56 protein-coding genes (1 of these 56 only partly in view) are annotated in these 56,766 nt (G+C 55.7%); 29 read left to right on the top strand and 27 right to left on the bottom strand.

Annotated features, from left to right (window positions below):
* Positions 1-1,792, bottom strand: the 5' portion of a protein-coding gene (locus tag BV390_RS20765; protein ID WP_085397299.1) for a sigma-54-dependent Fis family transcriptional regulator. Its footprint begins 5 nt before the window's first position; only the first 1,792 of its 1,797 coding nucleotides appear in the window; the start codon lies at positions 1,790-1,792; its stop codon lies off the left edge, out of view.
* A gap of 250 nt (positions 1,793-2,042) precedes the next feature.
* Between BV390_RS20765 and exaC the strand changes: the two genes are divergently transcribed.
* From exaC to BV390_RS20735, 5 genes are all read left to right on the top strand, one after another.
* Positions 2,043-3,563, top strand: a complete 1,521-nt coding sequence (exaC, locus tag BV390_RS20760; RefSeq protein ID WP_032691040.1) for an acetaldehyde dehydrogenase ExaC — start codon at positions 2,043-2,045, stop codon at positions 3,561-3,563.
* Between the two features lie 754 nt (positions 3,564-4,317).
* Positions 4,318-4,914, top strand: a complete 597-nt coding sequence (locus BV390_RS20750) for a fimbrial protein (protein WP_032691042.1) — start codon at positions 4,318-4,320, stop codon at positions 4,912-4,914.
* Between the two features lie 89 nt (positions 4,915-5,003).
* The gene (locus BV390_RS20745) at positions 5,004-5,669 is read left to right on the top strand and encodes a fimbrial biogenesis chaperone (RefSeq protein ID WP_032691043.1); all 666 of its coding nucleotides are present in this window, start codon (positions 5,004-5,006) and stop codon (positions 5,667-5,669) included.
* A 77-nt stretch (positions 5,670-5,746) separates the two neighbouring features.
* Positions 5,747-8,242, top strand: coding sequence for a fimbria/pilus outer membrane usher protein (locus tag BV390_RS20740; RefSeq protein ID WP_046853555.1), 2,496 nt, complete (start codon positions 5,747-5,749; stop codon positions 8,240-8,242).
* Between the two features lie 17 nt (positions 8,243-8,259).
* Positions 8,260-9,366 carry a fimbrial protein gene (locus BV390_RS20735; protein ID WP_032691045.1) on the top strand — a complete coding sequence of 369 codons (1,107 nt, stop codon included), beginning with the start codon at positions 8,260-8,262 and terminating at the stop codon, positions 9,364-9,366.
* A 6-nt stretch (positions 9,367-9,372) separates the two neighbouring features.
* Here the strand turns inward: BV390_RS20735 and BV390_RS20730 are convergent, their stop codons facing one another.
* Genes BV390_RS20730 through BV390_RS20700 form a run of 7 tightly spaced genes read right to left on the bottom strand, consistent with a single transcriptional unit; the run spans position 9,373 to position 16,320 of the window.
* Positions 9,373-10,323: an ABC transporter ATP-binding protein gene (locus tag BV390_RS20730; protein WP_032691046.1), complete on the bottom strand. Its 951-nt coding sequence runs from the start codon at positions 10,321-10,323 to the stop codon at positions 9,373-9,375.
* Positions 10,316-11,302 carry an ABC transporter ATP-binding protein gene (locus BV390_RS20725; protein ID WP_032691047.1) on the bottom strand — a complete coding sequence of 329 codons (987 nt, stop codon included), beginning with the start codon at positions 11,300-11,302 and terminating at the stop codon, positions 10,316-10,318. Before BV390_RS20725 ends, BV390_RS20730 begins: the two co-directional genes overlap by 8 nt.
* Entirely contained in the window at positions 11,299-12,195 is an 897-nt protein-coding gene (gene ddpC, locus BV390_RS20720; RefSeq protein WP_032698976.1) for a D,D-dipeptide ABC transporter permease, read from the bottom strand. Before ddpC ends, BV390_RS20725 begins: the two co-directional genes overlap by 4 nt.
* A complete protein-coding gene (locus BV390_RS20715) occupies positions 12,196-13,215 on the bottom strand; it encodes an ABC transporter permease (protein WP_032691048.1) in 1,020 nt (339 codons plus the stop codon).
* A 54-nt stretch (positions 13,216-13,269) separates the two neighbouring features.
* Positions 13,270-14,826 carry an ABC transporter substrate-binding protein gene (locus tag BV390_RS20710; protein WP_369804333.1) on the bottom strand — a complete coding sequence of 519 codons (1,557 nt, stop codon included), beginning with the start codon at positions 14,824-14,826 and terminating at the stop codon, positions 13,270-13,272.
* Between the two features lie 2 nt (positions 14,827-14,828).
* Positions 14,829-15,413: a D-alanyl-D-alanine dipeptidase gene (gene ddpX, locus BV390_RS20705; RefSeq protein ID WP_032696802.1), complete on the bottom strand. Its 585-nt coding sequence runs from the start codon at positions 15,411-15,413 to the stop codon at positions 14,829-14,831.
* 37 nt (positions 15,414-15,450) lie between these two features.
* The gene (locus BV390_RS20700) at positions 15,451-16,320 is read right to left on the bottom strand and encodes a MurR/RpiR family transcriptional regulator (protein ID WP_004866702.1); all 870 of its coding nucleotides are present in this window, start codon (positions 16,318-16,320) and stop codon (positions 15,451-15,453) included.
* 316 nt (positions 16,321-16,636) lie between these two features.
* Between BV390_RS20700 and BV390_RS20695 the strand changes: the two genes are divergently transcribed.
* Positions 16,637-17,398 carry a transporter substrate-binding domain-containing protein gene (locus BV390_RS20695; protein WP_032691050.1) on the top strand — a complete coding sequence of 254 codons (762 nt, stop codon included), beginning with the start codon at positions 16,637-16,639 and terminating at the stop codon, positions 17,396-17,398.
* Between the two features lie 76 nt (positions 17,399-17,474).
* Here BV390_RS20695 and BV390_RS20690 read toward each other — a convergent pair whose 3' ends face one another.
* From BV390_RS20690 to BV390_RS20675, 4 genes are read right to left on the bottom strand one after another with little or no spacing between them, the layout of a single operon-like run.
* The gene (locus BV390_RS20690) at positions 17,475-19,067 is read right to left on the bottom strand and encodes a cyclic peptide export ABC transporter (RefSeq protein ID WP_032696803.1); all 1,593 of its coding nucleotides are present in this window, start codon (positions 19,065-19,067) and stop codon (positions 17,475-17,477) included.
* Between the two features lie 33 nt (positions 19,068-19,100).
* Entirely contained in the window at positions 19,101-21,083 is a 1,983-nt protein-coding gene (gene fhuB / locus BV390_RS20685; protein WP_032691052.1) for a Fe(3+)-hydroxamate ABC transporter permease FhuB, read from the bottom strand.
* The gene (locus BV390_RS20680; protein ID WP_032696805.1) at positions 21,076-21,933 is read right to left on the bottom strand and encodes an iron-siderophore ABC transporter substrate-binding protein; all 858 of its coding nucleotides are present in this window, start codon (positions 21,931-21,933) and stop codon (positions 21,076-21,078) included. Before BV390_RS20680 ends, fhuB begins: the two co-directional genes overlap by 8 nt.
* 2 nt (positions 21,934-21,935) lie before the next feature.
* Positions 21,936-24,035, bottom strand: coding sequence for a TonB-dependent siderophore receptor (locus BV390_RS20675; RefSeq protein WP_223849355.1), 2,100 nt, complete (start codon positions 24,033-24,035; stop codon positions 21,936-21,938).
* Between the two features lie 214 nt (positions 24,036-24,249).
* Between BV390_RS20675 and BV390_RS20670 the strand changes: the two genes are divergently transcribed.
* Entirely contained in the window at positions 24,250-25,002 is a 753-nt protein-coding gene (locus tag BV390_RS20670; RefSeq protein ID WP_085397295.1) for an AraC family transcriptional regulator, read from the top strand.
* A 27-nt stretch (positions 25,003-25,029) separates the two neighbouring features.
* On the opposite strand, the gene BV390_RS20665 is transcribed toward BV390_RS20670, so the two are convergent.
* Entirely contained in the window at positions 25,030-25,932 is a 903-nt protein-coding gene (locus tag BV390_RS20665) for a LysR family transcriptional regulator (protein ID WP_032691055.1), read from the bottom strand.
* 135 nt (positions 25,933-26,067) lie between these two features.
* On the opposite strand from BV390_RS20665, the gene speB (BV390_RS20660) reads away from it, so the two are divergent.
* The 6 genes from speB (BV390_RS20660) to BV390_RS20635 all read left to right on the top strand — a co-directional run bounded on the left by speB (BV390_RS20660) (position 26,068) and on the right by BV390_RS20635 (position 30,573).
* A complete protein-coding gene (gene speB, locus BV390_RS20660; RefSeq protein ID WP_032696808.1) occupies positions 26,068-27,039 on the top strand; it encodes an agmatinase in 972 nt (323 codons plus the stop codon).
* Positions 27,040-27,052: 13 nt separating this feature from the next.
* Positions 27,053-27,871 (top strand): ABC transporter substrate-binding protein, encoded by an 819-nt coding sequence (locus BV390_RS20655; protein ID WP_032691057.1) that lies wholly within the window; start codon positions 27,053-27,055, stop codon positions 27,869-27,871.
* Positions 27,872-28,094: 223 nt separating this feature from the next.
* Positions 28,095-28,376, top strand: coding sequence for a PTS sugar transporter subunit IIB (locus BV390_RS20650; protein WP_032696809.1), 282 nt, complete (start codon positions 28,095-28,097; stop codon positions 28,374-28,376).
* Positions 28,377-28,379: 3 nt separating this feature from the next.
* The gene (locus tag BV390_RS20645) at positions 28,380-29,744 is read left to right on the top strand and encodes a PTS galactitol transporter subunit IIC (RefSeq protein ID WP_032691058.1); all 1,365 of its coding nucleotides are present in this window, start codon (positions 28,380-28,382) and stop codon (positions 29,742-29,744) included.
* Entirely contained in the window at positions 29,741-30,196 is a 456-nt protein-coding gene (locus tag BV390_RS20640) for a PTS sugar transporter subunit IIA (RefSeq protein ID WP_046853542.1), read from the top strand. Before BV390_RS20645 ends, BV390_RS20640 begins: the two co-directional genes overlap by 4 nt.
* 50 nt (positions 30,197-30,246) lie before the next feature.
* A complete protein-coding gene (locus BV390_RS20635) occupies positions 30,247-30,573 on the top strand; it encodes a MerR family transcriptional regulator (RefSeq protein WP_032691060.1) in 327 nt (108 codons plus the stop codon).
* A gap of 22 nt (positions 30,574-30,595) precedes the next feature.
* Here the strand turns inward: BV390_RS20635 and BV390_RS20630 are convergent, their stop codons facing one another.
* The 8 genes from BV390_RS20630 to speB (BV390_RS20595) form a co-directional block, all read right to left on the bottom strand.
* Positions 30,596-31,390 (bottom strand): SDR family NAD(P)-dependent oxidoreductase, encoded by a 795-nt coding sequence (locus BV390_RS20630; RefSeq protein WP_032691061.1) that lies wholly within the window; start codon positions 31,388-31,390, stop codon positions 30,596-30,598.
* A gap of 85 nt (positions 31,391-31,475) precedes the next feature.
* Positions 31,476-32,408: a 2-hydroxyacid dehydrogenase gene (locus BV390_RS20625; protein ID WP_032696812.1), complete on the bottom strand. Its 933-nt coding sequence runs from the start codon at positions 32,406-32,408 to the stop codon at positions 31,476-31,478.
* Positions 32,409-32,413: 5 nt separating this feature from the next.
* The gene (locus BV390_RS20620) at positions 32,414-33,142 is read right to left on the bottom strand and encodes a class II aldolase/adducin family protein (RefSeq protein ID WP_032691063.1); all 729 of its coding nucleotides are present in this window, start codon (positions 33,140-33,142) and stop codon (positions 32,414-32,416) included.
* A complete protein-coding gene (locus BV390_RS20615) occupies positions 33,143-34,663 on the bottom strand; it encodes an amino acid ABC transporter permease/ATP-binding protein (RefSeq protein WP_032691064.1) in 1,521 nt (506 codons plus the stop codon). It lies immediately after the preceding gene.
* 33 nt (positions 34,664-34,696) lie between these two features.
* Complete coding sequence (locus BV390_RS20610) at positions 34,697-35,500, bottom strand: ABC transporter substrate-binding protein (RefSeq protein ID WP_032696814.1); 804 nt, start codon at positions 35,498-35,500, stop codon at positions 34,697-34,699.
* A gap of 9 nt (positions 35,501-35,509) precedes the next feature.
* Positions 35,510-36,586 (bottom strand): isopenicillin N synthase family dioxygenase, encoded by a 1,077-nt coding sequence (locus tag BV390_RS20605; protein ID WP_015585910.1) that lies wholly within the window; start codon positions 36,584-36,586, stop codon positions 35,510-35,512.
* Positions 36,586-37,446, bottom strand: a complete 861-nt coding sequence (locus BV390_RS20600) for a sugar phosphate isomerase/epimerase family protein (protein WP_032691066.1) — start codon at positions 37,444-37,446, stop codon at positions 36,586-36,588. The genes BV390_RS20605 and BV390_RS20600 overlap by 1 nt, the downstream gene beginning before the upstream one ends.
* A 12-nt stretch (positions 37,447-37,458) precedes the next feature.
* Complete coding sequence (gene speB, locus BV390_RS20595; RefSeq protein WP_032696815.1) at positions 37,459-38,409, bottom strand: agmatinase; 951 nt, start codon at positions 38,407-38,409, stop codon at positions 37,459-37,461.
* Positions 38,410-38,521: 112 nt separating this feature from the next.
* Between speB (BV390_RS20595) and BV390_RS20590 the strand changes: the two genes are divergently transcribed.
* From BV390_RS20590 to BV390_RS20580, 3 genes are all read left to right on the top strand, one after another.
* The gene (locus BV390_RS20590; RefSeq protein ID WP_032691068.1) at positions 38,522-39,433 is read left to right on the top strand and encodes a LysR family transcriptional regulator; all 912 of its coding nucleotides are present in this window, start codon (positions 38,522-38,524) and stop codon (positions 39,431-39,433) included.
* A 131-nt stretch (positions 39,434-39,564) separates the two neighbouring features.
* Entirely contained in the window at positions 39,565-39,912 is a 348-nt protein-coding gene (locus BV390_RS20585; RefSeq protein ID WP_032698991.1) for a DUF6404 family protein, read from the top strand.
* Positions 39,913-40,097: 185 nt separating this feature from the next.
* A complete protein-coding gene (locus BV390_RS20580; protein WP_032686421.1) occupies positions 40,098-40,574 on the top strand; it encodes an RrF2 family transcriptional regulator in 477 nt (158 codons plus the stop codon).
* A gap of 248 nt (positions 40,575-40,822) precedes the next feature.
* Here BV390_RS20580 and oqxB read toward each other — a convergent pair whose 3' ends face one another.
* Together oqxB and BV390_RS20570 are read right to left on the bottom strand one after the other, a co-directional pair.
* Positions 40,823-43,975, bottom strand: coding sequence for a multidrug efflux RND transporter permease subunit OqxB (oqxB, locus tag BV390_RS20575; protein ID WP_032686422.1), 3,153 nt, complete (start codon positions 43,973-43,975; stop codon positions 40,823-40,825).
* A gap of 23 nt (positions 43,976-43,998) precedes the next feature.
* The gene (locus BV390_RS20570; RefSeq protein ID WP_032686423.1) at positions 43,999-45,174 is read right to left on the bottom strand and encodes an efflux RND transporter periplasmic adaptor subunit; all 1,176 of its coding nucleotides are present in this window, start codon (positions 45,172-45,174) and stop codon (positions 43,999-44,001) included.
* Positions 45,175-45,507: 333 nt separating this feature from the next.
* Here BV390_RS20570 and BV390_RS20565 point away from each other — a divergent pair, with 333 nt between their 5' ends.
* Positions 45,508-45,861: a helix-turn-helix domain-containing protein gene (locus BV390_RS20565; protein ID WP_032686424.1), complete on the top strand. Its 354-nt coding sequence runs from the start codon at positions 45,508-45,510 to the stop codon at positions 45,859-45,861.
* A 380-nt stretch (positions 45,862-46,241) separates the two neighbouring features.
* Here the strand turns inward: BV390_RS20565 and BV390_RS20560 are convergent, their stop codons facing one another.
* Genes BV390_RS20560 through BV390_RS20545 form a run of 4 tightly spaced genes read right to left on the bottom strand, consistent with a single transcriptional unit; the run spans position 46,242 to position 49,860 of the window.
* A complete protein-coding gene (locus tag BV390_RS20560; protein ID WP_085397294.1) occupies positions 46,242-46,967 on the bottom strand; it encodes a hypothetical protein in 726 nt (241 codons plus the stop codon).
* 31 nt (positions 46,968-46,998) lie between these two features.
* Positions 46,999-48,192: a hypothetical protein gene (locus BV390_RS20555; RefSeq protein WP_085397293.1), complete on the bottom strand. Its 1,194-nt coding sequence runs from the start codon at positions 48,190-48,192 to the stop codon at positions 46,999-47,001.
* 4 nt (positions 48,193-48,196) lie between these two features.
* The gene (locus BV390_RS20550) at positions 48,197-49,225 is read right to left on the bottom strand and encodes a site-specific integrase (RefSeq protein ID WP_085397292.1); all 1,029 of its coding nucleotides are present in this window, start codon (positions 49,223-49,225) and stop codon (positions 48,197-48,199) included.
* 2 nt (positions 49,226-49,227) lie between these two features.
* Positions 49,228-49,860: a phage repressor protein CI gene (locus tag BV390_RS20545; protein WP_085397291.1), complete on the bottom strand. Its 633-nt coding sequence runs from the start codon at positions 49,858-49,860 to the stop codon at positions 49,228-49,230.
* A gap of 118 nt (positions 49,861-49,978) precedes the next feature.
* On the opposite strand from BV390_RS20545, the gene BV390_RS20540 reads away from it, so the two are divergent.
* The 12 genes from BV390_RS20540 to BV390_RS20490 all read left to right on the top strand — a co-directional run bounded on the left by BV390_RS20540 (position 49,979) and on the right by BV390_RS20490 (position 56,551).
* Positions 49,979-50,221, top strand: a complete 243-nt coding sequence (locus tag BV390_RS20540; protein ID WP_000102106.1) for a Rha family transcriptional regulator — start codon at positions 49,979-49,981, stop codon at positions 50,219-50,221.
* A 32-nt stretch (positions 50,222-50,253) separates the two neighbouring features.
* Complete coding sequence (locus BV390_RS20535) at positions 50,254-50,763, top strand: phage regulatory CII family protein (protein WP_085397290.1); 510 nt, start codon at positions 50,254-50,256, stop codon at positions 50,761-50,763.
* A gap of 7 nt (positions 50,764-50,770) precedes the next feature.
* Entirely contained in the window at positions 50,771-50,971 is a 201-nt protein-coding gene (locus tag BV390_RS20530; protein ID WP_085397289.1) for a phage filamentation protein Fil family protein, read from the top strand.
* Positions 50,935-51,276 carry a DUF5347 domain-containing protein gene (locus BV390_RS20525; RefSeq protein WP_085397288.1) on the top strand — a complete coding sequence of 114 codons (342 nt, stop codon included), beginning with the start codon at positions 50,935-50,937 and terminating at the stop codon, positions 51,274-51,276. Before BV390_RS20530 ends, BV390_RS20525 begins: the two co-directional genes overlap by 37 nt.
* A 69-nt stretch (positions 51,277-51,345) precedes the next feature.
* Positions 51,346-51,780 carry a tellurite resistance TerB family protein gene (locus tag BV390_RS20520; RefSeq protein WP_085397287.1) on the top strand — a complete coding sequence of 145 codons (435 nt, stop codon included), beginning with the start codon at positions 51,346-51,348 and terminating at the stop codon, positions 51,778-51,780.
* Positions 51,777-51,929 carry a DUF3927 family protein gene (locus BV390_RS30795; protein ID WP_139156003.1) on the top strand — a complete coding sequence of 51 codons (153 nt, stop codon included), beginning with the start codon at positions 51,777-51,779 and terminating at the stop codon, positions 51,927-51,929. Before BV390_RS20520 ends, BV390_RS30795 begins: the two co-directional genes overlap by 4 nt.
* A gap of 101 nt (positions 51,930-52,030) precedes the next feature.
* The gene (locus BV390_RS20515; protein WP_085397286.1) at positions 52,031-52,264 is read left to right on the top strand and encodes a DUF2732 family protein; all 234 of its coding nucleotides are present in this window, start codon (positions 52,031-52,033) and stop codon (positions 52,262-52,264) included.
* Positions 52,264-52,491 carry a TraR/DksA family transcriptional regulator gene (locus tag BV390_RS20510; RefSeq protein WP_085397285.1) on the top strand — a complete coding sequence of 76 codons (228 nt, stop codon included), beginning with the start codon at positions 52,264-52,266 and terminating at the stop codon, positions 52,489-52,491. The genes BV390_RS20515 and BV390_RS20510 overlap by 1 nt, the downstream gene beginning before the upstream one ends.
* Positions 52,488-53,015: a hypothetical protein gene (locus BV390_RS31560; RefSeq protein WP_227517242.1), complete on the top strand. Its 528-nt coding sequence runs from the start codon at positions 52,488-52,490 to the stop codon at positions 53,013-53,015. The genes BV390_RS20510 and BV390_RS31560 overlap by 4 nt, the downstream gene beginning before the upstream one ends.
* Positions 53,012-53,302, top strand: a complete 291-nt coding sequence (locus tag BV390_RS20500) for a DUF3850 domain-containing protein (RefSeq protein WP_085397284.1) — start codon at positions 53,012-53,014, stop codon at positions 53,300-53,302. The genes BV390_RS31560 and BV390_RS20500 overlap by 4 nt, the downstream gene beginning before the upstream one ends.
* A complete protein-coding gene (locus tag BV390_RS20495) occupies positions 53,299-54,186 on the top strand; it encodes a DNA adenine methylase (RefSeq protein ID WP_085397283.1) in 888 nt (295 codons plus the stop codon). The genes BV390_RS20500 and BV390_RS20495 overlap by 4 nt, the downstream gene beginning before the upstream one ends.
* The gene (locus BV390_RS20490) at positions 54,167-56,551 is read left to right on the top strand and encodes a replication endonuclease (RefSeq protein WP_085397282.1); all 2,385 of its coding nucleotides are present in this window, start codon (positions 54,167-54,169) and stop codon (positions 56,549-56,551) included. Before BV390_RS20495 ends, BV390_RS20490 begins: the two co-directional genes overlap by 20 nt.
* Positions 56,552-56,766 lie beyond the last annotated feature (215 nt).

Raw genomic sequence — 56,766 nt, 5'->3', positions numbered from 1 at the left:
TTCTTGTCCGCGCGGCGCGTCGGTAGAGCGTGCTGCGCGCGACGCCCAGAGCCTGCGCCGCTTTACTGACATTACCGTTATACGTCGATAGCGTGTCGGCAATCAGCTGCGCATCGTGCTGCTGCAACCCGCGCGACGGGGCCGGAGCCGGGGCCGACTGGTACTCTGCCGGTAAATCCTCCACTTCCAGTTGTTCTCCTTCGTCGGCCAGCGCCAACAGCACCTTCATCAGGCTTTGTAGCTGGCGCACGTTGCCTGGCCAGGGAAGGGTGGAGAGGTGTGTCAGGAGCGCAGGCGAGAGCTGGACGTGTCGCGCTTCGGCACCGAGGGCTTGCCATAGCTGCTGAAGAAACGTCGGCAGTTGGGGCCACTCCCGCAGCGGTGGAATAGTGAGGGCGAATTCGCGCAGGCGATAGAGCAGGTCCTCGCGAAACGTCCCGTCGGCAACATGTTGCATCAGGTTACGGTGGGTGGCGCAAATAAGCGCAAAGCTGACCGGGGCGCTCTGGCTGGCGCCGAGCGGCGTAACCTCTTTTTCCTGTAGCACCCGCAGCAGCCGGGTTTGAAGCAGCATCGGCATATCGCCAATCTCATCGAGGAATAGCACGCCGCCGTCCGCCTCGCGAATTTTACCGATATAGCCATTCTTACTGGCGCCGGTAAAGGCGCCAGGCTGATAGCCAAACAGCTCCGATTCAATCAGCGATTCGGGTATCGCCGCGCAGTTGATCGCCACGAATTTACCGTCACGCCAGCGGCTGTGCTGATGAAGCGTGCGGCTGACAAACTCTTTGCCACATCCTGTTTCGCCCTCAATACACAGGGCAATGCCGGCATTCAGCAGACGCACCATTTTATCTCCTTCACGCTGACTGGCGAAAGGCAGCTCAATGGCCGGCAGCGTCGGCGCCGGGGCCGGCGCTGGTACCGCAACGTGGGTGCGGGTCGGCGCGCGCAAACGGTAGTAATAGGTTTGTCGCTGCAGAGTTAGCGGCAGCGGAACATTTACCGCCGTTTGCGTCAACTGAGGAAACAGCTGCTGAAAGGTGATATGGCCGAGGTGTCCGGGATCCAGACCCAGATCGCGCATCGCCAGGCGGTTTCCGGCGGTCAGCACGTTATCGGAAAAGACCAGCAGCAGCTCTTCAACGCTGTCGAGTTTGTGGGGTTGAGGGTGCAGGCTCATCAGCCACTGCTGCGGATGGAGACTCTGTTTTACCCACAGATATTCAATCTGCTTCGCGGCCTCTTTTACCCACGCCAGCGTGTGGGGGTGGGGAAAGTGGGCCGGGCCGGAAATATCCAGCACCCCGGCAATTTTTCCATCCGGACTCTGAACCGGCATCGCGGCGCAATAGAGATCCTGATTGCGGGTGAGGAAGTGCTGGCGGCCGTCGATTTCGCAGCTGTCGTCAATGGCCAGCGCGGTACCGATGGCGTTGGTACCGCGCCCGCTCTCGCTCCACAGATTTCCCGGAGCCAGCGCGAAGCTTTGCGCTTTCTGCATCGCGTGCAGGTTGCCGAAGGTTTGCAGCACCAGACCGCTGGCGTCAGAGAGGATCACCACCGACTGGAGATCGCTCACTTTACGCGACAGGGTGTTCACCACCGGCTGGGTCAACTGCTGTAACCGGGCATGGCTGGCCAGCGCATCCGCCAGTTCGCCGGAACCCAGGCGCGGGAAATCATCCGTCGCGGGATCCAGGCCGTACTGCTGGCTACGAAACCAGGAATCGCTGAGCAACGGGCTGGTTTTTACCTCGGGATCGAGGGTAAACGAATTGCCTTGCACGGAGCACCTCGTGGTCGGATGGCTGATGTTGCAATATTGTAGCTTTATGGTTTCTCATGTGTTGCGATTTGCGACACATAAGCAAAATTACGTTCCCATGCGATACAGGATTATGCATTAATATATTGAATTATTTGTATATTTATTCCTTCAATAAATCTGGCATAACCTCTGCATAAGCTTCTGTGCAGCAGGCAACAGCAAAAAACCAATACCCCGCTGCGCCTCAACCCTACAGAAGGAGATTGCAATGCGTTATGCACATCCTGGCACCCCGGGCGCCTTAGTTTCATTCAAGTCCGCCTACGGTAACTATATTGACGGTCAATTTGTCGAACCACTTGGCGGCGAATACTTTATGAATACCTCCCCCGTGGACGGGAGTGACATTGCACAATTTCCCCGCTCCGATGCCAAAGATATCGACTTTGCTCTTGATGCCGCGCACCGTGCCGCGGAAGCGTGGGGGAAAACATCGGTACAGCATCGTTCCAACCTGCTGCTCCAGGTCGCCGACCGGATTCAGGAGAACCTGGAATATCTGGCGATTGCTGAAAGCTGGGACAATGGTAAACCGGTGCGCGAAACGCTGAATGCCGATCTGCCGTTGGCGGTCGATCACTTCCGCTATTTTGCCGGCTGTCTGCGCGCCCAGGAGGGAAGCACGGCGGAAATTGATGAAACCACCGTGGCCTATCACTTCCATGAACCGCTGGGCGTGGTCGGGCAAATTATTCCGTGGAACTTTCCGCTGTTGATGGCGGCGTGGAAGCTGGCGCCGGCGCTGGCGGCGGGGAACTGCGTGGTGCTCAAGCCGGCAGAGCAGACGCCGCTGAGTATCACGCTGCTGCTGGAAATTATTGGCGACCTCTTCCCGGCAGGCGTCCTCAACGTGGTGCAGGGCTTCGGTAAAGAGGCCGGTGAAGCGCTGGCAACCAGCAAACGTATTGCCAAAATCGCCTTTACCGGCTCAACGCCCGTCGGACGGCATATTCTGGCCTGTGCGGCGGAGAATATTATTCCCGCAACCGTTGAGCTGGGCGGCAAGTCGCCAAATATCTATTTTGCCGATGTGATGGACGGAGAAGAAGAGTTTATCGAGAAGGCGGTAGAGGGGCTGGTGCTGGGCTTCTTCAACCAGGGCGAAGTGTGTACCTGTCCATCGCGTGCTCTGATCCATGAATCGATCTACGAGCCGTTTATGGCGCGGGTGATGGCGAAAGTGGCCCAGATTCGGCGCGGCGATCCCTTTGACACCGACACCATGATCGGGGCGCAGGCGTCACGCCAGCAGTTCGATAAGATCCTGTCGTATATTAAGATTGCCCGCGAAGAGGGGGGGCAGATCCTGACCGGCGGAGAGCGCGCCAGTATCGCGGCTGAACTGGATAATGGTTACTACATTCAGCCAACCCTGATTAAGGGGCGCAATGATATGCGCAGCTTCCAGGAAGAGATTTTTGGCCCGGTCATCGGCGTCACCACCTTTAAAGATGAGGCAGAAGCACTGGAAATAGCCAACCAGACTCAGTTTGGGCTCGGCGCCGGCGTCTGGACTCGCGACAGCAATCTGGCGTACCGAATGGGGCGTGGGATTAAAGCCGGTCGCGTCTGGACCAACTGTTATCACGTCTACCCGGCCCATGCCGCGTTTGGCGGCTATAAACAGTCGGGCGTTGGCCGCGAAACCCATAAAATGGCCCTTGATGCCTATCAACAGACGAAAAACCTGCTGGTAAGTTACGGAACTGCGCCGCTCGGCCTGTTTTAACCGGGCGTCTCATTATCTGACTTTATCGGTCTGACAAAAACCGCGACCTTATGCTGAGGTTGCGGTTTTTTTATCGCTGATTGACGATTGGTTGATTTTTGAACTTTACTTTTTTAATAAAAAAAAAGAGGAAACCTCAGGCACCCGGACAGTTGTTATTTCGACGAACATGAAATTTATTCAATAATAACTTTCATTTGAAAATCATTTTGCCGGAAAAATGATATCCTTCATTGGTTAGTGTTATTATTATTTCGGGGGTGACAAAAAGAAAATAAAACTTATTAGGAAAATTCTTAGTTTTTTGCTGGGCCCGTGGACGCCAGCGCAGCGGATAATCCGGCATAAAATGATGTTTTTTTGTTAATTTTGTCAAATGGAATATTGTTTTGTTGAAGATTGTTATTGGCGGGTTGCTTTTCTTTGTTTTTATAATTAATAACTTTCTTAATATTTGTGCGATCCACTCGATATGTAAAGTAAAACATTATTTCATTAACAAAATAAATCATTGCGTTTGATTTATTCTAAGAATAGTATTTGTTTTAATATTAAATGCCGCGAATAAATTCCCGCCTGATGAAGCGTTGCCGATGCGCGTAAGCAATCAGACGGAATTTCCTGCTATGCGTTTAATATCCTGCGGATGGAACGCCAATATCATTAACAAGGAGGAGCGTCAGCAGATTGCTTCAGGCTCATTATGACCCTGTGATTAATCTGTCATAAATATATGTTTGAGATGAGATAAATAATGAAAACCCAACTTCGTATTATGGCAACTGTAGTCGGTATTCTGGTATCCGGCGTTGTCGTAGCAATGCCTTCACAACCTGCCCATTCTACATTAACCGTCAATCCGGGCGCCAGCGCCGGTACGCAAAGCACCGGTGGCCAGATCGAATTCTCCGGTTCGATTACCGATACTTCCTGTAATATCGATAGCACCAGCGCCAACCAGATTGTCGATCTGGGGAAATGGGCGAGCAGCTACTTTACGGGCGCCGGTTCTGAAACCACCAAAACCGCTTTCCATATTAAAGTGAAAGATTGCCCTGCCACCGTGACTAAAGTGTCGGTATTGTTTGATGGCACCCGCGATAGCAATAACAGTAATCTGCTGGCGGTAAATGGCGGGGCGCAGGGGGTGGCGATTAAACTGTATGAAGATGATAAAGCAACGCCAATTAACCTCGGCACAGAGTCAAAGGATCAGGCGGTGATCGCCGGGACCAGCGGCAGCAACAGTGGGACGGCGGATCTGGAGTTCTTTGCTGATTATATCTCTACCAGTGCGGTATCCGCCGGTTCGGCAAACGGCACGGCAAACTTCAATATGGTTTACAACTAAGAAATAAATGAGCAGGAGCACCTGCTCATTATTATTGAGAACTCATTCTCCTTTAGTTGTATTTCAGACCTTAGCTGATGGTTGCAATTATGAAACATATTATCGCGGCGGCGGCTGCTGCCTTTTTACTGTTATCCACAACGGTACAGGCCGGTATTGTCATGGGAGGGACCCGTGTTATTTATCAGGAAGGGAAGCGCGAGGCCTCAATTTCTGTCACCAATGCCGATGTCCATTCGCCTTATTTAGTGCAGTCATGGATAGAGAACTATGCGGAAAATGATAAAAGCAAGGTGCCTTTTATTGTGACGCCGCCGCTATTTCGCCTCGACCCTGAGCAAGAAAACGTATTGCGAATTAATTTCATCGGCGCCGACTTGCCTCATGACCGTGAATCCGTCTTTTGGCTGAATGTGAAAAGTATCTCCCCGACGCAAAAAGGCGATGCGAATAAATTACAGGTCAATATTAAATCTAAATTTAAAATTTTCTATCGGCCACATGGTCTGGCGGGCGATCCGGAGAAAGCCTGGCAGATGTTAACGTTTAAGATTGTTGGCAACCGGCTGGTGGCGCAGAACCCGACGCCATACTTTGTCTCCTTTTTTACCCTCTCGGTGGGTGGGCACGATATTGATGAACCGGGAATGATCGGACCTTTGACCCGTAAAGAGTGGCCGGTTAACGGCTCGGGGACGGTGAAATGGCGCGCCATCAATGATTTTGGCGGCATCACAGATTATACGCAGCAGTAATTGTTTCTATTTTTTCCCTCGTCGGTCAGGATATTGTGAACAAAAAGGCCCCCGTTTTCCTTCATGACTATTCCGTCATGGCTGTCCCCATCCGGGGCGCCTTAGGCGCGGCGGCGCTTCCGACGCTGCTGTTTTTTCTCTGCCAGAGCGCTACGGCGTGGGCAGACGATTACTTCGATCCTGCGGCCTTAGAGTTTGCTAACCCACAGCAAAAGATGGCGGATTTGCATTATTTTGCCAAATCGGGCGGACAGCAGCCGGGAACCTATCCGGTGACTATCTGGGTTAACAACCAGCAGGTTGCCGAGGGGCCGATCGTATTCGTCGACGATCGTGGGGTCCTGCAGCCGGAGTTGACCTCTGCGAAGCTGGCGGAATATGGGGTCAACGTTAGCGCTTTTTCCACCTTGACCCGGCTGCATGAGGGCGAAACGTTTACCCGGATTGAACAGTTTATTCCGGATGCCAGCAGCCGTTTCGATTTTGCTACACAGCGCCTGAACTTAAGTATTCCGCAGGCGGCGATGAATGTGCAAAGCCGTGGCTACGTCGATCCGGCGCGCTGGGATGATGGGATCCCGGCGGCATTTGTGAACTACAATCTGACCGGCTCACAGACTCGCCAGTCTGAAACGCAAAGCCGCTCCAGCTACCTGAATTTACGCAACGGGGCCAACCTGGGGCCGTGGCGTTTGCGTAATATTTCATCCATGCAGTATGACCAGCATTACCGCTGGCATTCGCAAAGCACCTGGCTACAGCGCGATGTGAAATCGGTCAAAAGCCTGCTGCGGATTGGTGACACCTTCACCAGCGGCGAGGTCTTCGATAGCGTGCAGTTTCGCGGCGTGCAGCTGATGTCCGATGATGAAATGCTGCCTGACAGCCAGCGCGGTTTTGCCCCGGTGATTCGCGGCATGGCGCACAGCAACGCCAAAGTGACGGTTTCGCAACACGGCTATGTTATCTACGAAACCTTTGTCTCTCCGGGGGCGTTTGCGATCAACGATCTCTACCCTACGGCGCAGAGCGGCGATCTTGAGGTCCAGGTTAAAGAGAGCGATGGGTCGGTACGCTCTTTTACCCAACCATACTCCACGGTCCCTTTTATGCTCCGCGAAGGGCGAAGCAAATTTAGCCTCAGCGCAGGGCGTTATCATTCGAGTCAGCATCAGGTCAGATCGCCGCAGTTTGTTCAGGGGACGCTATTTTATGGTTTGCCTGCGGAGTTCACTCTGTATGGCGGTACTCAGCTGGCGCAGGATTATCAGGCCTGGGCGTTGGGAATTGGCCGTGGTTTTGGCGAGCTGGGGTCGTTGGGGAGCGATGTGACCTGGGCCAATACTGCGACGCCCTCTGATCGACACTACGCCGGACATTCATTGCGCGTCCAGTATCAAAAGGATTTTGCCTCGACGGGGACCTCGTTCAGCCTCGCCAGCTATCGCTACTCCTCCGGCAGCTATTATGGCTTCAGCGAGGCTAACGCCCTGGAAAGCCAGAGCGAGCGACTGGACAACAAGCGTCAACGCGAAGAGATCTCTGTCGCGCAGTCCTTTGGCGCCGTCAGTAGCCTGGCGATTTCCGCTTATTCACAAACGTACTGGCACAGCAACAGCAATGATGAAACGGTACATCTCGGGTTCTATAGCGCCTGGAAAGGCGTGTCGTGGGGCGTAGGCTATTACTACACCCAATCCTCCGACCGGGAAAAAGCCGATCGCTCGTGGTCATTTAACCTCAACATCCCGCTGGGCGGCTGGCTGGACGAGAGCTCGGTCGGCTACAGCACCACCTCCGATAATAACGGCCACTCATCGCAGCAGGTTTCGCTGTACGGCGCGGTGCCTGGACGCGGCGATCTCGATTACTCGCTGCAGCAGGGCCATGCTAACGCCGGGCAGGGGAGCAACAGCAGCGCTGCGCTGGATTATCACGGCGGATATGGCAGCGCCCAGCTGGGTTATCGCCATGATAGCGCCAGCAACCAGCTGACCTGGGGAGCTTCGGGCTCCGTAGTGGCGCACCCGCATGGCGTCACGCTGGGGCAACCCGTCGGCGACAGTTTCGCCATCGTCCGTGCTCCAGGCGCGGCGGATGTGGCGATTGAGGACGGTACTAACGTGCATACCGACGGGCGCGGCTATGCCGTGGTACCGACCTTAACGGTATACCGCAAAAACACCATCACGCTGGATACCGAATCAATGAGCAATGACACCGACGTGGATCTACAAGGTCAAACCGTCATCCCTGGCGGCGGCGCGGTGGTACTGGCGAATTACCAGACCCATATCGGCAACCGGGTGTTGTTTACGCTGCGTAATCGCGACGGGGCGGTCCCGTTCGGCGCCAGCGTACAGCTGCGTCAGCAGGAGGACGATACGGGCGTCGCGCCGCAGGGAATGGTGGCCGATGGCGGACAGGCGTATCTCAGCGGCATCCCTCAGGAGGGCGTGCTTGAGGTGAGCTGGCTGCAAAACAATATCGCGCGGCAATGCTCGCTGCATTTCCACATTGCCGATCAACAACAGCAGAACACGGTGAAAACCGTCGCTGGCCTGTGTTCGTAAACCGAGGAGAAAGAGCGATGCATCGTGGCTTTCGCTTATTACAGTTTGTGTTCCTGCTGATCGCGGGGATGTATAGCCAACACGGTTGGGCCGAGAGCTGCGGCGGCAGCGTCGGGCAGATGACGATTAACGTGCCGAATATTCGCTATCTGCCGACGCTACGCGCCGATACGCAGATGACCAACGCGATGGCCGATAACGGCGGCGGTATTCACTTCGTCTGCGATCTACAGCTGCCGACCGCGGGCTGGAAACGCATCGTGTATCAACAGCGCGCCACCACCGGTGCGCCACGGGTGATTAACGGCCAGCATGTGTATGCCTCCGCGCTTAGCGGCATGGGCTATTCGTTGGGTTTTCAGTGCGGCGGCGGCCCGATTCACTATATTGACGGCAGCGATGCGCCTGCCGGAAGTGAATCCGTAACGGTTTGCGAGAGTTCGCAGCAGTCGACGCTGCTGGCCCAGCGGGAGGTGGTGGTGAAAGCATATATCATCTTTTATAAAACCGGCGATGTTGCGCTGGTCAGCGGCAATCACGCCAGCGTCCCGGGGCAGCCGCAGGTGGGAAATTTATATATTGAAAAACAGGACGCTGGCAACGCCTCCCACGTGGCTAGCGCGCCGGTCAGTATCGATCTCGCTGCCCTCAACGTTGATATTGGCGCCAGCGGCAGTTGTCAGGTGACCCGCGCGTCTATCGGCGTCAATCTGGGCACGGTGAATAAAGCGGAGTTCAAAGGCAAAACCAGCACCGCCGGCGCGGCGCAGACCTTTAGCATTCCGGTATATTGCAGCACGCCGACCGATATCCGGATTGGTTTTTTTGGCGTCACCGCCGACCCCAGCATCAGCGATTCCTTAGCGCTGGCCCAGGTTGACGGCGCTGCCAGCGGGGTGGGGATAAAACTGAGCTATGGTAACAATCCGGCCCCGGCGCCGCCCGCGGGAACCGGTGTGAAAATGAATGTCTCCAGTAATCTACCGGTGCTGAAACATGTTACCGCCAGCAGCGCCGCCGCTGCCGAGAGTATCAATTTTACCGCCCAGTATGTGCAGACGGGAGATGCGGTAACCCCCGGACGGGCGAATAGCCTGGCGACCTTTGCGCTCGAATATAACTAAGCGCCCTTAGTTTGCGCCGCGACTGGCAATAGTTTCCGCTTTCCAGCAGCGGGTGGCGGTCCCGTTACCAGACGGGCGCAGCGGCTGCGGTTTCTCGCAGCCCGCGCCGGCGAACGGACAGCGATCGCGGAAGTAGCAGCCCTCGGGCAGATGGCGATTGCCGGGTAATTCCGTGTTGCGCGGCGCGTCGCCCAGCGCCGAGCCGATACGCGGCACCGAGTCCATCAATAGCCGGGTATAGGGATGGGCCGGGTTATCGAGGACCTGACGCGCCTCGCCCATCTCGACGATTTGCCCGAGATACATCACGGCGACGCGATCGCTCATATGGCGCACTACGGAAACGTTATGCGAAATGAGGATATAGGTCAGGTTCTGCTGTTTTTGCAGCTCGACCAGCAGGTTGAGGATCTGCGCCTGTACCGAAATATCCAGCGCCGAGGTCGGCTCATCCAGCACCATAATATCCGGCTTTGCCGACAGCGCGCGGGCAATGGCAATGCGCTGACGCTGGCCGCCGGAAAACTCGTGCGGTAAGCGGTCGAGATACTCCGGGCGGATACCTACCTGCAACGCCAGCTGCTCTGCCAGAAGACGTCGGGCCTTTTCACTGGGGCGCGATTGGATCCACACCGGCTCGGTGATGGTGCGCCAGACCGGCAGCCGTGGATCCAGTGAGGAGAGCGGGTCCTGAAACACCATCTGCATACGCCCGCTGCCGGACGCCGTCGCGCGCTCAAACTGGCCGTGAGAAGGCTTAAGCATGCCCATCAGCAGCCTGGCGAGGGTACTTTTCCCGCAGCCGGATTCGCCGACGATACCTAAGGTTTCACCGCGATACGCCGTGATATCCAGCCCGTTTAGCGCATATACCCGTTCGACGACTTTGCCGCGCCAGTTCTTGCGCGCCGGGAAGTTAAGATGAACATCGTTCAGTTGCAGCAGCCTCTCAGACATGCGTTTTCTCCCGTTGCGGGTACCAGCAGGCCGCCTGCTGCCCGGTCTGTTCTATCGGGCGGAGCATCGGCGTGATGCCGCAGCCCTCGCCGGCGGCAAAGCAGCGTTCGCGAAAGGCGCAGCCGCCCGGTAATCGCGCCAGATTCGGCACCGTGCCAGGAATCGAGCGCAGCAGCGAACGCGGCTCGCCGTTATCCGGGGCGCTGTCGAGCAGGCCAACGGAGTAGGGATGCAGAGGATGATGCAGCACCTGCTGAGTTAAACCGCTTTCAATCACCGCGCCGGCATACATGACGTACAGCCGATCGCAGACCTGTGAAACCACCGCCATATCGTGGCTGATAAACAGCACCGCGGTGCCCGTGGCCAGCGCTTTCTGTTTTAGCAGGCGCAGCACCTGGCGTTGAACGGTCACGTCCAGCGCGGTGGTCGGTTCATCGGCAATCAGCAGGTCGGGCTCGCAGGAAAAGGCGATGGCGATCATTACCCGCTGGCGCATCCCGCCGGAGAGTTCGAAGGGGTAACGTTCCATCACCCGCTGCGGATCGGCGATCTGCATATCCGCCAGCAGCGCGACCGCCCTGGCGCGCGCCTCGCGGGCAGAGAGGGGACGATGCTGACGAATAACGTCGACCATCTGCTTGCCGATCCGCCGCGTGGGATTCAGCGCGGTCATCGGCTCCTGAAAAATCATCGCCACCCGGCGGCCGCGAATATCGCGCATCTCTTTTTCCGATGCTTGCAGAATATCGTTGCCCAGCAGAGTCACCTGGCCGCTGTGAATCTGATAGCTTGCCGGCGGCAGCAGACGCATCGCCAGCATGGCGGTGACGGATTTGCCGGAGCCCGATTCACCCACCACGCCAACTATTTCGCCGCGGTCGATATGCATCGAGACCGCGTTCAGGACATGTACTTCCCCCTGATAGACAGGGAAGCTCAAACGGACGTTGTCGATTGTCAGAACCCGATTACTCATGCGTTGCGTCCTCCGGACTTCGGATCCAGTAAATCCTGGATCCCATCCCCAAACAGATTAAACCCGACGGCGGTGATCAGGATCGCCGCCCCCGGGAAGGCGCAGTACCACCACTGATCGAGGACGTAGTTGCGCCCGTTTGCCACCATCGCCCCCCACTCGGCGGTGGGCTGCTGCGCGCCGAGGCCGATAAAGCCTAGCGTCGCCGCCATCAGAATGGCGCTGCCGATATCCAGCGATGCCTGCACCACCAGCGGCGGCAGGGCGTTGCGTAAAATATGCCAGCTGATCAGGTGCCAGCGGGAGGCGCCGAAGGTCACCGAAGCTTCGACGAAGCTGTGCTGGCGCACCACCAGCGTTTGTCCGCGCGCCAGACGGACATAAAACGGAATGCGCACAATGGCGATCGCCAGCATGGCGTTGAATAAGCTTGGGCCTAACGCGGCGGCCAGCGCCATCGTCAGCACCAGCGAAGGGATCGACAGCATGATATCCATCAGCCGCATGATCAGCGCATCGCTGCGTCCGCCGAGCACGCCGGATAGGCAGCCCAGCAGCGAGCCGCTGATCCCGGCGATCAGCACCACCGCCAGACCGGCGGCGATCGATTGCTGGCTGCCGATCAGCACCCGGCTGAACAGATCGCGACCGACCTCGTCGGTACCGAACCAGTGGGACAGCGAGGGCGCCTGCAGACGGGCGGTGAGATCGATAGCGTTGGGATCGTGCGGTACCAGCCACGGCGAGAAGATCATCAGAAACAGCATGATCAACATAATGGCGCCACCGATCAGCGTCAGCGGGCTTTTGCGTACCAGCCACAGACGGCGCTTCCACGCGGTGTTGCGGCGGGTTTTTTCGATAGCGCCGGGGCGTTCCTGGGTCATCATCACTTAGTTTTCTCCCCGACCCATGCGCGGGTCTATCCATAAATAGAGCAGGTCGACGAGCAGATTGACCAGCACGTAAGCAAAGGACACCACCACGGCAAAACCCATCACCGCCGGGAAATCGAGCGCCTGAATAGAGGAGACCACGTAGGCGCCCATCCCGGGCCAGGCAAAAACGGTTTCGGTCAGCACCGCGCCGTACAGCAGATCGCCCAGCGCCAGCCCCAGCACCGTAACTGAGGGAATCAGCGCGTTAGGCAGCGCATAGCGCATCACGATGGTCCATTTAGGCAGGCCGCTGGCCAGCGCAGTGCGGATGTAATCTTCACTCAGCTGCTCCAGCATCGCGGAGCGAATTTGCCGGGCGACAATCCCCAGGTGGACAAAGGCCAGCGTGGTTGCAGGCAGAATCAGATGCTGCAGCGCGTTAAAGAACACATCGATGTTGCCTTCCAGCAGCGAATCGATCAGATAAAAGCCGGTCACGCGGGTTGGCGGGTCAAACCAGTCGTCAAGGCGCCCGCTGCCGGGCAACCAGTCCAGTTTGCCGTAAAACAGGACAATCACTCCCAGCCCCAGCCAGAACGCCGGGGTAGAGATTCCGGTCAGCGCCATCAGGCGAACCAGGTGATCGGTCCAGCGGTTGCGATACACCGCCGAAAGCACCCCCAGCGGAATGCCGACCACCAGCGCGATAAACAGGGCGCAGAAAGCCAGTTCGAGCGTGGCCGGGAAAAAGGTCTTTAAATCTTCCAGCACCGGGCGACCGGTGCGGATTGAGGTCCCCAGATCGCCGTGCAGCAGGGCGTTAACATAATGGAAAAACTGCTGCCATAACGGTAAATCCAGCCCCAGCTGCTGGCGGATATGGCGGACGATTTCGTCGCTCGCGCGATCGCCTGCCAGCAGGCGCGCCGGATCGCCGGGAATGAGGTGCGAAATAATAAAGGTGATCACGCAGACGCCGGCGACGACGAGGACCAGCCCCCAACTGCGTTGTCGAATTAAACCCCAGAAACTCATGATGACGCCCTCTGCCGGGCCCGCTACGGCCCGGCATGACAAGGTTAAGCTGCGCTATTTGTGCATATCGGCAATATTGAAAATCTGCTCGAGCATCGGGTTAAAGACGAAACCCTTGACCTCTTTGTTCATCGCCACCTGATAGTTCTTCTGGAACAGATAGACGTAGGCGGCCTCATCGATAACGGTTTTCTGCGCCGCCTGATAATCCCGGGTGCGTTCTGTCTGGTCGGTAGTGGCGACGGCCTGTTTGAGCAGCGCGTCAACCTGCGGGTTGGCATAGAACGAACGGTTGCCCGGCAGCCCTTTCTTATCTGACTCGAACCAGTAGTTCATGAACATATAGGGGTCGGCGAAATCCGGGCTCCAGTTGCCGATAGCGATATCGTAATCCCCTTTACCAATGCGCTCGCGCATGGTGGCGTTAGCCAGTTTTTCCAGCTTCACCTGGATGCCGAGGGTTTGCAGATTCGCCTGGGTGGAGAGGGCGATGGGCTCCCAGTTCGGGTCGTTATCGGAGTAGAGGAACGACAGGGTTTTTGGCTTATCGGCGACGTTGGCCAGCGCGGCTTTGGCTTTATCCATATCAAGGGAATACTGCATCGCGCTCGGGTCAAAGCCCCACATACCGTCGGGGATTGGGCCGCGCATCTGTTTGCCGTTGCCGCCGAGAATGCCGCTGACCATCCCTTGATAATCGGTGGCCCAGGAGACGGCGCGGCGTAAATCGACCTGATTCATCGGCGCTTTGCTGTTGTTGAGATACAGGTAGGTCACGCGCAGCGCCGGATAGTCATACACCGCCACGCTATCCTGCTTCTTCAGGGCCGCAAACTGGTCGACCGGCAGCGCATCGGCAATATCCAGATCGCCCTTGGTCAGCTGCAGACGGCGGGCGGCGCTTTCACCAATAATTTTCACCGTCACCCGTTTAAAGGTCGGCTTCGTGCCGCTGAAGTGCGGGTTGGGCACCAGCACCAGCTGCTGGCCTTTCTGCCAGCGCTGCAGCATATAGGCTCCCGAGCCGGCGGTATGTTCCGCCAGCCAGGCGCGGGCGTCATCGGCGGCGTGGGCCTTCAGGACCGCCGGGTTGACGATCGACGCGCCATCATTGGCCAGGGTGTGGAGGAACGGAGCGAACGAGTCCGGCAGGATGAAACGCACCGTGGCGGGATCCACGGCCTCAATTTTCAGCCCGCTCGGGAAGGCTTCCGAAGGACCTTGCTTAATGCGCATCAGACGTTCGAAAGAGAGTTTTACCGCTTCGGCGGTGACCGGCGTGCCGTCGTCAAACTGCATGTTTTTGTGCAGTGAAAAGGTCCAGGTTTTACCGTCATCAGAGACCTGCCAGCTTTCGGCGAGGTCGCCCTCGACGTCCGTTGAGCCTTTCCCGTCCTGGGTTTTGTATTTGACCAGTCGCTGATAGGCCGGGTAGGTGACCGTCCAGTCGTTATTATCAATAGTGACGGCCGGGTCGAGCGTCTGCGGATCGGCGGCTTTACCGATGACCAGCATATCTTTGGGCACGGCAGCATAAGCCGGGGCGACAGCCGCTGCCAGCGCAACGGCCAACAGCAGCGGGCGAAAACCGGTAAAAGAGGTGCGACTCATATTCATGGAATGACTCCGTCAGTGTGAGCGGGGGACAGGCAGGCGAAAACATCGTCAAGGAGCGGATAACCGGCCGCATCCGGTAATTCGAAGTGCCACCATTCCGTGGAAATACCCTTAAAGCCGCCGCCAAACATAATGGCGTTCAATAGCAGGCGGTTACGTTGGGCGGCCTGGGGAACTGCCGGGTGATAAGGGTGAGAGAGATCGTCCATCTCATCGAAGGCGGTGCCCATATCCAGCGGATGGCCGTTTTCGTCGATTAACGTCACATCAATAGCGGTACCGCGGCTGTGGTTCGAACCCAGCGCAATCGGCACCACGTAGTCCTGGTTCGGACAGGCGTTCCACAGCAACTGCTGCGCCTGCTGCGGACGATAGGCATCGAGAACCTGCAGATTCAGGCCCGCCAGCTGTGCGATGCGCAGGGATCTCTCCAACGCCGCCGCCGCATCCGGGTGCAGCAGGCAGCGGGCTTCGGCATAGATGGGCTGGCCGGTAATGTTATCGGCGCTGGCGTACTTGAGATCGATAGCCAGCGCCGGAAAGCGCGCGCGGATATCGACCAGAGTGACTTGCTGATTCATCTGTTGTTTCCTGTCCTGGAGCCTGACGAGCAGGCGCTTATTCACGTTCAAATTGACCAAACTCCTGCTGCAGCGCCCGGTTTTCGGCCAGCCGGCGCGACAGCGTCGGGCCGAGTTGCTCGACGACCGCGGAGAGCAGCAGGTTGAAAAGACAGCTGATTGGGGCGAGGGAATCCCAAAAATGACCGGTATCGGTTTTGACCTGCAGCAGATCGACCGGATAGTCGCGGGCCCACGGACACCAGATATCGGTGACCAGCGCGGTGGCAATGCGCCGCTCGGCGGCAACCCGACAGAACTGGCGGGCGGTGCTGGAGTAGGCGCGGGTATCCGTCAGGATGATGTAAGGGTGTGCGTATTCGGAGTTCAGCGACTCCAGCCAGCTACCGGAGCTGCCGTCGGCATAGGTCACGCGCGGGCGCAGGTATTCGAGATGGCTAAAAAAGCTGTTGGCGATGCCTCGCGTGGACTGGATCCCGAGCACAATCACCGTATCGGCCTGGGCGATCCGCGTGCTGACTCGGGCGAAGGTCTCTTCCTGCGCCAGCTGATAAACATAGCGGATCGCATCCAGCTCCATCTGCAGCGACAGGCTGGCGCGATCGGGCTGGGTTTGCTGCTGCGCCCAGGAGTCGAGGCGGTCGATGACGCCCCAGTGTTTATAGGGCGCCGGGGTATGATCTTTCAGACCGTTTTTGACGTCGTCGAGGTTACGATAGCCGAGCTTACGCAGGCAGCGGCCGACGGTGATCCCGCTGGTGCCGGTCGCCAGCGCAATGCTATCGGCCGTTTCATAGGGAATATGTTCCCGATGGCTCAGTAGCCAGCTGCCGATGCGTTTTTCACTTGGCGTCAGCTGGCTAAATATCGACTCGATCGTACGAAACAGCCTGGAGTTATCGTTCATACCCGCCTCTCAATGAGATTTCTCTCTCATGAACCCGCATTGTGTTACTCAACTAACAAAGCACGATGCATGCCATCTGTTCCGGAAAACCGTTTTTTGCGGTATCACTGGGAAAATGCGCGAGGCAGGCGAACAAAGAGCGTATATTTTCGCCAGAATATGCACAAAGAAAGTGCAACGTTTCCTGGTTGTGCATCACAAAAATAAAACATACGATTAACAATGTTGTAATCTGTGCAACAAATGAGCAGAAAATAAAGCGCGCTGGAATCGTGCAAAACCTTCACAAAACCCACGTATTGATAAGGATGATGGTATGAACTTAAAGGTCTGTCTGACCTTCGTACTCGCGAGTATTGCCTGCGGTAGCCAGGCGCGGGATCTGCAGGCGATTCAACAAAGCGGTGAGTTGAAAGTGGGCGTTCCGGGCGACTATGCTCCGCTGGCGTTCCACAACGAAGCGGGCGAACTGCGCGGTTACGACGTGGATATGGCAAAGGATCTGGGGCAGAAGCTGGGGCTTAAGGTCACCTTTGTGCTGACCAGTTGGCCGACGCTTTCCGGCGATCTGAAGGCCGATAAGTTTGATATTGCGATGGGCGGTGTCACTGAAACCCCGGAACGGGCAAAAGATTTCGCCCTCAGCCATCCGGTGGTGGCCAACGGCAAAATCGCCCTGGCGAACTGCATGGCCGCCCCGGCGCTCGGTAGCCTGGAAAAGATTGACCGCCCCAATGTGAAAGTGATTGTTAACCCGGGCGGCACCAACCAGAGCTACGTCGATGCTCATCTCAAACATGCGCAGATTATCAGAGTCAAAAATAACGTCGATAACCTCGAGGCGTTACGCCAGAAAACCGCCGATATGATGGTCACCGACCTGATTGAAGGCGTCTATTACGAGAACAAAGAGCCCGGTGTCTTCTGCGTCGCGACGGATAAACCCTTCCCGGGCACCGCCAGTTTTAAAGTCTATATGATGAACAAAGATAATCAGCCGCTGCTGGAGAAGGTGAACCACTGGCTGGACAGTCAGGATAAAAATATCCTCAAACAAAAATGGAAGATTCACGAATAGGTGCCGGCGGAGATAACCTTACCGACGGGTAAAGATATCTCCGCGAAATCGCGCCCCTGCGCGGAGCACGCGCGGACTACACAACCTGCCCAAACTCCAGCTTGATAATCCGATCCGCCAGGTAAAAGTAGCGGTCGTCGTGGGTGATCGCGACGATGGTCCGGCCTTCGGCTTTGAGCATTGGCAACAGCTCCAGGTAAAACACGGCCTTAAACTCCGGGTCCTGATCGGCGGCCCACTCATCAAACAGATACAACGGGCGCGCCTCCAGCCAGGCCTGCAGCAGCGCCAGCCGCTTGCGCTGTCCCTGCGAGAGGGCGGTCGTCGAAAAACGGCCGTTCTGGAAACGTACTTTATGACTGAGCTTTAGCAGATGCAGCAAATGCGCCACCTGCGCGGGCGTCCGCTCATGGATAAACGCCACGTCGTCAAAAAGAAAAAAATCGCTGAAAACCACAGAGAACAGCTGGCGATAGCCTGCCTGCTGGTCGGCGGCAATCTTGCTGCCGTTCAGTAAAATGGCCCCGCTATCCGGAGGATAAAGGCCGACCAGCAGATTGGCGAGCGTGGTTTTGCCGCTGCCGTTACCGCCGACCACAAACACCAGTTCCCCGGGCGTAAACTGCAGATTCAGCGGCCCGAGGGTAAAGCGTTCGCCATCTTCTCCCTGGTACTGATAGCGAACCTCTTGCAGCGTCAGGGAGCGGAAGGGCACCGCAGGCAGCGGGCGCTGCGGCTGTTCCGGGGGCAGATGGTCACGCAGGTGCTGCACCCGCTGGAGCGCCACCCGGGCGCTGGCAATCGTTGGCAGCGATGACAGCACGCCTTCGACCGGCACAATCATGTAGAGAAAGATCATGACGTAGCCGGTGATGGCTGCCGGATCCAGCGTCAGGGAGTCCCGCAGGCCGAACAGCACCAGGCCGATAAAGGCAAAAAACAGAATACTTCCCCAGCTGGTGGCCAGCCCGTAGAGGACATACCCGCGGGTCCGTTCCCGGCGGACGGCTTCAATGTTGTCCGCCAGCTCGCCATACACAAATCGCTGGCGGCGAGCGGCATTAAGCCGGTATTCGCGTCCGCCGTCGAACAGTTTTTTGCACTGTTGAATCAAGGTGTCTTCCCGCTGTCGCGACCGGCGCAGCAGGCCGATCGCCCGGCCGTGGGCGGCGCGATAGCCCAGAGTGCCGAGGGCTATCGCCACCAGCGCCAGTGCGAGAACGCTGGCGGAGAGGGTGGCGAGGTAAATCAGGCAGCCGATAATGACCGCGCCGTAGATAAACAGGTTTGGCAGGCTGACAAAAAATACCACCAGGGTGTCGAGATCCTGAGTCAGCACTGACACCGTTTTCGCCATCCCGGCACGTTCCAGCGACAGCCAGCGGGTCTCGCTGACGTGGCGGGTGAGCTCGCCGCGCAGGTGCGCCTTTACTTTCTGCCCGAGAAACATAAACGTGGTCTGCGAGACAATCCGGGTCGCCAGCATCAGCAACGCCAGCAGCGCAAACTGTATTCCCGGAGCGAGAGCGCTTTTCTCCTGCGGCAGCGTCAGACTGTGGTTAATCATAGCCAGCAGCGACGCATTGCTAAACCCGCTGATTAACCCGGCGACAACCGCCAGCAGCAGCCAGCCGCCGACCATACGAAATAAAATCAACAAAACCGACATGCGGCATTCCTTTTTTTCATGGCTTTTTATCTGTTATTCAGCCCCACGCTGGCCCTTTGCGCGAATCAACGGCCAGACCAGCAGCGGGACGCCAATAAGCGAGGCCACCAGTCCGACCGGAAGCTGGCGCGGATAGAGCGCGTTGCGTCCCAGCCAGTCGGCGAGGGTCATAATGCAGGCGGAGAGCAGCGCGGCGGTGTAGAGCTGCGCCAGCGCGCCTTTGACACCGGTTTTACGCGCCAGATGCGGCCCGAGCAGGCCAATAAACGACACCGGGCCAACCAGCAGCGTGGCGAGCCCGGTCATCAGCGCCGCCAGCGTCAGTACCCCGAAACGGGCGCGGGGCAGGGAAAGCCCCAGAGAACCGGCAACCCCGCCGAGCGGCAGCAGCACCAGCCAGCGGCGGAACAGCGACGTCAGGGTCAGCAAAATCAGGGTGGCAATAAACAGCCACTGCGCCAGAGGGGCGCTGATGTAATAGGTACTGCCGGTCATCAGCGGCAGCAGCACCGAGCTGGCAGCAAGGTTATTGAGCATGACCATGCTCACCGCCGCCTGGCACAGGGCATTGAGGGCGACGCCATTGAGTAACACCCGCTGCGGATTAAAGGCGCTGCGGCGGCTGTTCCACATCGTCAGCAGCAGGCTGATAAGCGCGCCGCAGAGGCTGCTGAACAGCAAAAAAGTGCTGCCGTGGGTGGGAAACAGCAAAATATACACGGTCACCCCCATCGCCGCGCCGCCGCCGATACCCAGCACTTCAGGACTGGCGAGCGGATTGCCGCTAACCCGCTGCATCAGTACCCCCGCGCCAGCCAGCAACGCGCCGGCGCTAATGGCCGCCAGCAGACGCGGCAGCCGTAAAGGCAGCAGATGAGCCAGCTCAGCCGAATGCGCCCAGTGCCAGTGGGTCAGACCGTGGCCGAAAAACAGCGAGATAGCCACGGATACCGCGAGGGCGAGCACTGCCGCCCAGGGAATCCAACGGCTGGTGTGGGACGACATCTGCGGCGGCGGGGCGGTATCCAGACTCTGCTGACGGGCGAAGCGTGCCAGCAGGATCAGCAGCGGTCCGCCGGTCAGAGCGGTTAACATCCCCACCGGCAGCAGCTGGCCGTTAAACAGGGAAACACGTGAAACGCAAAGGTCGGTAAACCACAGCAGGCCTGAGCCGGTCAGGGCGCTATGCAACACCAGTTGGCGCGAGGTGCGCGCGCCGCCAAAACGGGCGAGATGCGGTGCGGCAAGACCAATGAAGCCGATGACGCCGACGGCATTGATGATAAGCGCGCTCATCACCAGCGCCAGCAGCACCGCGGCGGCACGAATCCGCAGCGGTGAAGCGCCAAGACTATTCACCATTGTTTCCGGGAGCTGCAGCAGTTCCAGCGGGCGAAATAGCAGCATCAGTAGCCCGACGCACAGCGCCAGCCACGGCAGCAGCGCCAGCAGCAGATGGCTGTCCTCCTGCGCCAGCGAACCGCCGCCCCACATCAGCACGGTCAGCAGGAAACGGTCGTTGATAATGGCGATCAGCATGGTCAGCGCACCGCACCACAGGTTAATCATCATTCCCGCCTGAATCATCACCAGCGGAGAGAGGCGCTGGCGCCAGCTCAGAAGCAGAACCAGCAGCAGTGCGACCAGCTCGCCGCCGATAATCATCCCCATCCGCATTCCGCCGGTCAGCGCCGGTAGCCACAGCGACGCCAGGCCCATCGCCAGGGTTGCGCCGGAAGTCATCCCGAGGGTGATCGGCTCCGCCAGCGGGTTGCGCAGCGCGCGTTGCATCAGCCAGCCGCACAGCCCGAGCGTCGCGCCGCCTACGATGGCCATCCCCTGTCGTGGAAGCCACATGCTGTGCAGGATAATCGCCGTCGGCTGTACGTTGTGGGCATCGAACAGCGCGGCAAACCCGCCCTGATGCCGCACATCGCCGACCGCCAGCAGCAGAGAAGCCAGCCACAGCATGCCGATAACGCCCCAGGAGAGATGACGGGAAAAGGGCTCATGCATCGCGCCACCCCGCCATCAGCTGGCTGAAAATATCGGCAAAACGCCCGGCGGTGATCAGTGCGCCGGCGTTGCTGATGGGCTGCTTAATCAGCGCGAGTGGATAGCGTGAGGTCAGCGGCAGGCTTCGCCACAGCCGGCTTTGCTGCCAGTGCGCTACCGCCTCACGCTGATCCGCCGCGACCAGCAGGATCGGTCGGGCATCGAGGGTGGCGATACGGGTGAGCTCCACCAGGACGTTGCCTTCGGCGCCGCCGCTTGCACGCCAGGCGTTGCGCATCCCGCAGGCCGCCAGTACATCGCCCGGCAGACTACCGGCGGTATACAACCGCAGGTGTAACGCATCCACCGGGGAAGCGAACAAGACCGGCTGAAGCAGTTTCTGCGCATAGCCGCGGGCACGGATAATGCGCTGGGACAGACCGGCGATCAGCGCGGCCGCCTGGGGTTCACGTTTAAGTACGATACCCAGCTGTTGCGTGGCGCTAATAAAGGCGCTGAGGCCGTGGGCGGGCAGCGTCACGAGGGGGGCCACCTGCGCCAGAGCCGGTTTTAACAGGGCGTGTTGGGGAGTGATCACAATTGTGTCCGGTTTCAACGCATAGAGCGTTTCCAGATTAGGTTGAAACAACAGGCCTAAATCCTGCACCGTTGCCGGCAGAGTCGGAACGGAGATCAGTTTGCGATACCAGTCCGGCGCCGAAACCCCCGCTGGCGTAATGCCGAGAGCGAGGATCATTTCGGTCAGCCCCCAGTCCAGTACCGCCAGCCGCTGTGGCACAGGCGAACTGCTGGCCCACGACAGAGCGGGGGCCAGCAGGGCAGCAGTGAGCAACCTGCGTCGTGACAGCATGGCTACCACTTGTAGTTCACGGTGGCAATCAGCTGGCGTTTCATCGCATATTCGCAGCCGTTATCCTGACACGAGGCGAGATAGGTTTTATCCGTCAGGTTGGCGGCGTTAAGCGCCACGCCCCATTCACGCCACTGGTAGCCAATTCGCGCGTCGTACACCGTCGCCGCCGGGACTTTCAGGCTGTTATCGCTGGTGGCATAGCTGCTGCCGATATAACGCACGCCGCCGCCCAGCGAGAAACCGTCGAGCGGGCCGCTCAGCGCATACTGGGTCCACAGCTTGGCGCTGTGACGGGAAATCCCCACCGGATGTTTGCCTTCCGTGCCGTCGTTAGCGCTGGTGACTTTCGGGTCGGTGAAGGCCCAGGATGCCAGTACCGACCAGGCCGGGGTGAGGTTGATTTTGCCGTCCAGTTCGACGCCGCGAGAACGGATCTCACCGGTTTGCACGCTGAAGTTGGCATGATCCGGGTCCGGAGTGGCGACGTTGGTTTCACGCAGGTTAAACAGCGCAAGGGTAAACAGCGCATCGAGGCCAACCGGATCGTACTTCAGACCAATCTCCGACTGTTTACCTTCGGTGGGCTTAAAGGCGTGGCCGTAGAAATCGGTATTGCTGCTCGGCACGAACGACGTCGAATAGCTGATGTACGGCGCCAGTCCGTTGTCGAAGTGGTAGAGCAGCCCGGCGCGGCCGGTGGTGGCGTAATCGTTACGTTCGCTGCGGCTATCGGTAAGCAGATCGGTGCTTTTCGTTTTCGCCGCATCGTACCGCCCGGCGAGATTGACGCTCCAGTTATTCCACTCCAGCTGATCCTGTAAATAGAACCCGGTTTGATCCAGAGTTGAGTGGGTATTGCTGGTGAAGGCCGGTTTTTCAACCGGGGTGCTGTAGTCCGGATCGAGATAGTTGATCGGGCTGGCATCGCCGTAGCCGGCCTGGCTGCGTACCGAAGTGTGCATCCGGTCGATTCCCGCCAGCAGAACGTGAGCGATCGGGCCACTTTGCAGGTGAAACTCCGCCTGGTTGTCCACCGCAAAGTTGGACATGGTCTCTTTCAGGTTCATCGAATAGCGGTCTATCAACGGCGCGTCGGCGTGCTCGCCCCACGGATAAACCATCAGATAGTTACCTGTACTGCTGATATAGCGCAGGTTCTGACGGAAGATGACCGTATCGTTAAAGTCATGGCGGAACTGATAGCCAATACTGCCCTGTTCACGCTCGTACTTATCAAAACCGGGCTGTCCGCCGTAGAAGCTGGTGGAGATCTGCCCGTTAGGGTTATGGGTCAGGGTGCCTGAGAGCGGCATCTGGTTGTAGAAGCCGCTGTCCGGGTCTTTGCGCAGCTGTGCAAGGAGGGTCAGGCTGGTTCGCTCGTTCGGCTGCCAGGTCAGCGAAGGGGCAATATCATAGTGCTGGTAGCGGGTGTGATCGACCTGGGTTTGCGTATCGAAAAAGGTCCCTGCGACGCGGCCCAGTAGCGTTTTGTCGGCGTTCAGCGGGCCGGTAATGTCGAAACCGGTGCCAAACAGGTTGTTATTGCCCGCGGTGACATAAACCTGACCGCCGGCGTCAGCCTGCGGGGTTTTGCTCACCATATTGACGATCCCACCCGGATTGGCCTGCCCGTAGAGCACCGATGCCGGCCCTTTGACTACCTCTATACGCGAGAGCAGGAACGGATCCCACGCCGGGCGGCTCCACCAGGCTTCACGCGGCAGACGCAGGCCGTCGAGATATTCGTCGGCTTCGAATCCACGCACGATAATGGTGTCGAAACGGGTATCCGGTCCGGCGTTTTCCGAGGCGACGCCGGAGACGTAGCGTAGTGCTTCCGGAATCGTCTTTGCCGCCTGCGCCTCAATTTGCGCCTGGGTGATGACGGCAATACTTTGCGACGTCCGGCTAATCAACTGGCTGGATTTACTGCCCGCCGTCGCGCTGTGCGCAACGATGTTGCTCTCGTCATCCTGCCCCTGTGCACCGGCATCGGCGGTAACCACTATCGTCTGTTCTTTTGTGCTATCCTGCCCGTTATCCGCAGTGAACGCTTGCCCGCTGTATCCTGCGATGATCGTACATGCCAGTACTTTCAACGGTTTATCCCTGAGAAACTTGCCAATCTGTCTCATAGCATTTCCGACTGTTATTAGAATTGGATGGAAATGATAATTATTCAACTTCAAAAGAGAAGCCTGTCCATGGCAGAATGGCGCGACTGGTCACCTGGATGTCGCCATTCGGACAAAAGTTGTCTCTAAACGCAGCAGTACGGATAAATGGTGAGAATCGGACAAAGGGCAGGTGAAGATGACAATCCCGCACGCTATTGAAGGGCTACGCCAGCTGAAATATACCCCCGGCAGCGAAGAGCCGGTTCATCAGCATGAACAAGGGCAACTGATCTACCCGCTGCGCGGTGTGGCAAAAATTGTGACTCCGCAGCATATCTGGCTGCTGTCGCCCGGTCGTGCCATCTGGCTGCCCGGCGGTTTGTCGCACGGCCTGCAGGCGATTGATCACGTCGTGACGCAAAATCTCTATTTAACCCCTCAGGCCTCGCGTCAGTTTGGCCTCCAGTGCCGTGGACTGGCCGCTACCCCGCTACTGCATACCCTGATTGCAGCAGGTCTGGAAGAGGCCGTGTCGACGGAACGTCAGGCGCTGATTCTGGCGTTGTTGAGCGACGAGCTGGCCCGCTTGCCTGCCAGCATGCTGTGCCATGTCATTCTCCCCAGCGACCGGCGCGTGCGCCAGGTGTGCGATACTCTTTGCCGCGAGCTGGACCATGCGGCCACGCTGGCGTGGTGGGGGCAAAAAGTGGGGGCCAGCGAGCGCACGCTGGCGCGGTTGTTCCGCGAAGAGACCCATCTCAGTTTCTCAGAATGGCGTCAGCAGATTCGTCTGCTGGAGGCGGTATGCAATCTCGCGCGCGGCGTGACGGTGAGCAAACTGGCTCATGAACTGGGGTACGCTAGCGCCAGCGCGTTTATCGCGATGTTCCGTAAAAAGCTTGGCGTGTCGCCGCAGCGCTACATTCTGGCCACCGGCGGCCGGGAGTAAGCGTCAGATTTTTCCGCCCTGCGGCCTTTAGCCTTTTCGCCCCTTTGCACGAGTGCGGATGGTATCCCGCATCGCGCGAATTAAGGTCTCTTTGCTGCGTCCGCGACGAAAAATCAGTGAGAAGGGAGCCTGGTAGCCATATTCTGTCGGCAGCAGGGCGCGCAGCTTTTGCGCTTGTACCCACGGCAGCGCATAGTGCTCCGGCAGATAGCCGATATATTTGCCGGACAAGATGAGCATCAGCTGGGCCTCCATACTTTCGGCGCTGGCTTCGCTCTGCTTAAAGCCTTTACGCCCCAAATCACTGCTGCTCCAGTAGCTGCGGGTGACCATCCGCATCGGCGAAATCAGCGCTTCCGTCAGATGCTTAACGGTAAAGAGCGGGTGCTTATCGCCGCAGTAGAGCCAGTTTTGCTCGCGATAGAGCGGATGAGAAATCACGCTGTTGGCCTGAAGTGAGAAGGTCCCGACGGCGAGATCCAGTTCGTTATTCAATACGCCCTGTAAAAGCGCGTTCGGACTTCTGACCTGCAGGTTTATCTGTACCCGCGGGAAGCGTTCGCTGAAGGTCGCAATAATATCGCTCATGGGCAGCATCGGATCGGTAATCGTGGAATCGATGACGCCAAGATTAAAGATCCCGGTTTGTTCACCCCGCAGGGAGGCCGTATTGCGTTCGAAATCCTCCAGCGAATTCAGCAAATCGATGCTTTGCTGAAGGACGGTCTCCCCTTTTTCCGTTAGCGAAAATCCGCCTCTGCCACGGCGGCACAGAATGATTCCCAGCTTCTCTTCGAGCTCACTCATGTAGTTGCTGATGGCCGAAACCGTCAGGTTAAGCTCCTGCTGGGCGTTGGCGTAGCCCTGATATTTGGCGACGGTGATAAAAACGTGTAACAGGCGCAGATTGGGAAATTTGCCCACTGACATAGGGGAATACTCCACTGTAAGTCCCGGGTTTTGTTTTTATTTTTCTAAACTAATTTTTTGGCTTTGACTATTTTTTCTCTGTACTACCTTCCGCAGTATCTCTTTATCGCCCCGATAAGCCATGGAGAAACTGCAATGACATCCGCAACTGAACATGAGTTCCCGCAGCCGCAGGATGGTGAAATTCCGCGCTTTAGCGGATTACCGACCTTTTTCCGTCTTCCTTTTGCCCCGCAGGCCACAGAACTGGATATCAGCGTGGTGGGGGTGCCGTGGGATGGTGGAACCACTAACCGTGCCGGCACGCGCCACGGGCCGCGCGAGCTGCGTAATGCCTCCAGCCTGGTGCGCCGGATTCACCCGGTGACCCGCCGCTCTCCCTACGATTATGCGCGGGTAGGCGATCTGGGCGATGTGCGGATTAATCCCGTGGATCTGCAGGATAGCCTGGCGCGCATTGAAGCCTGGTATCACGCCCTTGATCGGCAGCAGGTGATGCCGTTAACCGCGGGGGGCGACCATCTCACCACCTTGCCGATTTTGCGGGCGCTGGGACGGAATAAGCCGCTGGGCATGATCCATTTTGATGCCCATTCGGACACCAACGACAGCTATTTTGGCGGTGAGCGCTTTACCCACGGCACCCCGTTTCGCCGCGCCGTGGAAGAGGGGGTTCTCGACCCGAAACGCACGGTGCAAATCGGTATTCGCGGCGCGCTATTCTCCGCGGATGAACACCGCTGGGCGGAGGAAAACGGCATCACGATTATCCGTATGGAGCAGGTCAATGAGCAGGGCATCGAACGGGTGATGCAGCGGGCGCGGGAGATTGTCGGCGACCAGTCCACCTACATCAGCTTTGATATCGACGTGCTGGATCCGGTCTATGCCCCCGGCACCGGAACGCCGGAAATTGGCGGTATGACCACCTTGCAGGCGCAGCATTGTCTCCGCCAGCTTGCCGGGTTGAACCTGATTGGTGCCGACCTGGTGGAGGTGTCGCCGCCGTTTGACCAGGGCAATCTCACCAGCCTGACCGGCGCGACCCTGATGTTCGAACTGCTTTGCCAGCTTGCCGATGCTCATCATCGGCGCATTTCAGCTTAACCGGAGCCAACTGATGAAAAAATCTCTCTCATTACGTTATCTTGCGACCTCGCTGGGACTGGCGTTGGGGCTGGCATCGGCGGCCCAGGCGGCCGATACCACTCTCTCGCCGGGAAAAATAAAAATAGCCATGGAGGTGGCCTACCCGCCATTTGAATCCTGGCAGGATGACGCCATCGTGGGTTTCGATGCCGAACTGGCGGCGCTGCTTAGCCAGAAAACAGGCTTAACGCTCCAGCTGGTGGATACGAAATTCAGCAGCCTGATCCTTGGCCTGAGCGGCGGGCGTCAGGATGCGGTGATCTCGGCGCTGTATATCACTGAGGAGCGTACCCGTCAGGCGGATGCTATCCCGTACGCCAACACCGGGGCCTATATTATGGTGCGCAGCGACAGTCCCGTTGCGCCGCAAACGGAACACGATCTCTGTGGGCTCACCGTCGGACTACAGCAGGGTACCTCATGGGTGAAAAAGCTGCAGGCGCTGTCGGCGGGCGAATGCCAGCAGCAGGGCAAAGGGGCTATCGAGATAAAAGAGTTCCCGACCTCGCCGGAGACGCTGCAGGCGCTGCTCTCCGGAAATATTCAGGCGCAGGTAGATATCGCTGGCGTGGTCAGCCTGTTTACCCAGCGTAGCAAAGGCCGCCTGAAGGTGAGTTCCCCGCAGACGATTTATCCGCAAACGCTGGGGATTTACGTTCGCAGAGGGAATACGGCGCTGGCGCAACAGCTGACTTCGGCATTGAAAACGCTGCGTGACAACGGGGAATATCATGCTTTGCTGCAGAAATATGCCGTCTACGGTATTACCGATAACGCGCCGCAGCCCTGAGATGAAAAGCGGAAATGTTGCGATAAACGAGCCATTTAATGAGATGTACGTCACGTTTTATGGCTGATTATCTCTCGAATGAAACTTAATTATCATAGTTATCAATTGATTAGTGTGTTTTTGCCATCCTTTGTGTATTCAGTGTGTAAAATTACACACTGATCACAATTCCTCTCCCCTCCGCATGTTTTAATTCCCCTCACCAAAACAGAGAGGAATTCATATGAAACACATGATGATTTGCTGCGGCGCTGGCGTAGCCACCAGCACCGTCGCTTTAAATAAACTGCAGGACTTCCTGAAAAAAGAAAATATCCTCGATAAGGTTCGTATTTCACAAGGTACCGTCGCGGAAGCCAAAACCCGTGACGATGTCGATTTTATCGTCTCGACGTCGCCCGTTGCGCTGTCCGTTCCGGTCATTAACGCTCTGCCGCTATTAACCGGCATGGGTACCGATAAAGTGTTCAACAGCGTGAAAGAATTAATTCTCGCCGAGGGTTAAGCCATGTTTATTGTTGATTACATCGTGGGGTTAGGCGCGTCGGTAATGATGCCGCTGATATTTATGCTCCTCGGTTTATTATTACGACTGTCCCTCAGTAAAGCCCTGAAAGCGGGCTTAATGGTGGGGATCGGGTTTATCGGCTTAAGCATTACCGTGAATCTGATGATCGATTCTCTGACGCCCGTCAGCCACGCGCTGGTAGAGCGTTTCGGTCTGAATCTGAACGTGCTGGATGTGGGCTGGCCCGCAGCGGCGGCGGTGGCGATGGGAACACGCGTCGGAGCGCTGGTGATTCCGGTGTGCGTGGCGATTAACGTGCTGATGCTGTACACCAAAACCACCCGGGTGTTGAACGTTGATATCTGGAACCTGTGGCATCACGCGTTTACCGGCTCGCTGGTGACGATTATTACCGATAGCCTGTGGCTGGGGATATTTGCCGCCGGGATTAACTGCATTATTACGATGGTGATTGCCGACCGCACCAGCGGCGATGTCGAAAAATATTTAAATCTCCCGTCTATTTCGGTGCCACACGGTTTTTCCGCCTCATTTGTTCCGGCGGCATGGCTGGTGAATGCTATTGTCGACCGTATTCCGGTGGTGCGTGATATTAAAATTGATACTGAAGTGATTCAGCGGAGATTATCTATTCTCGGCGACCCGGCTTCTCTCGGGGCTATTATCGGCGCGCTGCTCGGCATTATTGCCGGAATTGAAGTAAAGGCTATTTTGCAAACGGCGATTACCATGGCGGCGGTGATGACCATTATTCCACGGATGGCGAAGATGCTGATGGAAGGGGTCTATCCGATCAGCGAACGTATTCAGGAAATTGCTCAGTCGCGGGCCGGATCGTTTGGTAAAATCGCCATTGGTCTGGACTCTGCCGTCAGCGTCGGCCATCCGGTGACGCTGTCCGTTTCGATGCTGATGATTCCGGTGATGCTGGTCCTCGCGGCAATCATTCCCGGCAACCAGTTCCTGCCTTTTGCGTCATTAACCGGTTTACCCTTCGCCTTTGTTCTGGTGACGGCGGTATGCCGCGGCGATATGTTCCGCACGCTGCTGACCGGACTGTTAACCCTGAGCCTGGCGCTGCTGATTGGTACCAACCTGGCGCCGATTGTCACCAGTACCGCAGTCAGTACCGGCTTCTCGCTGCCGCAGGGCACCACCAGTATCAGTAGCGTGGATTATGCCGGGGCGATGTTGCCATGGGCGATTATCCAGAGTTTCCACCTCAAAGAGATTGGCGTCGGGATTCTGACCCTCTGTACCCTCGCGCTGGTGTTGTGGAACCGCCGCAAACTGGCACAGGAAAATGAACGGCCGACAGAGACGGCGACGGAGGCAGGAAAATGATGTTTAGCGCTCAGCGAGTACTGACGTTTAACGAGGCCGTGAGTCGGACGGCCTTACTGACCCGCCTTGCCCAAAGTCTGCTGGCGGATGGCCTGGTAAAACCGAGTTTCACCGACGGCGTGCTCGCTCGTGAGGAGGTCTACCCGACGGGGATCTTTATGGAGACCCACAGCGTTGCCATTCCGCATACCGAGTTTGAGCATGTTAACCACACCGGGTTTGCTATCGGTATCAATCGGGCCGGCGTAGCGTTTCACCGTACCGATGAGCCGGAAGAGGCGGTGGTGCCGGAGATCGTGGTGATGATGGCCATTGATAAAACTTGCGAAAAAGTGGCAATTATTCAATCCTTATTCGCATTATTAGCCGATCGCGATCGCGTTAACGATATTGTTAAAATGACGCCAGAGGAGATTGCAAAAGTGTTCACCGATGCCGTCGTCACGCAGTAAGATAAAATGATGGGCGCCAGACGGTGAGGCCGGAAGCGGAGAGGGGCAAGATGTTACGCATCAGCGACGTCATAGAGCTAGCGATGGTCAGTCGCAAGACTATCTATAACGCGATCAACAGCGGCCGGCTGAAGTATCAGCTGGTGAATGTTGATAACCGCCAGGTTCGTATGTTCCTTGAAGAGGATGTATTTGAAGCCTTTCCAAAAACCAGCCGCAGCACCACGCAAGAGCAGGAGATGCAGGCGCTACGGGAGGAGGTGGCTTCCCTCAAGTTTGCCCTCGCGGAACTGCAAAAGGCGGTCAACGCCATGGATCCTGAAAGTCAGTTCGAAATGACGTCGGTTAACGATCCGGCCAAAAAGCCCGGCCGCTAGTCAGCGGGCGGGCGCTAAGCGGTCAGACAATATCATCTACCACGCCGCCATCGACGCGCAGCGCCGCGCCGGAGGTGGCGGAGGCCTGAGTTGAGCAGACGTACACCACCATATTGGCCACTTCATCAACCGATGCCGCCCGCTGGATAACCGAGCTGGGGCGATGGGTCATCACAAACTCTTTGGCGAGCTGGTCCAGCGGTTTACCGGTTTTCGCCACTTCGTCTTTCATCATTTCGGCAAAGCCATCGGAAATCGTCGGGCCGGGCAACACGCTGTTTACCGTCACGCCGCTACCGGCCACGAATTTCGCCAGCCCACGCGCCAGCGACAGCTGAGCGGTTTTGGTCACCCCGTAGTGGATCATGTCCGGCGGAATGTTGCGCGCCGACTCCGAGGAGATAAACACCACCCGCCCCCAGCCTTTTTGCACCATCGCCGGCAGCAGCGCACGCGACAGCCGGACGCCGGACATAACGTTGGTCTGCCAGTAGTTTTCCCAGATGGCATCGTCAGTGTCGTAGAAGTCCAGCGGGCCATAAATCCCGGCGTTATTAACCAGAATATCGACGCCGGTTACCGCTTGCAGGAGCTGAGCGACCCCTTCGCCACTGCTCAGGTCGGCAACGGCGGCGCGCGGCCTGGCGCCGGGCACCTCATTTTGCAGGCGGGCGATGGCCTCGTTGACGCTACGCTCGCTGCGCCCGTTCACCACCACCTCCGCGCCGCTGGCCGCCAGCCCTTTGGCGATAGCAAAGCCAATCCCGGCCGTGGATGCGGTCACCAGCGCAACTTTCCCCGAAAGATCAATCTTCATAACTCCGGCCTTATGTGTTGTCAGACAGACCATTAAGCGTAGCAGCTGATGAGGGCGCAGGTCGGGGGATCGCCTGCGCAAAGGGTCAATAGCCCCGCTGTTTATCCACCAGATTGTTCAGCGGTAGCGCGCGTTGCTGGCGGTGAATGTTTTCCAGCAGCTGGCGAGCAACCACCTCCGCCGGCGCGATCGAAGCCATATGTGGGGTGATGACCACCTGCGGATGCAGCCACAGCGGGTCATCCTGCGGCAGGGGCTCAACGGGGAAGACATCCAGTACCGCGCCCGCCAGCCGGCCGCTATCCAGCGCCTGCAGAATATCGTGATTCACCATATGTTCGCCGCGTCCGCAGTTGATGAGTACCGCGCCTGCGGGAAGCCTGTCGAGCAGCGGCCGGGCGAGAATACCGCGGGTCTGTTCGGTGAGCGGCAGCACGTTGATCAGCGCATCCAGCTCAGCAAAAAATTCACCGGCCTGCGCGTCGCCGTGATAACACCGGACGCCGGGGAGCTGCTTCTCACTGCGCGCCCAGCCGGAAACGTGATACCCCAGCCCGGCGAGGCGGGTGGCGATGTAGCCGCCGATTTCGCCAAGCCCCATCACGCCAATGCGAAAATCGGCGGCGGCCCGCTGCGGGTAAATCTTCCAGACGCGCTGACGCTGGTGCGCCAGCGCGCGATCGAAATTGCGCTGAAACCACAGCACGCCCCACAGGGCGTACTCGAACATCCCATGACGGAAATCCTCATCCACCACCCGGCAGAGCGGAACAGGGCTGGCGAACAGGCTATCGGGAAGATGGTCCACCCCGGCCGACGCGGCCTGGATTAATTTTAACGCCGGCGAACGCGTCAGCAGGCTGGCATCGGGAAACCAGCAGCTGGCATATTCCGCGGTGCGTGCCGCCGGATGTTCGGGCAAGACCGCGGTCACTTCCGGGAACAGCTGCAGCGCCTCGCAAATCTCGCGGGCATAGTTCTGGTCATTGCAATCGACAACGATAGTCAGGTTTGGCATAGGCGTTAGTCTTTGTAAGAAGTGTCGAGACGGTTCAGGCGGCGCAACCACGCCTGCCAGACCAGCTGGCGTTCATGTTCCACGCCCATCAGCTGTTCGCAGGCGTGTTGGCTCAGGTGTGCAGGAATGGTGTGGATGGCGCTGAGCGGAGCGAGCTGTGCGCTGGCCATTTGAATTTCGCAGGCGCGGTTGAGGTAGTACATGATGTAAAACGCATCGGCAACGGTACGCCCGACCGACAGCAGTCCGTGGCTTTGTAAAATCATGGCGATATTGTTCCCGAGCGAACGCTGGATTCGCTCGCGCTCGTCGAGGTCAAAGGCGACGCCCTCATACGGGTGGTAGCCGACGCGCTGGTAAAACTCGGTGCTGATCTGGTTAAGCTGTAACAATCCCTGCTGGCAGGCGGCGACCGCCATGCCCGGCAGCGTATGGGTATGGATGACGCAATGCGCATCTTCCCGCGCCATATGCACCGCGCTGTGGATGGTAAAACCGGCTGAGTTGGCCGGAGCGTGGCCTTCCACGACCTTTCCCTGCATATCGACGACGATGAGATTACTGGCCGTCACCTCATCGAACATCATGCCAAATGGGTTTATCAGAAACCGCGGTTCGCCGTCGCCCGGCAGGCGGACGGAAAAGTGGGTATACAGCGTATCTTCCCAGCCAAACAGCGCCGCCAGACGGTAGGCGGCAGCCAGGTCCTGGCGTAGTTCACGTTCAGTCGTCATTTATTGCACTCCCATAAATTCACGTATGCGGCTCAGCGTCGGATCTTCCGCGCCGTTGCGGATGCGCTGTGGAGGCACATCGCTTGCCACGACGCCGTTTTCCATCATCACCACCCGGTCAGAGATGGATAAAGCGAAGTCCATCTCATGGGTGACGATCAGCATCGTCATCCCTTCACGGGCAAGAGACTGAATCACCTTCAGCACTTCCCCCACCAGTTCTGGGTCCAGCGCTGAGGTGGGTTCGTCAAACAGCATGATGTCCGGTTTTAAAGCCAGCGCCCTGGCGATGGCGACGCGCTGCTGCTGGCCGCCGGAGAGCTGCCAGGGATATTTTTCGGCATGGGCCAGCAGGCCGACGCGATCCAGCAGATAGAGGGCCTGCTCTCTGGCCACCCGCTGTTCAACCAGCTTGTGATACAGCGGGGCGAGCATGACGTTATCGAGCACCGTGCGGTGAGGGAACAGGTTGAAACTCTGGAAAACCATGCCGATACGCCGCACGCCGGCGCGCATCTGCGGTTTATCCACGATAGCCGCCCCCTTAAGGTAATCTTCGCCATAGAGCACAATCTCCCCGGCATCGATGCTTTCCAGCGCGTTAATGGTGCGGATAAGGGTGGTTTTGCCGGACCCCGACGGCCCGATGATGCTGATGACCTGCCCGTTTTCGACTTTCAGGTCGATACCTTTCAGGACCTGATGCTGGCCCCAGGATTTCTCGATCGCGCGCAGATCGAGCGCCGGCGGATTGCCGCTGGTGGGTTCGGCCTTCGCCGTATGCTGCGGCGCCTTCAGCGACTGACGCAGGGCTTCACACTCGGCGTCATTGAAGGTCTGCGGGCGCTTTTGCTGAATATCCAGTACATTTTCCAGCGCCCGGAACAGCCAGGTGAAGACCGTCACCACCATGACGTAGTAGACCGCGACTGCCAGCAGCGTCTCCATGACGAGGAAGTTTTGCGCATACAGGCGCTGGCCGGTGAGCAGCAGCTCCGGAAGTGAAATAACCGATAATATTGAACTGAGCTTAATAATCGTGATGTATTCATTAATCAGGGTAGGTAACGAAATACGAAACGCCTGCGGAATAATAATTAAGCGCTGAATACCAATAAAGCTGAAACTTAATGCGTGACCGGCTTCGCTTTGTCCTTTCGCCACCGACATTAATCCGCCGCGATGGATTTCCGCCATATAGGCTGCTTCGGTAACGGTCATCGATACTAATCCGGCAATAAACGGAATACCGAGCAGCGGCTGGGTGACCGGGAAGAGCTGCGGCAGGTTATAGACAAAGACCAGCAGCACCATTAACGGCACGCTGCGGAAAAACCAAATATAGAGTTCGACGGGAACCTTTAGCCAGCGCGGGCCGGAGAGCTTCGCGCAGGCTAATAAAAATCCTAATACCAGGCCAATAAACCAGGACAATGAGCTGACGACGATGACGGTGATACACGCCTGCCAGAATGCCCCAACGCTAAATAATGAGAAAAAGTATCCCCAATCGAACTCCATACCGACTCCTGTTGCTCGTGTGCTTTATTGTATTTAATCGATGCGCTCTAAATTGTATTTCTTGATAATGGCGTCATATTTTCCGTTGGCTTTTAAGGTGGTTAATGTTGATTTAATAGCGGTCACCAGTTCGCTATTTCCCTTCGCAACGTAAATCCCCAGAGGCAGCGGGTAGACCAGCCGCGTGGAGCTGATAGCCAGCCGCCCACGACTTTTATCGACAATGATTTGCGCCGCCGGAGCGATTTCTAACTGCGCGTTAATGTTTTTCGACAGCAGGGCCTGCGAAGCTTCCGGCGCGGTCGGGAACTCCTGGATGCTGATGGCCGGTTTACCGTTCTTCAGGCAATACTCGTCGGAGTGATTCTTCAGGCTGGTGACCCAGGTGGTGCCCTGCTGCAGGCCCACCTTGACGCCGCAGAGCTCGTCTTCCGTTTTGGGCTGTATCGCGCTGCTCTTCAGGGCAATGATCGACGCGCCGGACAGGGCGTAAGGGATCGCATCGGCCTGTTTCAGGCGCTCCGGCGTGACGTACATGCCGGAGATCACCGCGTCGTATTTCTTGCCGATGCCTAAAATCAGGCTGGTGAATTTGGTGTCGATCAGCTGCGGCTTCGCTTTTAGCTGTTCGGCAATCAGCGCGGCAAACTCCGGATCGAGGCCAACGATATTATTGTTGCTGTCATAGGATTCAAAAGGCGGATAGGTGACCTCCATACCGACTTTAAAGACACCATCGGTCAGCAGTTCTGCGGCCTGGGTCAGCGGAGAAAAGCAAGCGGCGACGGCGATGCCCAAAGCCACACGGCGCGAGAGCGACTTAAGCGTTTTTTTCATCATGTATCCTCACGGGTTATTAACGGTTTTTTGCTGTGCTTGTTTCTTCAGGTGACCAAAGGTGTTGGTGCCGCGGGCGCGCTCCGGAAGCTGCAGTTCGCCGCGGGTGACTTTCTCACGCAGGTAGCGATAGGTTTGCAGCGCCTGGCTCCACATATGCTCGCCAATGCTTAATTCCTGGTAGTCGCTGGCTTCTCCGGCGGCTAAAAAATTGGGCAGCGGCCGGATCAGCGTGTGGTAATCGCAGGCGAAAAACAGCGGGAAGGAGTAGCGTTCCTGCGGCACCTTGCGAACACGGTGAGCTGTAGCAACAAATGTGCCAGCGCTTAATACTTCCAGCATGTCGCCGATATTGATCACGAAAGCCTCTTCTCCGGCGGCGCTCTTCGCCGGCGGCGCATCGATCCAGACGCTTTCTTCGTTCAACACTTCCAGACCCGGCTGGTCGGCGAGCAGCAGGGTGAAGCACTCGTAATCGGTGTGTGCACCAATACCGGGAACATCCTCGGCGCTGGCATCAAAGGGGTAGTGAATCAGGCGCAGCTTCGACGGCGGGCAGGTCACCATCGCCTTGAAATATCCTTCCGGCAGACCAAGGGCGAGGGCAAAGGCGTCAAACAGGCGATGGCCAAGGGCGAAAACCGCGTCATAGTAGGCCAGCACCCGGGATTGAAATTCCGCGAGTTCCGGCCACTCGTTGGCGCCAATCAGCGGCGTGCCGGCCAGCACAAACGGATGGTCGTCCGCCGCCTGGAAGCCAATATCGAACGCCTCTTTATGGTCCGGTTTGCCGGAGCCGTAAATCTCTTCGCCTTCCGGGACATAGCCTTTATGGCTGCGGGAGTGGCCGATGTAGTACTGCATCTTTTGCTCCATCGGCAGGGCGAAGAGCGCTTTTGCCGCCGCGCGGATGCCGGCGATCAGCTCAGGGGCGATACCGTGACCGGTGATGTAGAAAAAGCCGACTTCCCGCGCCGCTTTGCCGATGGTGTCGGCGACGGCCTGGCGCTTTGCCAGACTGTCGCTGGCCAAATCGCTGATATCGATAGTCGGTAACTCAGTGAAAGAACTTTTTGCGACGCTCATTACGACAGATCCTTTTCGGTTAGCGATAAAAACTCGGCGAAATGCTGTTGTTCATGTTTCGCCATCCATGCATTCAGCGACCACAGATCGGCCACCGGGACGTTGGTGAACGGCAGGTGATGCAGATAGCCGTCGGGGCCAAACTCGGGCGTCAGCGTGGTGTGCTGATACCCACGCCGGCGCTGCGAGCGCCAGATTTGTTGCCAGAAGCGCTGCTGAAACTGCAGCGCAGCCCGATATTCCGGCGCGGCCGGATGGGGCACCTGCGGCCCCTGGTCATAACCGGCGCGGGCCTGAATGTGGTGCACGCGGTCGATAAAGGCGCTGAAATCATCGCAGGGGTCATCCAGCAGCCGTTCACTCACCACAATCCAGTGGCTGATATCGGCGGTAAACCGCAGCTGAGGCAGTTGCTGGATAATCTCGAGAGTCAGCCACGGGCTATACAGCGAGGTGGCGCGATGGGTTTCAAAGCTGCAGGTCAGCTCATACGCTGCCGCCAGCTCGTGGGCCTGGCCGAGAAAATCCACCTGCTGCGCCAGCGGCCAGCGGTCGTTGCCGGCCAGCAGATTAACGAAGCGCGGGTTCAGCGCTTTGGCGTCAGCGAAACGACCTTTCAGACGTTCAAGATGCTGCTGCGGCGTGTCGGCCTGCGCCGGAATCACGCCGCCGCCGCTGAAGACGATAGCGATATACTCCAGCGCCGATTCCTGCAGGCGTCGGGCCAGCGTCTGCTGCTCTTCCGGGGTCAGCGGTACGCGTGCTTCGATGCCAGCGCAGCCGACGCTTTTCAGCTCGTTGACCGTTTGCTGCCATGGGGTGGTGACACCCCAGAGCGTACGAAAAACCGTGAGTTGCATGAGCCGAATCCTCTATGGGTATTTCACGCCTGGCAGGACGCAGAGCATTTCGTACAGCAGGTTTGCCGCCAGCTGGGAGGTGTTGCCGCTCACGTCGTAGGGTGGAGAGACCTCGACCAGATCGCAGCCAATCAGGTTCAGACCGCGGCAGCCGCGAACGATTTCCAGCGCCTGAATCGATGTCAGGCCGCCGACTTCCGGCGTGCCGGTACCGGGCGCCCAGATGGGATCGAGGCTGTCGATGTCGAAGCTGAGATAGACCGGGCCATCGCCCATCTGCTGGCGGACTTCAGCCATCAGCGGGGCGAGGGATTTGTGCCAGCACTGTTCCGCCTGTACCAGACGGAAGCCCTGGTCAACGCCCCACTGAAAGTCGCCGGCGGCGTAACCCTGGGCACGCTGGCCAATCTGCACCACCCGTTTGAGGTCCAGCAGACCCTCTTCAACGGCGCGGCGGAAAGTGGTGCCGTGGGCGATTTTCTCGCCGAACATCTCGTCGTTGGTGTCGGTATGCGCATCGACATGAATCAGGCCAACCGGGCCATGTTTTTTGCTCAGGGCGCGCAGAATCGGCAGGGTGATGGTGTGGTCTCCCCCGAGAGTCAGCGGGATGAGGGGGAAACTATTTAAACCGGTGTAGTAATCCTCGATGATCTGCACCGATTTGAGCAGGCTGTAGGTATTGATCGGTACGTCGCCAATGTCGGCCACCGACAGCGATTCAAAAGGCGCTGCGCCGGTTGCCATGTTATAGGGGCGAATCATCACCGATTCGGTGCGGATATAGCGCGGCCCGTAGCGGGTACCGGAGCGCTGAGAGGTACCGATGTCTAACGGGATACCGACGAATGCCGCATCAAGTCCCTGTAAATCTTCGATAAACGGCAGGCGCATCATCGTTGCGCGGCCGCCAAAACGTGGCATCTCGTTGCCACCCTGCGGTTGATGAAAGACGTTATCCATTTCAGCTCCTGAATCTGACACACAAATACTCGACAGGGAGATAGTGCGAAAGATGGGCTGGACTTTACATCGTCTGCCGTAAATACTTAGTTCATTTATTGGTGAACTAAACATGCTCAACGACGGCAATCTCAATATTCGACAGCTGCAGGTTTTTGAGGCGGTGGCGCGCCTGGAAAGCTATAGCAGGGCCCAGCAGGAGCTGGGGATTTCCGTGTCGGCGATCAGTAACGCGATGTCTCAGCTGGAAGGGCAGCTGGGGTTCAGCTTGTGCCAGCGCGGGCGCGGCGGTTTTGCCCTGACTGAGAAAGGGCAGCAGTTTTTACAGCAGGCGATTCGGGTGCTGAGCGAGCTGAACGAGCTGGAGCGCCAGTCGGCGCTGCTGAAAGGCGAGCACAGCGGCACGATTTGCATCTCAACGCTGGACTCGATTGAAACCGAAACCGCGCTGTCGCTGCCGGTGGTCCTGCGTAGCTTCAGCGATAAGTTTCCCCATGTGCATATCAAGCTGATTATCCGCACTCCGGCGGAGCAGCTTAACGGCGTGCTGAACAACCATATCGATTTGGCGATCGGCAGCTATAACTCCCAGGTGCATAACATTATCAGCGAGCCGCTCTATCGCGAGCAGCACTGGCTGTACTGCAGCGATCTTCATCCGATGTTTTTCAGCCGTCAGCTTGATAAAGACCACATCAGCCAGTGTCCGCTGGTGACCCGCAGCTACTGGAATACCAGCGACCTGCGGCGGCGCGGTTTCAGTAAAGGCAGTGCCACCGTGGAAACCGTCGATGCGCAGCTGCTGCTGATTCTCTCAGGAAAATATATCGGCTATCTCCCTGAGCATTATGCCTGGCCGTGGATCAAGGAGAACCGGCTGAGGGTGCTGCTGCCTAACGAATTTGGCTTCCAGTCGCCGTTCTCGGCGATCTGCAAACGCGGGCGCAGCAATGAGCCGTATCTGAAAGAGTTTCGCAATTTGCTGAAGAAGAATACGGTGGCCAGGCCGAAGTGGAATTATTGAGGGCGGTGGCAGTCTGGCTCCCCCGGGGCGCAGCACGGCAAATGTTGAGTATTGCTGTTTTTCCGGGCCTGTGGCTGAATATTGACCACTCTTAACGGGCTTTATTTATCTCCAGAGGAAGGAGCGGAACGATGGCATTTGAACAGAAGAAGAAAAAAGCGCTTGCGCTAATGGAGGAGAAAAAGATGTGGCGGAGCAACTATGCGCCTCCGCTGCTGCGTCTTTTCTGGAAAGTCGGAGGCAAAATGCCGCCGCCGCCGTTTGCTCCATTCTGGCTGAATACGCTGTTCTTCGCCGCCTGGTTTGGCCCGCTGTGGGGGCTTATGATGTGGTTTAGCACCTGGCAAAGTGAAGGCTATAGCGTCTCTGGCGCGCTGTTCGCCAGCGTGACCGCCGGGGGCTTATTCGGCTTTTTGATGGCGCTATTTCATGTCTGGCGTAAGCGTGCCAACAACCTGCCGGACTGGGATCGTCTTTAGCGATGAACGTGGGGGGTTAAATACCCTGGATGGCGATATCCGTGGTGCGGAAAGTGTCTTTTACGCCACGGGTGGCGCGTAGATTGCTTCAAAAAAATGACCGTATTTGTTATATTGTTGTTCATTGCTTATTCACCTCTGCGGCGCCAAAAAGAATAAGATTCGCCGCAACCCAGGAAGATAAAATGTTAGATTATCGCTTCCCGACAGCTTTGCAGATGGTTCTCAGCGTAGCGATGGCGGAGCAGTTGGGTCAACGCTCGACAAGTGCGATTCTGGCCTATGGCCTGGAAGCCAATCCGAGCTTTATCCGCAAATTAATGGTGCCGCTCACCCGTGACGGTATTATTGTCTCCACGCTGGGACGCAACGGTTCCATCCATCTTGGTCGCCCGGCGGAGAGCATCACCTTGCGCGATATCTACGTATCAGTGATCGAAGATAAAAAGCTGTGGGCGTCGCGGCCCGATGTGCCGGCCCGCTGTGTGGTCAGCGCCAACGCCTGCTGGTACTTCAAGTCTATCGCCGACGAAGCAGAGCAGGCCTCCCTGGATGTGCTGGCCCGTCATACCGTGGCAAGCGCGCTGGAAAAGGTCAAAAAAGGCGATACCAGCGGCTGCGAGCTGTTACCAGAACTGGATATCCTGAAAAAAGCGCATTAATCCTGCCGTCCGCGCAAAAAATGCCTTCACACAGAAGGCGTAGATTGCTGACAAAGAGCGAGCTTATTACATTGCCCGGCGGCGCTTCGCTTGCGCGGGCCTACAGCGATTGTGCCATCGCTTGATAGTACGGGTTTTGTAGGCCGGGTCAGGCGTCAGCCGCCACCCGGCAACTCGTGGGCATAATGTTCAAAACCGGTTTGTCATCCGTCACCGCCTTCATCCAGAAGGCGGTTTTTTGTTGTCACCTATTCAGGCAGCGTTTCCAGCGTCGGTTTACCGCGCGTGACCAGCTTACGCAGCGTGACGTAGAACACCGGCGTCAGGAACAGACCAAACAGCGTCACCCCGAGCATCCCGGAGAACACCGTAATCCCGGTGACGCCGCGCACTTCCGCACCCGCTCCGTGGCCGAGGATCAGCGGTATCGTCCCGGCAATAAAGGCGATGGAGGTCATCACGATCGGACGCAGACGCAGGCGACAGGCTTCCAGCGCTGCTTCCATGATCCCTTTCCCCTGAATTTCCAGCTCGCGAGCAAACTCAACGATCAGGATCGCATTTTTACAAGCCAGCCCCATTAACACCACCAGTCCAACCTGCACGAAGACGTTATTATCGCCGCCGGTGAGCCAGACGCCGAACAGGGCGGAGAGCAGAGTCATCGGAACGATGAGGATCACCGCCAGCGGCAGCGTCCAGCTTTCATACAGCGCCGCCAGCACCAGGAACGCCAGAAGTACCGCCACCGGGAAGACAATCAGCGCCGTGTTGCCCTGGGTGGCCTGCTGGAAGCTGAGATCCGTCCATTCGATGTTCATACCATTCGGCAGCAGCTGGCCGGACATCGCGGCCAGTTTGGTCATCGCCTGAGCGGAAGAGAGCACCCGAGGATCGGCGTCGCCGATCAGATCCGCCGCCGGATAACCGTTGTAGCGGATCACCGGATCTGGCCCGTAGGTGGTGCTGATGTTAACCATACTGCCGATCGGCACCATTTCACCCTGGTTATTGCGGGTGCGCAGATTAGCAATATCCTCCACGCTGTCGCGGAATGGCCCGTCGGCCTGCGCCATGACGCGCCAGGTTCGGCCGAACTGGTTAAAGTCGTTCACATAAGATGATCCCAGGTAGGTTTGCAGCGTACCGAACAGATCGGTCAGCGATACCCCCTGCGCTTTCGCCTTGTCGCGATCGACCTGCACATCCAGCTGCGGTACGTTTGCCTGGTAGGTTGAGATAGGGAAGTGCATTCCCGGCGTTTGCATGATTGCCCCGGACAGAGTATTCACCGCCGTTTGTAGCGCGCCGTAACCTAAGCCCCCTCGATCCTGAATATACAGCGAGTAACCGGAACCCTGGCCGAGGCCGAGAATCGGCGGCGGCAGGATTGAGAAGCCAAAGCCTTCCTGGATTTGCGCGATTTTGGCATTGATCTCGGCGTTAATTTCCGCCGCAGAATGTTTACGCTGATCGAATGGCTTCAGGCCAAAAAATACCGTGCCGGTGTTCGGCGTATTGGTGAATTGCAGCGCGTTAAGCCCTGGAAACGCCACCGCATAATCCACGCCTTCCGTGTTCATCCCGATTTCGCTCATTTTACGGATGACCGCGTCGGTGCGGGCCAGCGAAGAACCTTCCGGCATTTTCACGCCGCCAATCAGGTAGAGCTTGTCCTGGGTGGGAATAAACCCGCCCGGCACGGCTTTAAACATCACGCCGGCGGCGCCGAGCAGCAGCAGGTAAACAATAAACACGGCGCCACGTCGTCCGAGCGTTTTGCCAACCAGCCCCTGGTAACCATGTGAGCTACGATGGAAAAAGCGGTTAAACGGGCGGAACAGCCAGCCGAACAGGCGATCGATAAGCCGGGTTGGGAGGTCTCTCGGCGCGCCGTGCGGCTTCAGTAGCAGGGCCGCCAGCGCCGGGGAGAGAGTCAGCGAGTTGATGGCCGAGATCACCGTCGAAATCGCGATCGTCACCGCAAACTGTTTATAGAACTGCCCGGTTACACCAGAGAGGAAGGCCATCGGCACGAACACCGCGCACAGCACCAGGGCGATGGCGATAATCGGCCCGGAAACTTCACGCATCGCCTGGTGCGCCGCCTGCAGAGGGGCGAGCCCCTCTTCGATATTGCGCTCGACGTTTTCCACCACCACAATCGCGTCGTCCACCACGATCCCAATGGCGAGAACCAGACCGAACAGGCTCAGGGTATTAAGCGAGAAGCCAAGCAGATAGAGAATACCGAACGTCCCCACCACCGAGACCGGTACGGCAATCAATGGAATAATCGATGCGCGCCAGGTTTGCAGGAACAGGATCACCACCAGTACCACCAGCACCACCGCTTCGAGCAGGGTTTGCACCACCGCACGAATGGAGTCGCGCACAAAAACGGTGGGGTCGTAAGGGGCGGCCCACTTCATATCTTCCGGGAAACGCGTGGACAGTTCGTCCATTTTGGCGCGTACCGCATTCGACAAATCAATGGCGTTGGCCCCCGGCGACTGGAAGATACCGATCCCGACCGCATCTTTATTGTTAAGCTGGGAACGTAGCGCATAGCTGCCCGACCCCATTTCGATGCGTGCAACGTCGCGTAGGCGTACCAGCGAACCATCCTGGGCCGTTTTGAGAATGATATTACCGAACTCTTCCTCCGTGTGCAGACGACCCTGGGCGTTAATCGAGATCAGGAAGTCGCTCTCTTTCGGCAATGGCTCGGCGCCAAGCTGCCCGGCGGACACCTGCACGTTTTGCTCCTGCATCGCCGTCACCACATCGGAGGCGGTCAACCCACGTGCGGCCACCTTATTCGGATCCAGCCAGATTCGCATGGCGTATTCGCCGGCACCAAAAATCTGGATTTGGCCGACGCCGGGCAGGCGCGCCAGTTCGTCCTTCACTTTTAAGGTGGCGTAGTTACGCATATACAGCGAATCGTATTTACCGTTGGGCGAAAACAGATGCACCACCAGGGTGAGCGTCGGTGACTGTTTCTGGGTGGTAATCCCCAGACGGCGTACGTCTTCCGGCAGACGCGCTTCGGCCTGCGATACCCGGTTTTGTACCTGAACCTGCGCCTGATCCGGATCGGTGCCCGGGCGGAAGGTGACGGTGGTGACCAGTACGCCGTCGGAGCCGGCGACGGACTTCATGTACATCATGTTTTCGACGCCGTTGATCGCTTCTTCCAGCGGCGTCGCCACGGTCTCGGCGATCACTTTCGGGTTGGCGCCCGGATACTCCGCGCGTACCTGCACACTCGGCGGTACGACGTCAGGGTATTCGCTGACCGGTAGCAGCGGGATGGCGATGAGCCCGGTAATAAAAATCAAAATCGACAGCACCGCGGCAAAAATCGGCCTGTCGATAAAAAAGCGGGAAAAGTCCATGCGTCGGATTCTCTGGTAAGGGATCAGTTGAGGGCGGTGCTGGTGGTCATCGCCACGGTTTTCGCGTTAACCGGCATCCCGGGCATAAACACTTTTTGCAAACCCTCGACGATGACTTTATCGCCAGGATTCAGCCCCTGCTGGACGATGCGTAAACCGGCGGCCAGGCGACCCGGCTTGATATCACGGCGCTGCGCTTTACCATCTTTATCAACGATATAGACGTATTTCCGATCCTGATCGGTCAGGACCGCTTTGTCGTCGATCAGCGTGGCCTGGAATTCAGCGCTGCCCGGCAGGCGCACGCGGGCAAACAGGCCCGGTATGAACTGACGCTGGGTGTTATCCAGCAGCGCGCGCATCCGGATAGTGCCGGTGCTCGGGGTTAGCTGATTATCGAGGAAATCCACTTTCCCCTGATGGGGGTAGCCGTCCTCTCCGACAAGACCAATCTCAACCGGGAGCGCAAGGTGATTGCTGGCAGCCCCCTGGCCACTGCGGGCGAGGTTTTGATAGTGAAGGTAGGTTGATTCGTCGACATCAAAATAGACGTAGACCGTCTTCTGCGAGACCACTGTCGTCAGCACGCTGGCGCTGTCACCAGCGGTTACGAGGTTACCGCTGGTGATCAGCGCGCGGCTGGCGCGGCCATCGATAGGGGCGGTCACTTTGGTGAAATCAAGGTTAAGCTGAGCGGCATCAACGGCTGCCTGTGCGGCCTGGATGTCGGCCTGCGCCTGGGTAGCGGCCGAACGGCGCTGCTCCCACTCCTCACGGGATACCACGTTGGTGTTGATTAATTTGTCGGTACGACTGGCCTCGCTGCGCGCCAGGCTGGCCTGTGTTTTGGCTCTTGCCAGCGTTGCCTGCGCCTGCTCGAGGGCGGCGCGATAGGTTCTGTCATCGATAGTGAATAGCACCTCGCCCTTTTTCACTTCCTGGCCGTCGGTGTAGTTCACTTTTTCAATGTAGCCGGAGACGCGTGGACGGAGCTGAACGCTTTCTACCGCTTCAATTCGGCCGTTAAAGCTGTCCCACTGGCTAATGGATTTCACCACCACGTCAGCGGCGCTGACGGCAGGGGCTTGCGGAGCGGCGTTTTGCGCAGCGCTGTTATCGCAGCTGGCAAGTAGCATGGCGATGACTGCGCTCCCCAGTCCGCGCAGATAAAAGTTAACCCAGGTTTTTTGCAGGCTCATTATTTTTATTCCGGTAATTGTTGCCGCCGGGCAAGACGCAGCGAAGGACGCGGCGCGACTTCCTATGTCCGGACAGGCTTAAGGCCATTTGTGTCGTTCATCGCCACAAAACTGTAACAGTTGCGAATACACTATCGCGGCGATTGTAGGAAGGCGCTTAACTAAGTGCAAGAATAATTGTTGCACTTTATGTGCTGTTTCCGTTGCGCGGGAAAGGCACATTTCAGGCAGGGATTTTAATGTAACAATAAAACTTGCAATTTATGCAAAAGCAGGTCACTTTTAAATGTATTAGATAAAGATACTTTTATTAACAGCCCAGGGGAACCCGGCATGAACACTGGCGCTTTTATACATGATTTACTTGACTGGATTGATAATAACCTTGAAAGCCGCCTCGATATTGATACGGTCTCCAGGCGGGCAGGCTATTCAAAATGGCATCTTCAGCGGATCTTCAAAGAGCATACCGGTCATCCCATCGGCGAATACATCCGCGCCCGGAAGCTGCAAAAATCGCTTGAGCGCTTAACCCGCAGCGACGAGCCGATCCTGAACGTGGCTATCGCGCTGGGCTTTGACTCCCAGCAATCCTTCAATCGCAGCTTCAAGCGCCAGTATGGCCAGGCGCCGGGGGTCTGGCGCCGCAGCATGGGAACGGCGCCATCGTGCCAGCGTCCAGGCTGAGGGTGGGGCGGGATTTAATCAGGAGGTTCAGGTTTAACGGGACGAATCAAGGGCACAAAAAAGCCCGCAGGGCTTGCGCCGTGCGGGCTTTCAGGACTTCATCGGATGACTCTGGTAATCACCGATGGAGAATTTTGGTGGAGCTGGCGGGAGTTGAACCCGCGTCCGAAATTCCTACATACCATTTTTACTATAGTAATAACAACCATTTGCTTTTAAAAACAGTGTATTAGTGTTATCGGGTGTTTATCTGTTTTATACATTTTTAATGATATGCCGCCATTTTGCCGCCACTCCTAAGACATAATAAAATCTTGTGTTCTTAGTGGTGTTGTAATTTATTATTTTAATGAGGCGCATTATACTTTTACAAAATATAATTATTTATTTTTTATTTTAAAGAGTTCAAGAATTGAGTACATTTTTAGAGAATCATTTTCTTTATCTAATTCATGGTAATCATTTATGAATTTTTCGTAAAGTTCACTAAAGTTCTCTTTTATTATTGTTTCCTGATTCCCTTTTAATTTATTTGCAATTGAAAAAGGGATTTTAGATGAGTAAATACATAATTCAAATGTATTGCATAAAAGTTTCTCCAGCCTTAATCCTTGAGGAGACTCAAAGGTTATATCCCACCTTTTTAAAGACTGAACTCCTGATTTGGCTTGATGGATGGAATTTAATGCTTTCAATACATAGTCGTTAGAGTCAGAGACTTGTTTTTTGAAAAAATCATCTATTTTATTATTGCCATTTTCCATGTAAATACTGATTAGCTTAAAATTTAATGATATAGAAGAAAGATGCTCAAAACATTCTTCAAGATTTATTAAAGATCTGTCTATTTTACCGAGTGCATTCTCATACATTTTTTCCTTGAAAAATTTACGTATGTTTTTGAGAGCTAAAATGGCACAGGTGGCTATAACTATATTGCTTAATGCAATTATTATATCACTGGCAGTTCCGGTGAAGCTAGGCGCTAAAGATAACGATTTTATAATAATATAAAGAAATAAAAAGGTTGCAAGTGTGAGTAATGAGAAAACAATGGAAAGTAGATATTTGTTTATAGAAAGTATTTCTTTTTTATTCTTCTGCATTTTCTTTACCTTAGCGGTTATTTAATATGGATTATTTTTTATCAATTATTGAGTCATATTCAAGGAGGTTATCTATACATTTTTCCAGTTTATAAAAATCTGTCAATGGATAGAGATTGACTATATCATCGTCAAAGTTTTGTATACCAGAAAGGCGTTCCTTTCGTTTTAAATATCGAGTAGCTGAAAGTACTTCAGAATATCCGTCCATATCAACCGTATAATCTAGGGTTTTCAAAACCTGCCAAGATACAGGCGGGGTAAGATCGAACATTTTCAATAAGTTAGGGCAAAAATCCATTTGAATAGTTTGTGCATAACTGACTTTGGGAGGGAGTACAACATTTATTGATTTATCACTGTGTGAAGTTTTAACCATTTTTGTAGAGCGATAAGCAATTCCTACGATGTTTGATTTACTTCTGCGGCTAATCCATTGCATTAATAAGTTTGGGATGATGTACTCTTGGGTAAATGACACGCTATTATTTTTCTTTACATAATTACATGCATAAATCAATGGCATAAGACAAATGTAAGCTAGTTTTTCATAGACAGATAAAATATTTTTTCGTTGGATGTTGTTGTATTTTGAATATATTATATCGGCTGTGAAGTTCAAGATTTTAGACTCAGAATCATTTGAAGAGAATGATGATATATAAAGCTTGTCGAAATCAGGCTTATCCATTTCTAACCAGCATACATAAAGAGATGAACCCAAATATAAACAAGGTAGTCCAGCTACAGAGTACCTCTGAGCGTTTACAAGGTGGCGCATGGAAAATGGGATGTGAAATATATCCTTTCTTTCGCTAATTGCACTATGTGATTTTCGTACACGAAAAAGTGGTTTGTCTGCGTTACATAGATTATTTAGCGGGGTGGAGATTGCTTGTATATACTTTACAATGTTTCTTTCTGAAAAAGTAGAATCAAAGTTGTCATAAGCCGATTTTATATCGCCTGACAAAAAGTCAGATAATGCAGCGACAATTCCATAATAAATTGTAGTAATTCTGTTGATTCTGTTTTTTAATCTAATGGATAACCTATCCTCGTGTTCATCTATGTAATCATGAAGTATGTTAAAGTAAATTTCACATTTTTCTTTATAATCATTGATGATGTCTGATTTGACTTTGAATGGTAGTTTAAGTTGTGGGGTGCTATTTATTTTTGTAAAAAGTTCATCAAGTTCTTCGGCTAAACTTTCTGTATTCATAGTGTCATAATCCATTGAGTTTTAATGAGTGTAGCGGATTTTTAGTAATGGCATCTTCTAAATGTTCTGGTGCAAAGTGAGCATAAACCATGGTCATCTTGATATCTGAATGTCCTAATATATCCCTTAAAACCAGTATGTTTCCGCCGTTCATCATAAAATGGCTGGCGAATGTATGGCGCAGAACGTGAGTACACTGGCCCTCTGGCAAATCAATACCGGCTCGCTTCACTGCCCGCTCAAAGGCTTTTCTACATGGGGTGAATAGCTTCCCTCTGTTTTTGGGGAGTTCATCATACAGTTCCTGAGATATCGGCACGGTCCGGTTTTTCTTACCTTTGGTCTTTGTGTAGGTGATGCGGTATTTCGATAACTGATGACCCTGTAGGTTTTCGGCTTCACTCCAGCGTGCTCCCGTTGCCAGGCAGATTTTTGCAATCGTCAGGAGGCTGTGGCTTTGAGAATCTGCGCAGGCATCCAGCAGGCGCTTAATTTCATCTGGGGCCAGGAACGCCAGTTCGCCCTCTGCGATTTTGAAAGTTGGCAACCCAGCAAGCGGATTAGGGGCTGACCAGTGACCCAGCTTTTTCAGCGTGCCAAAAACTGATGAGAGGTTACGTTGCTCAAGGTTTACCGTTCGGGGCTTAACAGGTGACATAAACGCGCCATCTTCATTTCGCACTTCACCTTTTAGCCGCGCTTCGCGGTATTTCGTGAAGTCACCGGCGGTAAGTTCTGAGGCGATGGGATCACCTAGGCCATTACAAATAATATTCAGTTTTGCCATCAGGCGTTTAGGGTCTGCGAGCGTCTGGCCGTAAAGGGAGTGCCACTGATCAATCAGTTCTGACAAACGTCGCCGATCTTCCTTTTCCCCCAGCCACGGCTTTTTGTTTACTTCATCCATGGTGAAGTTTTCGAATGCTATGGCCTCGCCTTTCGTCGCAAATTGCTTGCGCACGCGTTTGCCGTCGCGCCCGTTAGGGTAGCATTCACACAACCATTTTCCGTTAGGCTGTTTCCTGATGGTCATGGCTAAATACTCTTGATTACTTTAATGGCTCGCCCGACAACTTCCACATCATCAACAGAACACTCATAGGATGAGTCGTCCTGGTGAACAACAATTCTGTTGCCTGGTATTCGGGCAATCTTGACGATGCTCTTCACCCCATCAATATCGACAAGCCAGTAACCATTGCTAACCTGTTTGACAGATGTATCCACTACAAAGCAGTCAGTAGACGTTTTTATAAACAACGAATTGCCGGACTCACTGTCCAGTAAGCTGCTATCAAGCAAAACTTCCCCTTCGTTATTCAACTCTCCGTTCTTCAATTCGACTTGTTTAATGCTTGGTGCAACGATTTTGGAAAGTGGTCGCAGTGTGATATTTGACTCGTTTACGGGATTTTTTTTTCGGTCTTCTGAAGTGAACATTTCACCTTGGCCTGTCGCTAGCCATAGAAGAGAAACCCCTGTTTCAAGTGCACACTGGATGACCCACTCAGCAGGGAAGCTGTCTCGTAAGTTTCTGTTTGCCATGGTGCTTTTAGAGATTTTCAAATGGTCAGCTAGTGCTTGTTTGGTGCTGAATCCATATGCCTTTAGCAATCTTTCGATCGCTTCTCGACCTCCCGTATTGGGACCTGCCTGGATATTGATCATCAAATACTCCATTGACGACCACTTTAAGTGATCGTAGTATCGCGATTGTCTTGTGGTGTGATCTCAAAAAGTGATCTAAAACGAGATAAAACAAATTTAAACCTAAGGATACTGCACTATGAGCACAGATATTTCAATTCGTGTACCAAAGGAGATGGCTACACCTGCTGAGTTCGCTGAATGGGAAGGAATTTCCCGTGGTTCTGTTTACCAAAAAATCCACCATGGTCAGCTTGCTAAATACATGGTGAAGAAGGAAAAAAACAAAGGCCGCGTCAGTCTGCGCTACCTGATGTACAAAACAGATCAGGTCCGTGAATCCCTTGGTCATTCCAACTTCCGCGTCATTGTTGGTCAGTAAGTTCAATTATGGGAACTTTCTAAGGGGCTTACATGTTTGATTATAAGATTTCCAAACATCCACACTTTGACGAAGCCTGCAGGGCTTTCGCGCTGCGCCACAATATGGCACAGCTGGCTGCCCGCACAGGTATGAATGTCCAGACTCTGCGCAATAAGCTGAACCCGGACCAGCCGCACCAACTGACCGCGCCGGAAATCTGGATGCTTACCGATCTGACTGAGGATTCCGTACTGGTTGATGGCTTCCTTGCGCAAATCCACTGCCTGCCATGCGTACCGCTAAACGAAGTCGCCCGGGAGAAAATGCCGGATTACGTACTGAAGGCCACAGCAGAAATCGGCCGCGTAGCTGCCGGTGCTGTTTCTGGTGAGGTGCATACCTCTGCCGGCCGCCGCCAGATTGTTGACAGTATTAACTCAGTCACCCGCCTGATGGCATTAACCGCTGTGACGCTGCAGGCACGTCTGCAGACCAGTCCGGCAATGACAAGCGCAGTTGATACCGTGACGGGCCTCGGCGCGTCGTTCGGTCTGATCTGAGGTGCCTATGTTGACCAACCAACCATCAATGGCATCGCTTCTTGTTAAGCAAAGTCCGTCTCCACATTTCGGGCACGGCTGGATCATGGGGACCGATGGCAAGCGCTGGCACCCGTTCCGCTCTCAGGATGCGCTGCTGGCTGACCTGTCCACCACCAAACAGGGGAAACCATGGCTATCGAAGGCGATTCTGCGACTGTTCCGCTAAGCCCTGGGCATCGCCTTGACGGGCTGAACCACATAACGGAATTAAGAGCGAAAGTGTTTGGCTTAAATATTGAGCCTGAGCTGGAGAGGTTTATTAGCGATATGCGAAACCAACGGGATATTAACCATAGACAGAATGAGCGGGCATTAGCCGCAATTTTCTTTATGGCAAAGATTCCGGCGGAACGTCATAGCGTCAAAGTGAGTGAGCTGACGACTGACGAAAAGCGGGAGCTGATTAAGGCAATGAACCATTTCCGTGCAGTGGTGAGCTTATTTCCAAAACGGCTAACCATGCCGAATTAATAAACGCCTGCCTAACGTCTGTTATGGCTGGCGTTGTAAATACCATCATTAACAACTGAGGATATAAAAATGGGATTTTTTGGATTTGCTAAAAAAGCACGTAAAGCAGCAGCGGAAGTTAAAAAGTTTGAAAGGCGCGATTTGGCGCAGGCGGTGGTAAATGCTGCGTATCTGGTTGCCTACGCTGACGGCGAGTGCGAAGCGTCAGAAAAGGCAAAGATTGAGCAGGTGCTGCGCACTCAGCCTGCGCTGGCGGCGTTTACCTCGGAGATTAACGCTATCAGCGCAACGATCATCGGGCAGCTGGATACCAACTTTAAAATTGGTCGCCGTGCGGCGCTGCGCGAAATCGAAGATGTTAAGCACGATACCCGCGAAGCCGAAGATGTGATGGATGTGGCCGTGGCCATCGCGGAAGCCGACGGCGAAGTAGAGCCGGAAGAGCGCAAGGTGCTGGAAGAGATCGCCGCCGTTCTGGGGCTGCGTCTGGAAAACCATCTGTGATAAGTAAATTTCGCTGGGCCGCCGCCGCTGTGCTTTTGTTTCTGGTGGTGGCGGTGGACTTTACCAGCCGGGCAATGTCTGTCCTGGCTGATGGCGTTCTGGTTGTCGGTGTTATCGCGCTGATAATTCCGATGATAAAGAAGCCGTGAATATATAGCCCGCGCTGTGCGGACTACCTCTGAGTAATACAACCCAAATTTTAGGCGTAAACCCGCCGGGCATTTTTTTGCCCAAATTCAGGAGAAGCACTATGCGAAATATTGAAACCTGTAACACCAAAATTGGCCCAGACGATGCTGGCCTTAATCTGCTGCTAACCGAAGCACGCAAGGAAGAGCGTCGGGGCCGCGCTGATGTGTTTGCAGCCCGTCTGGATACCCTGGCAGCCCGCATCTCCTCCCGTCAGCTGACCCATGCGGAAGCGGCGGAGCTGCTGCGCGAAGAGGCCGTGAAAATCCAGAACGAAGCGCAGGAGATCCACTGATGGCTGATTCTATGGACCTCGTACAGCAGCGCGTTGAAGAAGAACGCCAGCGCCACATCCACATCGCCCGTGCCAGACAGCCGGGCGTTTCCCGCGTCTTATGCGTCGAATGTAACGCGCCAATCCCGCCAGCTCGCCGCCGCGCCATTCCGGGCGTGCAGTGCTGCGTCACCTGTCAGGAAATCGCAGAGCTGAAAGGCAAACACTACAACGGAGGTGCGGTATGACCGCCAGAAAACCAACCAAGCACTCAACAGACAAGCGCGCGCGTCTGCGCCAGGCTGCCCAAGACTATCAATCAACATTGTCGTGGTATCAAGGAAACCTCGATAGTCCGAACGCAGAACAGGATTGCGATGAAGCTACGGCGGCGTTTAAGCGCGAAATCGGCCATAGGGAAATGGACATTATCACTGATCTGCTGGATGAGATAGACGAGCTGCAGGAACGCCTCAAGGCCGTAATGGACAGCGAGCCGATGTTTTTCGTTGATGGCGAGGCAGCAAAGCGCCTATTAAGAGGCGAAACGCGTTTTGCGGCCATGACCACAGAGCCTAAGCCAGGGAAGACATTGGCACTTTATATCGATCCGAAACCTGCACTGGAAGTGCCGGATTTCAAAAAACTGGCCCACGAATTGGTGGACAATCTTGTCGATTGTGCCTCTGCTGATGATGCTGCTGTTAGGCAGTATCTGGAATGGACAGAGAGCGCCTGCCGTGCCGCTATGCTGAAAGGTGGTGTAGCATGAGCGTAATTCACAGCTTAAAGATTGGTCCGCTGTTTTTTAATGCTGTAGCAAACGGCGAGAAAAAAGCAGAAGTGAGAAAAAACGACCGCAATTTTAAATGTGGTGACTTTCTGCTGCTGCGTGAGTGGGAGGGGGAATATACAGGAGACAAGCTGGTAGTAAAGGTTACGCATATATGCCCGCTTGGCCTCTTTATTGGCGGAAATTGGGTGCTGATGTCTGTTTCTCATATTGAGGATAATGATATTCAGCCGTTTATGGATGCAGTTTTAGGGGGTGTTCAATGAGCACCATCCTGAAATGGGCGGGCAATAAAACCGCCGTCATGCATGAGCTGAAAAAGCACCTTCCTGCAGGCCCGCGACTGGTTGAACCTTTCGCGGGTTCCTGTGCTGTGATGATGGCGACAGAGTATCCTCATTATCTTGTCGCTGATATTAATTCGGACTTGATTAATCTTTATAAGCAGATTGCATTTAACTGCGAGAAATTTATTACTAACGCCAAAGGGTTATTTGCCGGCACCAATAGCGAAATCTCTTATTACAATATCCGTCAGGATTTTAATCATTCCGCTGAAACTACTGATTTCTGGAAAGCTGTATTTTTCCTTTATCTTAATCGCCACGGTTATCGTGGCCTTTGTCGTTATAACAAGAAAGGTGTATTTAACGTCCCATACGGCAATTATAAAAAACCGTATTTTCCTGAATCTGAAATAAGAGCGTTTGCTGAAAAAGCCAAACGCGCCACCTTCATTTGTGCCAGCTATGAGGAAACTTTAGCGATGGTCAAAGCAGGTGATGTGATTTATTGCGACCCACCTTATGACGGGACATTTACCGATTATCACACTGATGGTTTCAATGAAATTGAGCAACGTCGCCTGGCGACGACTCTTGATGTGCTGGCAGCAGCAGGCCGTCAGGTTGTTGTGTCGAACAGTGAAACCGAGCTGACGAACGCGATTTACCATAATTTTACCCGCCACCGTATTAACGCAAAACGCAGTATGGGCGTGGCCGGTGGTGATGGTAAGTCTGCAACTGAAATTATCGCTGTTTCTCAACCTCTGATCTGGTCCGGGATTGCTCTGGCAGCGTATCCAGACGTGGGTGCGTCTTACGAAACTTTCCAAAGAGAGTATTTGTGTGAGCCATCACGACGTTAAAAACTACGGCGGCGCAGATGATGCCGCCGCTGCTTTTGCATGGAATGCCCCGAAAAAAGCAGTAAACCCGTATGCGGACCCGGCGGAAGTTGCGCCGGTGTCTGCGCTTTCAAACCTGATCGCTCTTTACGCCGCCGATAACGAGCAGGAACAGCTGCGCCGTGAGGAGATGAGTGATGAGGTCTGGGAGCGCTTTTTCTACAATGAAGCCCGTGATCCGGTTCAGCGTGAAATGGAGCAGGACCAGCTGATCAGCAGGGCGAAGATGGCCCGCGAACAGCAGAAATTTAACCCTGATCTGATCATCCTGGCTGACGTGTCAGCGGAACCGTCATATATCAGCAAGCCGCTGATGGACCGCATTGATTATTTTCATAACCTGAACCGCCCTAAGGCCTATTCTCGCTACCTGCGTGAAACAGTCAGACCGTGCCTGGAACGTCTGGTGCGTGTCCGGGATAGCCAGATATCGACCTCATTTCGGTTTATGGCAAGTCATGACGGGCTGGAGGGGTTGCTGGTTCTGCCTGAAATGAGTCAGGACCAGGTAAAGCGACTATCCACACTGATAGCCACCCATATGAGCATGTGTCTTGATGCGGCTTGTAGCGATCTTTTCGTCAGCGATGACGTCACGCCGGACCAGATGCGCAGGGCGTGGGAACGAGTGGCCGATGAGGTCATGCGGCTTGACGTGATCCCCCCTGCATTTGAGAAGTTACGCCGCAAGAAACGCCGCCGCAACCCTGTGCCGTATGAGCTTATTCCGGGTTCGTTGGCGCGTATGCTTTGCGCTGACTGGTGGTATCGCAAGTTGTGGCAGATGCGCTGCGAGTGGCGGGAGGAGCAACTGCGTGCGGTGTGCCTGGTCAACAAAAAAGCCAGCCCGTATGTCAGTTATGAGGCCGTTATCCACAAACGCGAGCAGCGCCGTAAGTCGCTGGAGTTCTTCCGCTCGCATGAGCTGACCAACGAGCAGGGCGACACGCTGGACATGGAAGACGTGGTGAACGCCAGCAGCAGCAATCCGGCGCACCGTCGTAATGAAATGATGGCCTGCGTTAAGGGGCTGGAGCTTATCGCAGAAATGCGCGGCGACTGCGCCGTGTTCTACACCATCACCTGCCCGTCACGTTTCCACGCAACGCTCAACAACGGCAGGCCAAACCCGAAATGGACGAGCGCGACGGTCAGGCAAAGCAGTGATTATCTGGTTGATACGTTTGCCGCTTTCCGTAAGGCCATGCATAAGCGCGGTATGCGCTGGTATGGCGTCCGGGTGGCTGAGCCGCATCATGATGGAACGGTACACTGGCACCTGCTGTGCTTCATGCGTAAGAAAGAGCGCCGCGCTATCACAGCGTTGCTGCGTAAATTTGCTATCCGTGAGGACCGCGAAGAGCTGGGCAACAATACCGGCCCGCGCTTTAAGTCTGAGCTGATCAACCCGCGCAAGGGCACACCTACCAGCTACATCGCCAAATACATCAGTAAGAACATAGACGGGCGCGGCCTGGCTAACGAAATCAGCAAGGAAACCGGCAGATCACTGAGGGATAACGCAGAGCACGTCAACGCCTGGGCGTCACTTCATCGCGTCCAGCAATTCCGCTTTTTCGGCATTCCGGGCCGCCAGGCTTATCGCGAGCTGAGATTGCTGGCAGGACAGGCTGCGCGGCAGCAGGCAGATAAAAAGGTCGGGGCGCCGGTACTGGATAACCCTCGTCTGGATGCGGTGCTGGCTGCAGCCGATGCCGGGTGTTTTGCCACCTACATCATGAAGCAGGGCGGCGTGCTGGTCCCACGTAAACATCACCTGGTCCGCACGGCCTATGAACTGAACGACGAGCCATCAACCTATGGCGATCACGGTATCCGTATTTATGGCATCTGGTCCCCGATTATAGAGGGCCGTATTTGCACGCATGCGATGAAGTGGAAAATGGTTCGTAAAGCCGTTGACGTTCAGGAGGCGACAGCCGACCAGGGCGCTTGCGCCCCTTGGACTCGTGGCAATAACTGTCCCCCTGTGGAAAAAATGAACTATTTTGAGCCAGATTTACCAAGTGGAGAGCAGCCGGAACCGCTGCCGGACTTCCAGAACATGAGCAGGAAAGAGTTACGGGAGCTAAACGCAAGGCTGCGCCAGGTTAGACCGAAACGGCGGAAGGGTTACAAACAGGAAATTAACGATCAGCAGCGCCTGCAGCTTGAATGTGAGTTGAAGTCCAGAGGCTTTGACGGATGTGAGAAGGAGATCGATCTGCTGCTGCGTGGTGGCAGTATTCCATCGGGTGCTGGGTTGCGGATTTTTTACCGCAATCAGCGGCTGCAGGAGGATGACAAATGGCGGCAGTGGTACTGATTGCGCGGTTTTAACATTTCTTGCACTTATCCGATCCCCTCGGACACATCTGATTGAATGATAAAAAGTAATTTACAACATAAAAACCATATTATACTGTATATAAACACAGTGTGCGCCGGGTGACCGGTAGAGATCAAGGGGTGAAAGTCCCCGACCATTGAAGGACCAGCAATCCACAAGGTCCCCGAGTCATGCGTTGCATACCGCGAGGT

This window comes from Klebsiella sp. YJ (assembly GCF_002108615.1).
Lineage (GTDB): Bacteria > Pseudomonadota > Gammaproteobacteria > Enterobacterales > Enterobacteriaceae > Klebsiella > Klebsiella planticola.
This window is presented reverse-complemented; position numbering and strand designations above follow the sequence as displayed.

Excerpts from the sequence above, each read along its gene's own strand:
- BV390_RS20550 (WP_085397292.1), bottom strand. The coding sequence starts at position 49,225 with ATGACCATCAGGAAACAGCCTAACGGAAAATGGTTGTGTGAATGCTAC.
- BV390_RS20620 (WP_032691063.1), bottom strand. The coding sequence starts at position 33,142 with ATGACGACTGAACGTGAACTACGCCAGGACCTGGCTGCCGCCTACCGT.
- BV390_RS20610 (WP_032696814.1), bottom strand. The coding sequence starts at position 35,500 with ATGAAAAAAACGCTTAAGTCGCTCTCGCGCCGTGTGGCTTTGGGCATC.
- BV390_RS20570 (WP_032686423.1), bottom strand. The coding sequence starts at position 45,174 with ATGAGCCTGCAAAAAACCTGGGTTAACTTTTATCTGCGCGGACTGGGG.
- BV390_RS20655 (WP_032691057.1), top strand. The coding sequence starts at position 27,053 with ATGAAAAAATCTCTCTCATTACGTTATCTTGCGACCTCGCTGGGACTG.
- BV390_RS20625 (WP_032696812.1), bottom strand. The coding sequence starts at position 32,408 with ATGCCAAACCTGACTATCGTTGTCGATTGCAATGACCAGAACTATGCC.
- BV390_RS20715 (WP_032691048.1), bottom strand. The coding sequence starts at position 13,215 with ATGAGTTTCTGGGGTTTAATTCGACAACGCAGTTGGGGGCTGGTCCTC.
- BV390_RS20690 (WP_032696803.1), bottom strand. The coding sequence starts at position 19,067 with ATGTCGGTTTTGTTGATTTTATTTCGTATGGTCGGCGGCTGGCTGCTG.
- BV390_RS20630 (WP_032691061.1), bottom strand. The coding sequence starts at position 31,390 with ATGAAGATTGATCTTTCGGGGAAAGTTGCGCTGGTGACCGCATCCACG.
- BV390_RS20615 (WP_032691064.1), bottom strand. The coding sequence starts at position 34,663 with ATGGAGTTCGATTGGGGATACTTTTTCTCATTATTTAGCGTTGGGGCA.
- BV390_RS20640 (WP_046853542.1), top strand. The coding sequence starts at position 29,741 with ATGATGTTTAGCGCTCAGCGAGTACTGACGTTTAACGAGGCCGTGAGT.
- BV390_RS20515 (WP_085397286.1), top strand. The coding sequence starts at position 52,031 with ATGCGAAATATTGAAACCTGTAACACCAAAATTGGCCCAGACGATGCT.
- BV390_RS20540 (WP_000102106.1), top strand. The coding sequence starts at position 49,979 with ATGAGCACAGATATTTCAATTCGTGTACCAAAGGAGATGGCTACACCT.
- BV390_RS20650 (WP_032696809.1), top strand. The coding sequence starts at position 28,095 with ATGAAACACATGATGATTTGCTGCGGCGCTGGCGTAGCCACCAGCACC.
- BV390_RS20590 (WP_032691068.1), top strand. The coding sequence starts at position 38,522 with ATGCTCAACGACGGCAATCTCAATATTCGACAGCTGCAGGTTTTTGAG.
- BV390_RS20500 (WP_085397284.1), top strand. The coding sequence starts at position 53,012 with ATGAGCGTAATTCACAGCTTAAAGATTGGTCCGCTGTTTTTTAATGCT.
- BV390_RS31560 (WP_227517242.1), top strand. The coding sequence starts at position 52,488 with ATGACCGCCAGAAAACCAACCAAGCACTCAACAGACAAGCGCGCGCGT.
- BV390_RS20740 (WP_046853555.1), top strand. The coding sequence starts at position 5,747 with ATGGCTGTCCCCATCCGGGGCGCCTTAGGCGCGGCGGCGCTTCCGACG.
- BV390_RS20645 (WP_032691058.1), top strand. The coding sequence starts at position 28,380 with ATGTTTATTGTTGATTACATCGTGGGGTTAGGCGCGTCGGTAATGATG.
- BV390_RS20560 (WP_085397294.1), bottom strand. The coding sequence starts at position 46,967 with ATGCAGAAGAATAAAAAAGAAATACTTTCTATAAACAAATATCTACTT.
- BV390_RS20735 (WP_032691045.1), top strand. The coding sequence starts at position 8,260 with ATGCATCGTGGCTTTCGCTTATTACAGTTTGTGTTCCTGCTGATCGCG.
- BV390_RS20710 (WP_369804333.1), bottom strand. The coding sequence starts at position 14,826 with ATGAGTCGCACCTCTTTTACCGGTTTTCGCCCGCTGCTGTTGGCCGTT.
- speB (WP_032696815.1), bottom strand. The coding sequence starts at position 38,409 with ATGGATAACGTCTTTCATCAACCGCAGGGTGGCAACGAGATGCCACGT.
- BV390_RS20700 (WP_004866702.1), bottom strand. The coding sequence starts at position 16,320 with ATGAACGATAACTCCAGGCTGTTTCGTACGATCGAGTCGATATTTAGC.
- BV390_RS20635 (WP_032691060.1), top strand. The coding sequence starts at position 30,247 with ATGTTACGCATCAGCGACGTCATAGAGCTAGCGATGGTCAGTCGCAAG.
- BV390_RS20530 (WP_085397289.1), top strand. The coding sequence starts at position 50,771 with ATGTTGACCAACCAACCATCAATGGCATCGCTTCTTGTTAAGCAAAGT.
- oqxB (WP_032686422.1), bottom strand. The coding sequence starts at position 43,975 with ATGGACTTTTCCCGCTTTTTTATCGACAGGCCGATTTTTGCCGCGGTG.
- BV390_RS20545 (WP_085397291.1), bottom strand. The coding sequence starts at position 49,860 with ATGATCAATATCCAGGCAGGTCCCAATACGGGAGGTCGAGAAGCGATC.
- BV390_RS20730 (WP_032691046.1), bottom strand. The coding sequence starts at position 10,323 with ATGTCTGAGAGGCTGCTGCAACTGAACGATGTTCATCTTAACTTCCCG.
- BV390_RS20585 (WP_032698991.1), top strand. The coding sequence starts at position 39,565 with ATGGCATTTGAACAGAAGAAGAAAAAAGCGCTTGCGCTAATGGAGGAG.
- BV390_RS20680 (WP_032696805.1), bottom strand. The coding sequence starts at position 21,933 with ATGCTGTCACGACGCAGGTTGCTCACTGCTGCCCTGCTGGCCCCCGCT.
- BV390_RS20580 (WP_032686421.1), top strand. The coding sequence starts at position 40,098 with ATGTTAGATTATCGCTTCCCGACAGCTTTGCAGATGGTTCTCAGCGTA.
- BV390_RS20535 (WP_085397290.1), top strand. The coding sequence starts at position 50,254 with ATGTTTGATTATAAGATTTCCAAACATCCACACTTTGACGAAGCCTGC.
- BV390_RS20745 (WP_032691043.1), top strand. The coding sequence starts at position 5,004 with ATGAAACATATTATCGCGGCGGCGGCTGCTGCCTTTTTACTGTTATCC.
- BV390_RS20555 (WP_085397293.1), bottom strand. The coding sequence starts at position 48,192 with ATGAATACAGAAAGTTTAGCCGAAGAACTTGATGAACTTTTTACAAAA.
- BV390_RS20695 (WP_032691050.1), top strand. The coding sequence starts at position 16,637 with ATGAACTTAAAGGTCTGTCTGACCTTCGTACTCGCGAGTATTGCCTGC.
- BV390_RS20600 (WP_032691066.1), bottom strand. The coding sequence starts at position 37,446 with ATGCAACTCACGGTTTTTCGTACGCTCTGGGGTGTCACCACCCCATGG.
- BV390_RS20510 (WP_085397285.1), top strand. The coding sequence starts at position 52,264 with ATGGCTGATTCTATGGACCTCGTACAGCAGCGCGTTGAAGAAGAACGC.
- BV390_RS20605 (WP_015585910.1), bottom strand. The coding sequence starts at position 36,586 with ATGAGCGTCGCAAAAAGTTCTTTCACTGAGTTACCGACTATCGATATC.
- exaC (WP_032691040.1), top strand. The coding sequence starts at position 2,043 with ATGCGTTATGCACATCCTGGCACCCCGGGCGCCTTAGTTTCATTCAAG.
- BV390_RS20565 (WP_032686424.1), top strand. The coding sequence starts at position 45,508 with ATGAACACTGGCGCTTTTATACATGATTTACTTGACTGGATTGATAAT.
- BV390_RS20520 (WP_085397287.1), top strand. The coding sequence starts at position 51,346 with ATGGGATTTTTTGGATTTGCTAAAAAAGCACGTAAAGCAGCAGCGGAA.
- BV390_RS20750 (WP_032691042.1), top strand. The coding sequence starts at position 4,318 with ATGAAAACCCAACTTCGTATTATGGCAACTGTAGTCGGTATTCTGGTA.
- speB (WP_032696808.1), top strand. The coding sequence starts at position 26,068 with ATGACATCCGCAACTGAACATGAGTTCCCGCAGCCGCAGGATGGTGAA.
- BV390_RS20670 (WP_085397295.1), top strand. The coding sequence starts at position 24,250 with ATGACAATCCCGCACGCTATTGAAGGGCTACGCCAGCTGAAATATACC.
- BV390_RS20495 (WP_085397283.1), top strand. The coding sequence starts at position 53,299 with ATGAGCACCATCCTGAAATGGGCGGGCAATAAAACCGCCGTCATGCAT.
- fhuB (WP_032691052.1), bottom strand. The coding sequence starts at position 21,083 with ATGCATGAGCCCTTTTCCCGTCATCTCTCCTGGGGCGTTATCGGCATG.
- BV390_RS20725 (WP_032691047.1), bottom strand. The coding sequence starts at position 11,302 with ATGAGTAATCGGGTTCTGACAATCGACAACGTCCGTTTGAGCTTCCCT.
- BV390_RS20665 (WP_032691055.1), bottom strand. The coding sequence starts at position 25,932 with ATGTCAGTGGGCAAATTTCCCAATCTGCGCCTGTTACACGTTTTTATC.
- ddpX (WP_032696802.1), bottom strand. The coding sequence starts at position 15,413 with ATGAATCAGCAAGTCACTCTGGTCGATATCCGCGCGCGCTTTCCGGCG.
- BV390_RS20525 (WP_085397288.1), top strand. The coding sequence starts at position 50,935 with ATGGCTATCGAAGGCGATTCTGCGACTGTTCCGCTAAGCCCTGGGCAT.